Source organism: Nocardia sp. NPDC057227 (assembly GCF_042669725.1).
Classification (GTDB): domain Bacteria; phylum Actinomycetota; class Actinomycetes; order Mycobacteriales; family Mycobacteriaceae; genus Nocardia; species Nocardia asteroides_A.
This window is the reverse complement of record NZ_JBHUXA010000019.1, coordinates 1-55,702: the sequence shown is the minus strand read 5'-3', so window position 1 is coordinate 55,702 and position 55,702 is coordinate 1. Positions and strand designations below refer to the sequence as shown.

Genomic DNA, 55,702 nt, shown 5'->3' with positions numbered 1-55,702 from the left:
GTGGTTGCCCATGACCTCGGCGACCCGCTGGGATCCGCCGAGCCCGCCCGGCGCTACGTGATCTGCACCACAACCCCGGCGCGTCGGGTGCGGTGTCGCGAGGCCGGGGTAGTCCTCCGTGCCACAGTGCTGCGTCGAGGGGGAACGGCACCGTCCGGGGGGGGATGCACAGGGCTTGTATCTCGAAAGGCTGGTCTCGCGCTCATGGTTGCGCTGGTATCTCCCCTGCTTCCGAAGGGCGGCTTCACCGTTCGCCGCGTCGGCGAGCACTGGGAGTTGGTGAATTCACGGCACTTCGGGCGCGGCGTCGTGCTGCACGCGTGGCCGCGAAATCGGCACGGCGAGGCCTTCGAGCACTGCTACCGGCTGAACGGCCGGACGGTCGAGGAATTGCGCGCCGCGTTCCGCTGAAGCGCAGGGGCACAACGGATTACGGCCGGGGTACCGGCCGGTAGCCGGATCGGGACGTGCATTCGCGTCGGCGATGTGCCATCGTGGGCAACCGTGCGTCATCAGTTGGCCGCCACCCGGTCTGTTCCCCGCGTGGCCGCATCCGTCTGTGCCCTCGCCGCGGCGGCGATCATCGTCTCCAGCGGTACCGTTTCCCTCCCCGCCGCGCAGGCGGCGCCCGGCATCCCGATGCTGGAACAGGCCAATCTCGCCGGTTTCGACGCCGACCTGAGCAGCCGGATCGCCAAGGCCGACGCCTACCTGGCCGGCCGCCCCGGCAACACCGGCTACGTGGTGCGCGACCGCGTGACCGGCGGCGTCTACGCCAACGAGCACGCCGAGAACTCGGTGTGGACCGCCTCCACCATCAAGCTGGCCATCGCGGCCGACCTGCTGAACCGCGCCAGGATCGGCGCCATCCAGCTGTCGCCGGAGGATCGCGGGCTGCTGGAGTCCATGCTCGCCACCTCCAACGACCACGCCACCGACGTGCTGTGGACCAAGTACGCGGGCATCGACCGGATGGCGTTCAACAACGCGTTCCGGGCCAACGGCATGAACACCCTGGTGCCGCAGCCCACCGAGACCGCGCTCTTCCCGGACTGGTCGTTCCAGAAGTGCACCGCCGCCGACCTGGACCGGCTACTGGACAACATCTTCACCCAGATGCACCCGGACGACCGGGGCTACCTCTTCGACCGGATGCGCTCGGTCGACTCCAACCAGCACTGGGGCGTCTGGGGCGCGGGCGACAAGATGCGCCCCGGCCTGAAGAACGGCTGGTCCGCCGAGCAGGGCGGCTGGGTGGTCAACTCGGTCGGCTTCGCGGGCCCGGGCGAGCGCTACACCCTCGCGATCATGACCGCGATGGGCGACGAGGGCGGCTACACCGAGGGCGCCGCCACCGACACCGAGGTCGCGAAGATCCTCTTCTCCGGCCGCTGACCCCGGCCTTCCCGGCGCACCTCCCGTGCCGCGGCACCCATCGGTGCCGCGGCACGCGCGTTCTCCCGGCACGCCGCGACTCGCCGTGACGCTCGCGCACCGGCCGACTACGGTAGGCGTGTCCGCAACACTGGGGTACGCCCCCGTCTGTCGAGGAGCACGACGATGAGCACTGAGCCCGTGGAGACGCATCGGCACCGGGTGGTGGTGATCGGTTCCGGGTTCGGCGGCCTGTTCGGCGCCAAGCACCTCAAGCGCGCCGACGTGGACGTCACCCTGATCTCGAAGACATCGACCCACCTCTTCCAGCCGCTGCTCTACCAGGTGGCGACCGGCATCCTCTCGGTCGGCGAGATCGCCCCCGCCACCCGTCTGGTGCTGCGCAAGCAGAAGAACGTGCAGGTGCTGCTCGGCGATGTCACCGACATCGACCTCGAGCACCGGACCGTCAGCTCGCGGCTGCTCAACCAGAACACCCGGACCTCGTTCGACAGCCTGATCGTCGCCACCGGTGCGCAGCAGTCCTACTTCGGCAACGACCGGTTCGCCACCTACGCGCCCGGCATGAAGACCATCGACGACGCGCTCGAGCTACGCGGCCGCATCCTCGGCGCCTTCGAGAGCGCCGAGCTGGCCACCACGCAGGAGCTGCGCGACCGGCTGCTCACCTTCGTCGTGGTCGGCGCGGGCCCGACCGGCGTCGAGCTGGCCGGGCAGATCGCCGAGCTGGCCGACCGCACGCTCGAGGGCACCTTCAAGAACATCGATCCGCGCGACGCCAGGGTCATCCTGCTGGAGGGCGCGGGCGCGGTGCTCGGCCCGATGGGCGAGAAGCTGGGCAACAAGGCCCGCCGCCGGCTGGAGAACATGGGCGTCGAGGTGCAGCTCAACGCCATGGTCACCGATATCGACGCCAACGGCGTCACGGTGAAGGACAAGGACGGCACCGTCCGCCGGATCGAATCGTCCTGCAAGGTCTGGTCCGCGGGCGTGCAGGCAAGCCCGCTCGGGAAGATGCTGGCCGAGCGCTCCGACGGCACCGAGACCGACCGGGCCGGGCGGGTCGTGGTCGAGCCGGACCTCACGATCAAGGGCCACCCGAACGTCTTCGTGGTCGGCGACCTCATGTCGGTGCCGGGGGTTCCCGGCCAGGCGCAGGGCGCGATCCAGGGCGCGACCTACGCCGCCAAGCAGATCAGGGCCGGGCTGAACGGGCAGCAGCCCGCCGAGCGCAAACCCTTCAAATACCTGAACAAGGGCAGCATGGCCACCGTCTCGCGGTTCAGCGCGGTGTGCCAGGTGGGCAAGCTGGAGTTCGGCGGCTTCATCGCCTGGCTGGCCTGGCTGGCGCTGCACCTCTACTACCTGATCGGGTACCGGAGCCGGATCGTCACGGTGATCCAGTGGTTCGTCACCTTCTCCGGCCGCAGCCGCGGGCAGATGGCCGCGACCGAGCAGTGGGTGATGGCCCGGCTCGCGCTGGAGGCGGTGAACGCCGACGAGGAGGAGGCGGACGAACTCGCCGCCGCGCTCGGCGCCCCGCCCGGAGATCGGCAGGGCCACGTCGGCAGCCGGGTTCCGCTGGACGCGGCGGTCGCGGAGTCGACCACCACCGCGGACATCGCGGACGGCTCGGCCGTCGAACCGGCCGGTGGCGAACGGCCGGGGCAGCAGGAGAGCAGCCGCCCCGCCGTGTGACCCATCCGACAGCGCACCCGGATCCGAATGAGAACGTCGGGATTTGTCGTTCCAGCCGGATGAAAGGTGACGTATGGCCATCGTGGGGGCACAACCGGGGAGACACCGGGCGCCCAACGCACAGCGGCAGAAGATCGGATCGATGGTCGCGCTCGGCGCGTTGCCGCTGGTCGTGGCGCTCGTCGGCGCCGGAACCGCGAACGCCGACCCCGGCTCGCCCGACCCGGTGACCCAGCCCGAGCAGCGCACCGCGGCCGATCCGCTGGCCGCGCTCTTCGCCGGGCAGCCCGCGGAGATCACGCTGCCGGAGCTCTCCGCTCCCCTGCGCGAGCTGACCGGCGGGGCCGCGCCGGTCGCCGTGCCTTTCGCGGTGCCGGTGGACGCGCCGCTCTACCGGGCGCTGCCGGACCAGGGCTACCTGGCGCCCGCCGGGGCACCGCACGGCCCGATCCCGGTCGAGGCGGTGGCGCCGATCGCGCCGCCGGAGGGCAAGATCCGGATCGGCGACATCATCGTCGACACTCCCGGGTTCCTCGCGCCGGACCAGGTGTTCGCGGTGAACGACGGGGCCGCGCAGGCGGAGGCGCAGCTCGCGACCTTCTACGATTCCATCGGGATGGAGCGCAGCCGGTCGGATCGGATGGCGGCGCAGACGCTCAGTTCGGCCGCGATCGGGGCGACCGTCGCCACCAACCTGTCGATGCCGATCACCTCGGCCTCGGTGATCGTCGGCGCCGGTGCCGGGCTGCTCGCCGGGGTGCCGTTCCTGCCGATCGGGCTGCTCATCGGCCCCATCCTCGGCGGAGCGATCGGCGGTGCCGTGATCGCGGTGCCCGCCGCCGCGCTCGGCGGGGCCATCGGTGCCGCCGTCGGTGCGGGGATCGGGTACGGGGCGCCGGGGTTCGGAGCGCCGGTTCAGTAGTTCGCAGTAGAGCGGTGCGCCGAGGGTTTTCGGCGCACCGCGCGTCGCGGTGGTGGCCGGGTTCGTGCCGGTCGTCGCCGCATCGTGCGTTGTAGCGGCCGGGTGATCGCGGCGGTGTCGGTGCGCCCCAATCCGGCGGAGGTCGCACCGCGCGCTCGGCGACTCGCTGGAGCCGCCGGGCGGCGCGCGTTCAGCCGCGGGCTGCGACCGCGGTCCGCGATGTTTCCGTCCGGCCGGGCCGGACGATACCGACCTCGGTGAAGAGACTGCCGCCCGCGGCGAGCGGGAGGCGGGCGGCGGTCAGGCCGACGGTTTCGGCGGGGCGATCGTCCGGGTAGCGCAGGACGCTCTCCAGCGTGCGCGGCGCGCTCAGCGCGTCGTCGGTGCCGCTCCCCGACCCCAGCTCCAGCCGATGCCGCAGCAGCGGAACGGATTCCGCGCCGTCGATGTCGGCGATCAGATCGCCGGTCCAGTGCCCGCTGTCCTCACCGGCCCGCCCGATCCGCACCCGCTCCCTGACCCGCACCGCGGCATCCGGCGCCAGCCGCAGCTCGGTCACCGTGCGGTGCCGCGCCCCACCCGCGACGATCGTCGGCTCGGTATCCAGGTCCAGCTCGGCCCCCGCCCCGACCGTGAGCCGCCAGCGCGCGGTGGAATCCGGCGTCCCGCGCGCGGGCAGCGCGATCATGGCCGCCACCGAGCGCACGAACAGCCGCGCGCCGGGCAGCACCTCGACGCTCAACTCCAGGTGATCGCCGCCGAGCGGGACCGCGGCGGTGCCGATGAGGTGCACCGTCTCCGGCCCGGTCTGCCGCGCCGCGATCCCACCCTCGGCCTCGATCCGCGGTGAGATCCCGGGCGCCGCGAGCACGCGCAGGACGGTGCGCACCTCAGTGCGCCGCCGACCCGGCGACCGCGTCCCGCTCCCGCACCACGCCCAGCTGCTCGCGCACCCAGGCGAGCACCGGCGTCGCCGCCGGGTCGGCGGTAAGCGAGATCAGCGCCGTCGGCCGCCCCTCCCGCACCTTCGCCGCGTCGCGCTCCATCACCCCGAGGTCGGCGCCGACCAGCGGCGCCAGATCGGTCTTGTTCACGACCAGCAGATCCGAGAAGGTGACGCCCGGCCCGCCCTTGCGCGGCACCTTGTCCCCGCCCGCCACGTCGACCACGAAGATCTGCACGTCGATCAGTCCCGAGGAGAAGGTCGCCGTCAGATTGTCGCCGCCGGACTCCACCAGGATCAGATCCAGCGGCGGATTCGCGGCCACCAGGTCGTCGATGGCGTCGAGGTTGGCGGTGATGTCGTCGCGGATCGCGGTGTGCGGGCAGCCGCCGGTCTGCACCGCGGTGATCCGCTCGTCCGGCAGGACGGCGTGCCTGCGCAGGAAGTCGGCGTCCTCGGTGGTGTAGATGTCGTTGGTCAGCACGGCCAGCGAGAGCTCGTCCCTGAGCTGCCTGCACAGCGCCGCGACCAGTGCCGTCTTCCCCGACCCCACCGGGCCGCCGATCCCCACCCGCAGCGCCTCGCCGGGGACCCGCTCCCGCTTGGGGCGGTCATGGGCGTGGTCGTGCGGTTCACCGTCGATGAGGTGCGGGGGCATTCGGTCGTCCTTTCAGCTGGCGAACAGGGGCATTTCGCGGCGCGGATGGCGTTCCGCCAGCGCGTCCTGCAGCGGGTCCGACAGTGCGGCGAGACCTCTCGCCGCTTCCGCCGCGGTCTCGTCGCAGAGTTGCGTGAGGCGGAACGTGGTGGCCGCTATCGCCGCCGGATCCAGCGCCAGGAGACGCTGAGCGGCCGTGGCCGCACCGGTGAGCGTCGTGTAGACGACGACATTCGCGATCTCGCGCGGGGTGGTCTCGTACTCGCGGCCGACCAGGCCGAACACGGTCGACAGGTGCGGACGCGGGGTCAGCTCCGCCCAGACCGGGCCGGGGCGGAGTTTGCTCGCGAGCCGGAGCAGGCCGCGTCCCTGAGCCCGGGAGGCATCCCGCGCCGCAGGGGACGGCGTCCTGGCATCGGCCTCGAGTTCGGCCCGCGCCGGTGTCAGGGTTCCCGCGCAGACAGCCGCCGCCAGCGACGCGGTGACCAGGGCGGTGGTCCGGATGCGCCGGGCCAGGTACTGCTCGACCGTGCCCGCGTCGCGGAGCAAACCGGAGGCGACGGCCTCCTCCACCCCGCCGGAATGCACGTGACCGCCGATCGGCAGCCGGGAGTCGGCCAGCGCGAGCAGGGTCGAGAGCATCTGCTGATCCTAGGGGCGCGGAGCCTGTCCTGCCTTCTTCAGCGCAGCACAGTGCGCTTCACCACCATGTGTGTTGCCCGCGAAACGTCGCAGGCAACTCGATCCGGAGTGCGCGGATCTCAGCGACGAGATCGGCGTAGCCCTCCTGGATCCGCGCCAGGTGCAGTGCCGCATCGTGCAGGTGCTCGGCGCTGCCACCGCGCCGCAACGTCGCATGCGCGTGTGCGTAGGTGCGGGCGAGGTGACTGATTACTTCGCCCAGCGAGTGTGTGTGGCGGCGAGCGGCCACAGGGCGGGGAAGATGGAGAATCGACCACTCGTCGATGCGACCGATCAAGCACTGGACCTGGCGTCGGGTGACGGCATCGTCGAAAGCCCGGGGCCGGCGCTCTTCCGATACCGACGCGGTGAGCAGGGTGGCGTGCAGATCGGACAGTTCCCGAGCCCATTCGATCAGTGGCGAGCCGCCGTCCACGTGCCCGGCGAAAGCCAGGAATAGATGCCGTGCCTCCAGCAGTCCCTCGCCGGCACCGACAGCATCCAGCCGCTCCGCTCCACTTCGATCGTGGTGGCCGAGCGGCGGAGGCTCGGTTCTGTTCACCCTGGCCGTGCACCGTCGAGAATCGAAGCCACGTGGGTACCACGGAACATCTACGCTCGTCGCAGAGACGAACATCGAATACGGGGGCGGCTCCGATGATCGTGACCAAGTGGACCGGCATCGAGGTTCGCGCACTCCGCACCGCGGCGCTGCGCCTCACTCAGCCGGAGTTCGCCGAGACCATCGGCTTCACCGTGGGAGCGGTACGCAAATGGGAGGGACGACGCGAAACAATCGAACTGGCAGGAAGATTCGCGGCGGCGATGGACACGGTTCTGGGTCGCCTGACCGATTCCGAACAGGCTCGATTCCGGGCAGTACTGTCCGGCTCCGAGGATTCCGTCCACGGCGGCGCGTCGCAAACCTTCGAGTCCTTGGCGGCCATCGCCGCGCGAACGCGGGATATCGCGGAAATGGATACCGATTGCGAGTTCGTCGAACTCGTGTCGCTCACCCTCGATGATGTCATCGAGCGATACGAATCGGCTGGGCCGCTGCGTTCGGCTCCGATCGTCATGGAGGCGCGTAGGCAGGTCGAGGTCATGCTCGGGCAGCGCCGTCACCCCGCTCGGCTCGAAAACCTCTACGCGATGGCCGCCCGGCTATCCGCGGTCCTCGGATACATGGCAGTCAATCGGGGACGGTTCGGGCACGCGCGGCTGTACTGCCGGGAGGCTTTCGCACTGGCCGGCCTGCACGCGGACACCGATTTGCAGGCCTGGATCAAAGGCACCGAGAGTCTGTGCGCCTACTACCAGCGCGACTTCGCGGCCGCAGTTCGGGCGGCCCACGAAGGACTCGATCTGGCCGACGGTGGAGCACACTCCATCCGGCTGTACTCCAATGGGCTCGCTCGGGCACTCGGCAAAGTCGGCGACCGCGAAGGCGTCGCCGCCGCCATCGACGCGGCCACCGTGGTAGCGGCCCGATTCGATACCGGCTCAGCACTGACTCCCGCACTGGACTTCGCGCCCTACGGGGAGGCGCGCCTCATGGCGAACGCGGCCACGGCGTTCCTGTCCGCGGGCGATCACGCCCGCGCCCTCGACTACGGTCGCCGAGTGGAGGAACGGGTCGACGGCTCCGATTCCGTATGGAGTCGCTCACTGGTGCGCATCGACATGGCCGCGGCGCTGGCCTCGGGTAAGCAACGCGATGTCGATCGAGCGGTGGCCCTCGGCGTCGAAGCTCTCGCTACCTCCCACGACCGCCCGATCCGCTCGGTGTGGCAGCGGGCCCATGAACTCGGCGACATCATCGGATCGATTCGCGCGCGTCCTTCCGGCGACTATCTCGACACCTTGCGCGAGTGGGACACCACAGCACGAGAGTTCGCCGCACCGCCGAGCTAGAGGCCGAGGGGCACGACTGCGCGGTCTGTCCACCGGTAGCGTCTGTCTTCTCTGCGTAGTTGCACCAATCGGACCTCGGCCACCGACGCGGAGACCGGTGCGAAGTGGCGTAGCGCCGTCACATCTTCGATGAGGCGGGTCGCCGATTGGGGGGTGTTGATGTATCCGATGCCGACGTGCGGCCGAAATCGCGAGGTCTCCGCGATTCCGGCGGATGAGCACACCGAAGCGGTTGCTTCGCGGAGAGCGCTGTGCAGTGCGAGCAGATCGTCCCACGGGGCGACCGAGAAACGTAGCGCGCTGCGCGATCCGGCGAGTGGGCCGATCTCGAGGTGGAACGGGCGTATCCCGCGAAGGCGGCCGCGTGCTGCGGCGGTGATGGCCGAGAGTTGCGCGCTGGAGAGGAGGTCGGACTTGCCGATACCGAGCAGAGTCAGATGGAGCCCGTCGAGGGGTACGGGGTCGATACCGTCGCGGTCGAGTTCCTTCTGGCACCGGGTGACGAGGGCGACCAGGGCGGGATCGGCGAAGGTCAGGTACCAGTAGAAGCCGGCCTGCCCCGGTGCCCAATGCTTCAGCGTCCAGTGGTCGGCTACCTGCTCGAGCTGGCGGAAGGCGGCCCAGTCGTTGTCCCGAATGGCTTCGGCGTCCGAGGTCGAATGCGGGTGCAGCGGGGGAAATGGACGCTTCGGCGTGGCGGTCATCGGTCGCAATACTACGACCGTCGCGCTTGCTTGCGGGGGCCGAAGAACCAGGTGGCCGCCGCCATGAGCACCAGGAGCAGGGCACCGACGGTGGTGGCGGTGTGCATGCCGGTGACGAAGGACTCCTGGACCGTGGCCACGCGGCCCGCGTCCGTGCCCGCCTCGCGCAACTCGTCGCCGAGCGTGCCGGACGTCCCACTGGAGGCACGGAACACCGCGGTGGCGAGGGAGCCGAGCAGGGCCAGGCCCAGGGCGTTGCCGAGTTCGAAGCTGGTTTCGGAGGTGGCGGCGGCGGAGCCGGCGCGCTCGGGCGGGACCGAGGAGACGGAGACATCCGAGACCAGGGTGAAGGCGATGCCGTAGCCGACGCCGGCCAGGGCGGAACCGGCGACGTACCACCAGACGCCGCCGTCGACCCCGACGCCGAGCAGCATCAGGTTGCCCACCGCGGAGGCGAGCAGTGCCACCACGAAGGCGAGCCGGGTGCCGAGGGCACGGCCGATGCCGGAGCCGCCGATGGAGAAGACGAAGACGGCGACGGCCATGGGGATGCCGAGCCAGGCGGCGGCGAGCGGGTCGCGGCCGGTGATGGACTGCAGGTAGACGCTGGCGAGGTAGCTCAGGGCGGCGAGCGACATCATGCCGGTGAGGCTGGCGCCGATGGCGAGCGAGAAGGTCCGGTTGGCGAAGAGCCGCAGGTCGAGCAGGGGGTCGTCGAGGAGGCGCTGCCTGCGGACGAACAGGACCAGCAGGAGCACGCCGATGGCGAAGGCGATCAGGGCTTCGGCGTCGACGCCTTCGGCGGCGGCGTGCTTCACGCCGTAGACCACGGGCAGGATGCCGCCGATGGACAGCGCGACGCTGCGCAGATCCAGGAGCCCGCGTTCGACGGCGCGGTGCTCGGGGAGCAGGAACGGGCCCGCCACGAGCAGGACCAGCAGCACCGGGGTGTTGACCAGGAAGACCGAGCCCCACCAGAAGTGGTGCAGCAGGAAGCCGCCGACCACGGGCCCGACCGCCGAACCGCCGGCGAAGAACGCCGTCCACACGCCGATGGCGACGCCGCGCTGCCGCGCCTCGGGGAAGATCACGGAGATCAGCGCCAGGCTCGAGGGCAGCAGTGTCGCGCCGCCGATCCCCATGAGGGCGCGGGCCGCGATGAGCATCTCCGGGCCGGTGGCGAAGGCGGCCAGGACCGAGCCGATGCCGAAGACGGCGGAGCCGGCGAGCAGGATATTGCGCCTGCCGATGCGGTCGCCGAGGTTGCCCATGGTGATGAGCAGGCCGGCCAGCAGGAAGCCGTAGATGTCCAGGATCCACAGCTGCTGGGCGGCGGACGGCGCCAGGTCGGCGGAGAGCGTCGGCATGGCGAGGAACAGGACCGAGATGTCCATGGAGACCAGCAGCACGGGCAGCAGCAGCACCGACATGCCGAGCCAGGCGCGGCGCGGGCTCGGACCGGCCGCTGTCGCCGTCACCGCATCGTCCACGGACGTCATCGTCGGTCGCCTCCTCGTGCTCGTCGTCTGCCGGTACAACCACGCGTACACCGTACGCATTCCGGGTACAGTGTACGCATGGCCGAATCCAAGCTGTCCAGGGCCTCGATCGTGGATACCGCGATCACCGTCGCCGACACCGAGGGGCTGGACGGGCTCTCCATGCGGCGGATCGCCGATCGGCTCGGCGTGGGGGCGATGTCGCTGTACCGGCACGTGGCGAACAAGGACGAACTGCTCGCCGCGATGACCGACGAGGTCTCGCGGCGCAACCCCTACCCCGCTCCCCCGGCGGGCGAGCGGTGGAGCTGGCGGGAGCGGGTGCACATCGCCGCCGACGTGGATCGCGCGCTCTACCAGCGGCATCCGTGGGTGCTGCTGGCGTTCGCCATGCCGCGGTACAGCTTCGGGCCGTACAGCCTGCGCTGCCTGGCCTGGCTGGTGGAGGGGTTCGGCGAGCTCGGGGTGGATACCGCGGAGGCAACCAGGATGGCGTTCTCGGTGTGGAATTACATCTCCGGTTGCACGCTGCCGCTGGTCAGCGAGCTTCTGGTGCGCCGGAGCGACGAGCGCGACGGCGCGGGCAACCCGCTGCGCGCGCTGCTCACCGGGCAGCCCGTGGCGGACATCCCGGACCCGCTCGGCGGGCTCGCCGGGCGCGGGCTCGACGCCCTCGACAACGACCTGGTGCTGCGCAGCGGGCTGGACGCGCTCTGCGACGGTTTCGCCGCGCTGCACGCGCGGGCTTGACCTCGACCTCGCTCGAGGTTGCAGGGTGGAGCGGAATCCGTTCGACGACAGGAGTTCCGCCCGTGCGCGCCATCCGACTGCACGCCTTCGGCCCCGCCGAGAATCTGCGCCTCGACGAGGTCCCCGATCCGGAGCCCGGCCCCGGGCAGGTGCGGATCGCGGTCGCCGCGGCCGGGGTGCACGTGCTCGACACCGTACTGCGACAGGGGAAGCCGGGCCCGATGCCGGCGCCGGAGCTGCCGACGATCCCCGGCCGCGAGGTGGCGGGGACCGTGGACGCGCTCGGCGACGGGGTCGATCCCGACTGGCTCGGCGCGGAGGTGGTCGCGCACCTGGGCATGGTGCCGGGCGGGTACGCCGAGCTGGCCGTGGTCGCGGCCGATCGGCTCCACCGGTTGCCCGAGGGCGCCGATCCGGCCGAGGCGGTCGCGCTGATCGGCACGGGACGCACCGCCGTCGGGATTCTGCAGTTCGCCAGGATCGAGCCGGGCACAACGGTGCTGGTGACCTCGGCGGCGGGCGGGCTCGGCGTCCTGCTGGTGCAGGCGGCGAAGGCGGCGGGTGCCGAGGTGGTCGGGGTCGCGGGTGGCCCCGCGAAGGTGGAGCTGGTGCGCTCGCTCGGCGCCGACCACGCGGTGGACTACCTGGACGACCGGTGGGCCGACGAGGTGCGGAAGCGGCTCGGAAAGCCGGTGGACGTGCTGTTCGACGCCGTGGGCGGACCGGTCGCTCGCGCCGCGCTGGAACTGCTCGGCCCGGGCGGAACCCACGTGGTCTACGGCTGGTCCGCCGAACCCGATGCGGCCGGCCCGCCGGTCCTGCTCCCACCCGGCGGCGACCGCACCTCGACCGTGGTGCTCGGCCCCGCCATGCTCGCCCCGGTCGGCGGCGACATCCGAGTCCTGGAGACCCGCGCTATCGACGCCTGGCGCGCAGGCCGCTGGAAGCCGGTGGTCCACCGCTTCCCGCTGGCCGACGCGGCACAGGCGCACCGGGCGCTGGAAACGCGCGGCACCACCGGCAAAGTCGTCCTGATCCCCTGAGGGATCAGCCCCCGTTCACCACGGCGTAGGCGAACCCGTCCCATCCCTTGGCGCCGACGGTCTGGACGATGGTCGCGTCCAGCGAAGGCTCCGCCGCGAGCAGATCGACCAGCTCCCGCCCCGCCTGCACGGCGGGATCGTCGGAGTGCTCGTCGGCGAGCCCCCCGTTGCGCACCACATTGTCGACCACGATCGCCGACCCCGGCCGCGTCAACCGCAGCGCCCAGAGCACGTAGTTCGAGTTGTTCACCTTGTCGGCGTCGATGAAGACGAAGTCGAACGGCTCGGAATCCTCGTCGGCCAACCCGGGCAGATTGTCCAGCGCGGCCCCGACCCGGATATCGACCCGATCGGCGACCCCGGCCCGCTCCAGATTCTCCCGCGCCACCGCGGCATGCTTCGGCTCGAACTCGAAGGTGACCACCCGCCCGGCCGGCCCGACCGCCCGGGCCAGCCACAGCGTGCTGTACCCGCCGAGCGTGCCGATCTCCAGCACCCGCCGCGCCCCCGCGGCGCGCGCGAGCAGGTGCAGGAACTTGGCCTGCGGCGGCGACACATCGATGGCGGGCAGCCCGGCGGCGGCGTTGGCGTCGAGCGCTGCCGCCCCCGCCCCGTCCACCACCAGGTTGTCCACGATGTAGCGGTCCACCTCGGCCCATTGCGACGACGTCATGGGGGTCAGTCTGCCACCGCGGCTCAGAACAGGAAGTAGCGCTGTGCCATCGGCAGTTCGGTGGCGGGCTCCTCGGCCCAGACCTCGCCGTCGATGCGCACGGTGAAGGTGTCCGGCTCGACCTCGATGTGCGGCATGGCGTCGTTGAGCGGCATGTCGGCCTTGCCGCGGCGGCGCACGTCGGCGGTGGGCACGAGCCTGCGCCGCACGTCGATCCGGTCCGCGAGCCCGTCGGCGATGGCGTGCTCGCTGACGAAGTGCAGCGAGGTGGCGGCGGCGACCGGCGGTGCCGCACCGAACATGGGGCGGGGAAGCACCGGCTGCGGGGTGGGGATGGAGGCGTTGGCGTCGCCCATGGCGGCCCAGGCGATGGCGCCGCCCTTGAGCACGGCGTGCGGCCGCACGCCGAAGAAGGCGGGCTCCCAGAGCACCAGGTCGGCCAGCTTGCCCACCTCGACCGAGCCGACCTCGTGCTCGAGGCCGTGCGCGACGGCCGGGCAGATCGTGTACTTGGCGATGTAGCGGCGCACCCGCAGGTTGTCGGCGGCGCCGTCGCCGGGCAGCGCGCCGCGGCGGCGCTTCATGACGTGCGCGGTCTGCCAGGTGCGCATGACCACCTCGCCGATCCGCCCCATGGCCTGCGAGTCGCTGCCGATCATGGAGATAGCGCCGAGATCGTGCAGCAGGTCCTCGGCGGCGATGGTGGAGGGCCGGATCCGGCTCTCCGCGAAGGCCAGATCCTCCGGAATGGATGGGCTCAGGTGGTGGCACACCATGAGCATGTCCAGGTGTTCGTCCAGGGTGTTGACGGTGTGCGGGCGGGTGGGGTTGGTGGAGCTGGGCAGCACGTTCGGGTGCGAGGCGACGGTGATGATGTCCGGCGCGTGCCCGCCGCCCGCGCCCTCGGTGTGGTAGGCGTGGATGCCGCGCCCGGCGATGGCGGCCAGCGTGTCCTCGACGAACCCGGCCTCGTTCAGGGTGTCCGAGTGCAGCGCGACCTGCGCCCCCGAGGCGTCGGCGACGCGCAGGCAGGCGTCGATGGCGGCCGGGGTGGAGCCCCAGTCCTCGTGCAGCTTGAAGGCGGCCGCACCGGCGCGCAGCTGCTCCCACATCGACTCGGCGCTCACCGTGTTGCCCTTGCCGAGCAGCACGACGTTCATCGGCCAGGAGTCGGTGGCCTCCAGCATCCGGGCCAGGTGCCAGGCGCCGGGGGTGACGGTGGTGGCCTTGCTGCCCTCGGCCGGGCCGGTACCGCCGCCGATCAGCGTGGTGATGCCGCCGCCGAGCGCCTCGGGCAGCAGCTGCGGGCAGATGAGGTGCACGTGGCAGTCGATGGCGCCCGCGGTGAGGATGCGGCCGTTGCCCGCGATGATCTCGGTGCTCGGCCCGACCACCAGGTCCGGGTGCACGCCGGTCATGGTGTCCGGGTTGCCCGCCTTGCCGAGCGCGACGATCCGGCCGTCCCTTATCCCGACGTCGGCCTTGACGATGCCCCAGTGGTCGACCACGACCACGCCGGTGATCACGGTGTCCGGTGCGCCGTCGGCGCGGGTGGCGCGCGACTGCCCCATGGACTCGCGCAGCACCTTGCCGCCGCCGAAGACCGCCTCGTCGCCCGCTCGGCCGGGGCCGCCGCTCAGGTCGTCGGTGATCTCGATGAGCAGGTCGGTGTCGGCGAGCCGGATGCGGTCGCCGGTGGTGGGGCCGAAGAGCTGCGCGTAGCGCTCGCGGCTGAGTTCGGTCATCGGGGGCCGTCCAGTGCTCCGGGGGGATTCAGGCCGATGCCGTACACCTCGCGGGTGCCGCCGAGCGGAACCAGCGAGACGTGTTGCGGCACACCGGGCTCGAAGCGGACGGCGGTGCCGGCCGGGATGTCGAGGCGGTGCCCGTGCGCGGCGGCGCGGTCGAACTCCAGCGCGGCGTTGGCCTGCGGGAAGTGCACGTGGCTGCCGACCTGGACCGGGCGGTCACCGGCGTTCAGCACGGTCAGCTCGATGCGCGCGGCGCCTGCGTTCAGCTCGATGCTGCCGTCGGCGCAGAGGTACTCGCCGGGGATCACGCCGCTCATCCGATCGGCCGGTGCACGGTGACCAGCTTGGTGCCGTCCGGGAAGGTGGCCTCCACCTGGACGTCGTGGATCATCTCCGGCACGCCGTCCATGACGTCGGCGCGGCCGAGCACGGTACGCCCGGAGGTCATCAGCTCGGCGACGGTGCGGCCGTCGCGGGCGCCCTCCAGCACATGGTCGGAGATCAGCGCGATCGCCTCCGGGTGGTTGAGGCGGAGCCCGCGGGCCTGCCTGCGGCGGGCCAGCTCGGCCGCGTAGCTCAGCAGCAGCCGCTCCTGCTCGTGCGGCGAGAGACGCATCGGGGCTCCTGACCGGTCGAGGGGTGAACGAACGGTCATTCTGGCACGGCCGAACCCCGGCCGCCCGGCAAGATCAGCCGGCCAGGTTCTGCAGCCTGACCTGCCCGCGCGCGACCACCCGGTCCTGCTCGTCGGTGATCACCACCACCCACAGCTGCTGCGAGCGGCCGCGATGTATCGGCGTCGCCTCGCCGCGCAGCAGCCCCTCGCGCACCGCGCGCAGGAAGTCGGTGTTGTTGTTCACCCCGACGACGGTGCCGCGCTCTCCGAACCAGACCCCGCCCGCGACGCTGGCGAGCGTCTCCACCACGGTGCAGTAGACGCCGCCGTTCTGGATCCCGGCCGGCTGGTGCAGGTTCGGGGTCACGGTCCACTCGGCGCGCACCCGGTCCGGCGTGATCTCGGTGTAGCGCAAGCCGATGAAGTCGGTGAAGTACCCCCGGTCGGCCTCGTTCATCGCTTCCGGGGTCAGGTCGGCCAGGGAGAAGCCGGTGTCAGGTGCACTCATGCCCTCCACCTTTACACCACCGCCGGACCGCTCCGAACGAAGGTCTTGCAGACTTAGGTAAGCCTGCCCTATAGTCATAACCGGCGCTCGGATCGAGTGCAGAAGGATCCGGTGAGTCCCGAGGGCTGCGGTGACCCCGATCCGGTGCGGCGGGCTTCGTTTCGACGAATCCCGCCGCCCCTTTCTTCTCAGAAGTGCCCGGCCACCGGCAGCGGCTCCCCGTTCACCCGCAGATTCCCCAGTGCCCGCGCCTTGTACGCGGCCGGGTTGTGCGAGAACAGCGTGCGCAGGTTGCGCCAGTGCCGGTCGAGCCCGGCCGCCGCCCTGGTGGCCGAGGCGCCGCCGACGTCGAAGATCCGCCCGGCCGCGCGCAGCGCGACGTCCTCGAGCGCGACCTTGGCCCGCGCCGCCTGCACCGAGGCCGCGTGCTCCAGCTCCGGATCCACCCCGGACGCGCGCGCGGCGGCGAAGGCCGCCTCCTGCGCCACCGCGGCCGCGCGCACCACCGCCTCGGCGGCGAAGGCGGTCGCGTCCAGCTCGCCGATCACCGCGAGCAGCTGCGGATCGTGCCGCGGCTCCTCGGTATTGGCGAAGACGAAGTTCCGGCCGCGGCCGCGGACCAGGGCGGCGGCGTCGGTGGCGAGCGCGCGCAGGATCCCCGCCGCCACCGCGTACAGGTAGAGCTGCGGGAAAGACTGCCGCGGGCGGTCCTTCGCGGCCGGGTCGCGGAACGGGAGCGTCTCCGCCTCGGCCACGGCGACGTCGGTGAAGACGGTGGTGCCGCTGCTGGTGTGGCGCTGGCCGATGCCGTCCCAGTCGTCCACGTGCTCGACGCCTGCCCGGTCCACCGGGACCACCGCGGAGAGCACGGCGCCGTCCGGCCCGTTCGCGGTGACCCGGATGAAGTCGCCGTACCTGGCGCCGGTGCTGTAGAACTTGCGCCCGTTCAGCAGGTAGCCGCCGGACGCCGCGGTGAGCGTGCTCTCGTAGTCGTAGTTCCCGACCGGCTTGCTGCTCAGCTCAGTGAGCGCGCCGCCGAACAGGCTGCCCCGCAACACCTCCCGCTGCCAGGCGAGCTTGCGTTCGGTGTGCGGCAGCCGGTACAGCTCCTCGACGAAGCCGTAGTGGATGCGCAGGATGTGCGGCACGTCCGGGTCGGCCTCGGCCAGGTCGATCAGCAGGTCGAAGAGCTCGGCGATGCTCCAGCCCGGCCCGCCGTCGGATTCCGGCACCCGCACCGAGCCGAGCCGGAGCCGCTTGATCGCCGTGATGGCGGCGTCCGGGGGTTCGGTGCCGCCCGCGTCGCGGCGCCGGGCGGCGTCGGCCGCGATCTCGGCGAGCAGCGCCGTGATCTCGGCCGAGCCGGGGCGCAGCGCGGCGACCAGCGTGCTCACGCGGCGCTCCGGCGCAGCGCGGGGTCGGCGAGCGCGGGGGCGATGATGCCGGTGTCGCGCTCGTGGAAGACGGTGCCCGGCGCGACGATCTGGTCGATCCGGTCCAGGATGTCGTCGCTCAGCACCGTGTCCGCGGCGGCCAGGTAGCCGTCCAGGTGCTCGCCGGTGCGCGGGCCGATGATGGTGGCGCTGATGTCCGGGTGCGCCAGCACGAAGCCGACGGCCAGCTGCACCAGCGTCAGCCCGGATTCGTCGGCCAGCGCCGCGAGCGCGTCCGCGGCGGCGAGCTTGGCGGCATTGGCCGGGTTGTCCACGTCGAAGCGGCCGGGGATGAGGTCGGCGCGGTGCGAGTCCGGCTGCGCCGCGCCGACCCGGTACTTCCCGGAGAGCCAGCCCGCGGCGAGCGGGCCGTAGGAGAGCACGCCGAGCCCGTACTTCCCGGCGATCGGCAGCGTCTCCCGCTCGATCCCGCGCACCAGCAGCGAGTACGGAACCTGTTCCGACGCCGAGCGGTTCAGCTTGCGCCGGTCCGCGATCCACTGCGCCTCGACCAGCTCCCCGGGCGAGTACACCGAGGTGCCGTAGTAGCGGATCTTGCCCGCGCGCACCAGGTCGTCCAGGGCGCCGACGGTCTCCTCGAGATCGGTCACCCGCTCCGGGCGGTGCACCTGGTAGAGGTCGATGTGGTCGGTCTGCAACCGGCGCAGACTGTCCTCGACCGCGCGGGCGATCCAGCGCCGGGAGTTGCCGCGGTGCGTGGGGTCGTCGTCGACGGCGTTGTGGAACTTGGTGGCCAGCACGATGTCGTCGCGGCGGCCGTGCAGCGCCTTGCCGACGATGACCTCGGACTCGCCGCGCGAGTAGGTGTCGGCGGTGTCCACGATATTGATCCCGGCATCCAGCGCGCGGTGGATGATCGCGATGGAGTCCTCGTGGCTGCTGTTGCCGCGCGGGCCGAAGTTCATGGTGCCCAGCGCGTACGGGCTGACCTTGACGCCGGTGCGGCCCAGAGTGCGGAGGTCGGACAGGCTCATCGGCTGGCTCCAAGGGTGCGGCGAGTGGTGGCGTCGGTGAGCGAGGGCGGCAGGTAGCCCTCGTCGGCGGGGCTGAGGGTGCTGCCGGGGGCGACGATGGCGTCGATCCGGTCCAGCAGTTCGGCGTCGAGCCGGACGTCGACGGCGCCGAGCTGGCCGAGCAGGTGCTCCTCGGTGCGCGGGCCGATGATCACGCTGCTCACCGCCGGGTGCTGCAGCACGAAGGCGAGCGCCAGGTGCACCAGGGTGAGCCCGGCGTCGTCGGCGAGCTTGGCCAGCTCCTCGGCGGCGGCGCGCTTGCGCTGGTTGGCGACGAGCTCCGGGTCGTGCCGGTGCGGCTGGCGGTGCAGCCGGGTGGAGTCCGGCGCGGTCTCGCCCGCGCGATAGCGTCCCGAAAGCCAACCACCCGCGAGTGGGCTCCAGGTGAGCACGCCCAGACCGTACTTCTGCGCGATCGGCAGCGTGCCCTTCTCCGCGCCGCGGGCCAGGATGGAGTACGGCGGCTGCTCGCTCACCGGGGCGTGCAGGTTGCGGTCCTGCGCCACCCACTGCGCCTCGACCAGCTGGTGCGGTTCGAAGGTCGTGGTCCCGGAGTAGCGGATCTTGCCCGCGCGCACCAGGTCGTCCAGGGCGCGCAGCGTCTCTTCCAGCGGCACGGCCGGGTCGGGGCGGTGCACCTGGTAGAGGTCGAGGTGGTCGGTCTGCAACCGGCGCAGGCTGTCCTCCACGGCGCGGATGATCCAGCGCCGGGAGTTGCCCCTGGTGTTCGGGTCGGTGCCGATCTGGCCGTGGAACTTGCTGGCCAGCACCACCTCGTCGCGGCGGCCGAGCAGCGCCTTCCCGACGATCTCCTCGTTCTCGCCCTGTGAGTAGACGTCCGCGGTGTCGACCACGTTGATGCCGGAGTCCAGTGCCCTGTGCACGATCCGGATCGCCTCGTCGTGGTCCTTGTTGGCCCAGGCGCCGAAGTTCATGGCGCCCAGCGTGAGCGGGCTGACCAGCACTCCGGTGCGGCCGAGGTAGCGGTGGGTCATGGATCACCTTCCGATCGGGGAAACGGTCTGGAACGAGTTCGCGGGCACCGGCAGGCCGAGGTGTTCGCGGAGCGTGGCGCCCTCGTAGCCGCGCCGGAAGAGGCCGCGGCGGCGCAGCTCGGGCACCACCTCGTCGACGAAGTCGGCCAGCGAGGCAGGGAGTACAGCGGGGATGACGGTGAAGCCGTCGATGCCGCCGTTGCGGAACCACAGCTCGATGTGGTCGGCGACGGTCTTCGGGGTGCCGATCACCACGCGGTGCCCGCCGAGGACGTGGGTGAGCAGTTCGCGCACGGTGAATCCGGTCTCGGCGGCGTAGCGGGTGAGCGCGGTGAAGAAGCCCTCCGGGCCGACCCTGGTCGCGGGCAGCACGGTGTAGCGCTCGGGGAGCGGGGCGTCCAGCTCGAGCTCGGCGTCCGGGTAGCCGAGCCACTGGGCCAGCATGCGCACCGGCGCGCTGTCCGGGTGCAGCCGGTTCTGCAGCGCGTCGAAGCGGTCGCGCGCCTCGGCCTCGGTGGAGCCGACGACCAGGACCAGCCCGGGCAGGATCCTGAGCGCCTCCGGGTCGCGGCCGTGCGCGGCGGCCGCGGCGCGCACCTCGGCGCTGAACTCGCGCACACCGGAGAGGCTCAGCTGGCTGGTGTAGATCACCTCGGCGTGCGCGGCGGCGAAGGCCCGGCCCTGCGGGGAGGCGCCTGCCTGCACCAGGACCGGGCGGCCCTGGGGTGAGCGGACGACGTTCAGCGGGCCCGCCACGGAGTAGAACTCGCCGACGTGGTTCAGCGCGTGCACCTTCTCCGGGTCGGCGAAGACACCGGATTCCCGATCGCCGACGACCGCGTCCTCCTCCCAGCTGTCCCACAGCCCGGTGACGACGCCGAGGTACTCCGCCGCGCGGCGGTACCGCTCGTCGCGGTCCGGTAGCTCGCGCAGCCCGAAGTTGGCGGCGGCGCGCGGCTCGAAGGTGGTGACGGCGTTCCAGCCGGCCCGGCCGTGGCTCGCGTGGTCCAGCGAGAGGATGCGGCGGGCCAGGTTGTACGGGCGGTTCAGGGTGGTGCTCGCGGTGGGGACCAGGCCGATGCGCTCCGTGCTCACCGCGAGCGCGGCGGTGACCAGCACGGGGTCCAGGGTGGCGGCCGGGCCGCGGGCGATGCCGGGCTGCTGCACCGGGATGTCCGGGAGCAGCAGGCCGTCCAGCGCGCCGCGTTCGGCGACCTCCGCGATCCGCCGGTAGTGCGCGAGGTCGATGAAGGCGTCCGGGGCCAGCGCCGGGTCCAGCCAGGCGGCCGGGTGGTAGCCGGCGCTGCCGACGTTCACGAAGAACGAGAGGGTCCGTGCCATGGTCAGGCCGCTCCTTCCGCGGCGGCCGCCGCGATCGCGCCGGGCCGCACATACTCGGGTTTCGGCAGGCCGAGGTGGTCGCGGAGTGTGGTGCCGCGGTACTCGCGGCGGAAGACTCCGCGCTTGCGCAGGATCGGGACGACCCCGTCCACGAAATCGTCGAAACCGCCGGGCAGCACGTCCGGCATGAGGTTGAACCCGTCGGCGATCCCGCGATCCACCCAGTCCACGATGGCGTCCGCCACCTGCTCCGGCGTGCCGGTGACGATCCGGTGCCCGGCCCCGCCCCCGAGCCGGTGCAGCAGCTGCCGCACGGTCAGACTCTCCCGCCGCGCCAACCCGAGCGCGATCCGGTAGAAGGTCTGCGACCCCCCTGCCTCGTCCGGGTCGGCGAGCAGGTGCCAGGGCAGCGGCGCGTCGAGGACCAGCGCCTCGCGGTCGACCCCGAGCTGCTCGGCGAGCCGGTTCAGCGCGTACTCCGGCGGCACCAGCTCGGCGAGCAGCTGCCTGCGCCGCTCCGCCTCCGCCTCGGTGGAGCCGATCACGGTGGAGAGCCCGGGCAGGATCAGCACGTGCTCCGGCCGCCTGCCGTACGCGGCGGCCCGCGCCTTGACGTCGCGGTAGTACTCCCCCGCCTCGTCCGCGGTCTGCGCGGCGGTGAAGATCACCTCGCCGATCCGCGCGGCCAGCGCGCGGCCGTCGCTGGAGGCGCCCGCCTGCACGACGACCGGCTCGCCCTGCGGGCTGCGCGGGACGTTCAGCGGCCCGGCCACGTCGAGGAACTCCCCGGTGTGCTGCACCGGGTGGATCCGAGCCGGGTCGGCGAAGCGATGCGCGGCCTTGTCGCCGATCAGCGCGTCCGGCTCCCAGCTGTTCCAGAGCGCCCGCACCACCTCGACGAACTCCGCCGCGCGCCGATACCGCTCGGCGTGCGCGGGCTCGGCGTCCAGCCCGAAGTTGCGCGCCGGGCCGGCCCCCGCGGTGGTCACCACGTTCCAGCCGCCGCGCCCGCCGCTGAGCAGGTCCAGCGTGGCGAAGCGCCGCGCGACGTCGTACGGGTCGTTGTAACTGGAGGAGAGCGTGGCGATCAGCCCGACCCGCTCGGTCGCGGCCGCCACCGCGGCCAGGATCACCGACGGCTCCAGCCCGTTGAACGGCCGATAGCGCAGGTCGTCCCTGATCCCGGGGCCGTCGGCGAGGAAGATCGCGTCGAAGGTGGCCTCCTCGGCGCGCTGCGCGATCCGCAGGTAGTGCTCCAGCCCGAGGCTCGCCGCCGGCTCGGCACCGGGGAACCGCCAGGAGCCGCCGAAGACGCCCGCGTTCAGGATATTGACATTGAGGTGGACCTCGCGGTGGCTCACGACAGCTCCTCCGGCCTGCCGAGCGCGATGGCGTCGCGGCCGAGCTGGGCGAGCACCGCATCGCTCTGCGGGGTGTGGATCCGCCCGACCATGGCGTCCCGGTGGTGCCGCTCCAGCGGGTTCTTCCGGTCGAGGCCGGGGTTGCCGGTCAGGTCAAGCGCCGACTCGGTGACCCGGATGGCGGTCGCGGTGGCGACATGCTTGGCCAGCCCGAACAGCGGCGACTGCTTCCCCGCGACCAGCGCCGCCACACCCTGCCGGAGCAGCGCCCGGCTGGTCTGGATGGCGGCCTCGATCTCACCGACCCGGTCGTGGAAGCGCGGGACGGTGGCCAGCGGAGCGCCGAGCGCGGTCGGCACCCTGGTGTGCAGGTAGCGCACCAGCCAGTCCCTGGTCGCGATGGCGACGCCGTTGTAGTTCGCGGCCAGCAGCAGCGGCAGCGCCTGCCTGCCCGGCCGCGGCAGCGGCTTGCCCTTCGGGTCGCGCACGTCGACCAGCCGGGCGTGCGGCACGACGGTGCCGGAGAACAGCACCGACTGGGTGTCGGAGGCGCGCAGCCCGAGGTGGTTCCAGGTCGGCAGCACCTCCCAGTCCGGCGCCGAGCGGTCCAGCAGGAAGGTGGCGATCTTCGGCTCCGGCTCGGCGGTGGTGGCCGTGACGGTGAACCAGCTCAGCCCGGAGATGCCGGTGGCGTAGGCCTTCTCGCCGTCGATCCGCCAGTCGCCCGACGGCAGCCGGGTCGCGGTGGTGGCGGGCAGCCCGCCGCGGGAGAGGCTGCCCAGCTCGCGCTCCACATTGACGCCGTTGATCAGGGTGCCGTCGGTGGCGGCGCTGCGCAGCACCCGTTCGGCCAGCTCGCGCGGCCACGGGTTGTCCGGGTGCCGCAGCGCCAGGTGGTTGACGTAGTTCCACTGCAGGATCAGCCCGACCGAGGGGTCGGCGGCGCCGACCCGCTCGATCACCTCGACCGCCTCGGCGATCCCCCGCCCCAGCCCGCCCAGCTCGACCGGGACGGTCAGCGCCAGCACCCCGGTGGGGCGGAGCAGCTCGAAGGCGGCGGCCGGGAAGCGGCCCGCGGCATCGTGCTCGGGGGCCAGCTCGGCGATCCGGGCCAGCGCGGCGGCGAAGGCGGCCTCGTCCAAGCCGTGCGGGGTCGCGACATCGATGATCGCGGTGCTCATCTCACACTCCGGCGGTTGTCGTCTCGGGCGCGGGCAACCCGAGGTTGCCGCGCAGGGTCTCGTGCGCGTACTCGCCGCGGTAGACGCCGATCCGCACCAGCTCCGGCACCACGTGCTCGACGAAGGCGGGGAAATCGGCGCCGATATCGCCGGGCATGACGGTGAAACCGTCGGTGGCGCCGGATTCGAACCACTCCGCGATCCCGGCAGCCACCTGCTCCGGCGTGCCGACCACCAGCCGGTGCCCGGCGCCGCCGGCGAAGCGGTGCACCAGCTCCAGCGCGGTGTGCGGCCGCTGGCGCAGCAGCGCCAGCGTGCCCGCGCCGAACCCGGCCGAGCGCGCCGCCGCCTCCCCGACGATCTCCGGGGTGAGCACGGTCTCCGGGTCCAGCGAGCCGGCAGGCAGCCCCAGCTGGGCGGCGAGCTGCTCCAGCGCGGGCCGCACCGGAATCGTCTGCCGCAGCTCGGCTTCGCGCTCCTTCGCCTCGGCCTCGGTGCCGCCGATCACCACCACCAGCCCGGTGGAGACCCGGATCGACTCCGGGTCGCGCCCGGCGTCGGCGGCGTGGCCGCGGAGCTCGGTGCGCAGCGCGCGGGCCAGCTCCGGGGTCTGCGCGGCGGCGAAGACCAGGTCGGCGGTGCGCCCGGCGAGCCGCTTGCCGCCCGGTGAGGCGCCCGCCTGCACCACCAGCGGCCTGCCCTGCGGCGAGCGCGGCAGCGGCAGCGCGCCCGCCACCGCGAAGAACTCGCCGCGGTGCGCGGGCGGGTGGATGCGCCCGGGGTCGGCGAAGCTGCCCGCGGGGTCGCCGAGCAGCGCGTCCGGCTCCCAGCCGTCCCACAGCGCGGTCACCACCTCGACGAACTCCGCCGCCCGCCGGTAGCGCAGCTCCTTGTCCGGGTGCTCGTCCCAGCCGAAGTTCGCCGCCGCGGCGGCCTGCTGGGTGGTCACCACGTTCCAGCCGGCCCGGCCGCCGGTCAGGTGGTCGAGGCTGAGGTAGCGCCTGGCCAGCGACCAGGGCTGCTCGAAGGTGGTGGAGGCGGTGGCGATCACGCCGATGTGCGTGGTACTCGCGGCGGCGTCGGCCAGCATGACCACCGGGTCGAGGCCGAGCCCGGGCGCGTTGGCGATGTCGGGGGCGATCGCCGGGCTGTCGCCGACGAAGACGGCGTGCAGCGCGGCCGACTCGGCGAGCTGGATGAGCCGGCGGAAGTGCTCGGCGTCCACGAAGGCGCGCGGGTCGTTGCCGGGCAGCCGCCAGGCGCCGCGGAAGTGGCCTGGCGTCAGCAGCGAGATGTTCACGTGCAGTGATCGAGTCATGGGCTTCCGTCTGGTCGGCGGGTACGGAGACGAGTGCCGCCAGTATCGGAAGTCATCCGTTCCACGAACAAGGCAGCGGTTCTACGACAATCGTTCAGTTTTTCTCGACCGAGTTGCGAATGGGCACAACGGAATTCCCGCGCTGCCCGGGGGCAGGCGGGTCGGGCGGCGAGGGTCAGGAGGCGAGCCGGCTCGGCATCGCCACCGTGCGCAGGGTGCGGATGGCGGCGGCCACCGCGGGCCGCTCGGCCGAGGCCTGCCGGTAGGTGACCCCGATCCGGCGGGTGCTGTCCACGATCGGGCAGGCGACCAGCGAACGGTGCTCGGGCGAGACCGACATCTCCGGCACGATCGCCACCCCGAGGCCGTGCGCCACCATCTCCGCCATGGCGGTGAAGCTGCCGCTGCGGTGCTGGATCCGGGGCGCGAAACCGGCCTCCCGGCAGGCGAACATCACCGACGCGATCGAGGGCGCGCCGTCCCGCGCGGCGATCCAGTCCGCGTCCCGCACCGCGCCGAGGCCGTGCTTGCGGGCCTGTTCGCGCAGGCCGGTGGGGGCGATCAGGACCAGCGGGTCGCTGTAGAGGAACTCCGAGGTGAGCCCGAGCGGCAGGTCCTTGGTCCCGAACGAGTAGGCGTAGGTGATGGCCAGATCGACCTCCTGGCGCCGCACCGCGGGCACCGACTCGACCGGCATGAGATCCACCACCCGGACCTTGAGCCCCGGATACTCGGCCATCAGCCGGGCCGCCGCGGGCAGCGCGAGCCGGGTCTGCGCGGTGCGGAAGGTGGCCAGGGTGAGCACCCCGGTCACCTTCTCCGCGGTGGCGGCCACCGCCGACTCGGCCTCCTCCAGCGCCGCGATGATCCGCGACGTGTGGTCCACGAGCACCCGCCCCGCGTAGGTCAGCCGGAGCACCCGGCCCTCGCGGCGGGTGAGCACGGTTCCCACCTCGTCCTCCAGGATCCGGAGCTGCTGCGAGACCGCGGAGGTGGTGATCCCGTGCAGCTCCGAGACCGCCGTCATGGTGGCGCGCTCGGAGAGGTCGCGCAGCAGGATCAGCCGCCGGATGTCGTACATGGAACCCTCGTTTCGCTGGCGTCGGAGATCAGTGTCCGGTCCGGCGAGGGTTGAGAAAATCCTTACGATCAGGGCGATTCTGTGCAGCCCGGCTCCAGGGTCAGACCGCGATCGGCACCGCCCGCTCGCCGGGCACCGCCGCAAGCAGGGTGCGGGTGTACTCCTGCTCGGGGCGCTCGAAGACCCCGGCCACGGTGCCGGACTCCACCACCCGGCCCGCGCGCAGCACCGAGACGTCGTCGGCGATCAGCCGGACCACGCCGAGGTCGTGCGTGATGAACAGGTACGTGAGCCCCTGCGCCGCCTGCAGCTCGACCAGCAGCCGCAGGATCTGCGCCTGCACCGAGACGTCGAGCGCGGAGACCGCCTCGTCCAGGACCAGCAGCTTCGGCCCGGCCGCCAGCGCGCGGGCCAGCGCGACCCGCTGCCGCTGGCCGCCGGAGAGCTCGGCCGGGCGGCGCCGCAGGTGCTCGGGTTCCAGCGCGACGGCGTCGAGCAGCTCGGCGGCACGTTCGCGGCGGCGGCGCCGGTCGGACTCGATGCCGAACGCCTGCAGCGGCTCCGACACGATCCGCTCGACGGTGTAGCCGGGGTCGAGCGAGCCGAACGGGTTCTGGTGCACGAACTGGATCTCCCGGCGCAGGTCGCGCGGGCGGCGCCGGGCGAGCCCGGCCCGGCCGGTGATCGGCACCGGAGCGCCGTCGAAGCGCAGCTCGCCGGAGTCGGCGGTGCCGTGGCCGACCACGATCCTGGCCACGGTGGACTTGCCCGCGCCGGACTCGCCGACCAGGGCGTGGGTGGAGCCCGCGCGCACGGACAGGGCCACCTCGTCGGCCGCCCGCACGCCGCCGTACGCCTTGGTCAGCCCGCGCGCCTCCAGCAGTGACGTCGAACCCTGTTGCCCCGCAGATGCTTTCGCCAGCCACGCCGCAGCGCGATGGCCCTCGGCCGACGGGGGCGACGGCTCCGGAGCGGCCGCGGCGGGTTCCGGCGCGCCCGTGACGAGCGCGGGGCGGCGGCCGCCCTCGGGCTCCAACCTTCCCCGGTGCGCGGCGGGGGCGGCGGCGATCAGCGCGCGGGTGTACTCCTCGCGCGGCGCGGCGAGGATGTCGCGCACCGGCCCCTCCTCGACCACCCGCCCGCGCTGCATGACGATGAGCCGGTCCGAGCGCTCCGCGGCGACGCCGAGATCGTGCGTCACCAGCAGCACGCCCAACCCGAGCTCGCCGCGCAGCGCCGAGAGGTGATCCAGGATCCGCTTCTGCACCGTCACGTCGAGCGCCGAGGTCGGCTCGTCGGCGACGAGCAGCTTCGGGTCGTTGGCGAGCGCGATGGCGATCAGCACCCGCTGCTTCATCCCGCCGGAGAGTTCGTGCTGGTAGCGCGGGTAGATCTGCTCCGGCTCGCGCAACCCGGCCAGCTCCAGCTTGGCCAGCGCGATCCGCCGCGCCTCGGCGGCGCTCACCTTCCGGTGCAGCCGGATCGCCTCGGCCACCTGCACCCCGACCCGCTTGACCGGATTCAGCGAGGTCCCCGGATCCTGCGGCACGAACCCGGCGAACGGCCCGCGCAGCGTGCTCAGCCTGCGATCACCCCAGCCGGAGATCTCCGCCCCGCCGAGTTCGAGCGCCCGCGCCCGCACGGTGGCGTTGCCGGGGAGCAGCCGCAGCGCGGCGTGCACGGTCGTGCTCTTGCCCGACCCGGATTCACCGACCACGGAGACGAATTCGCCCGGCCGCACGGTGAGCGAGACCCCGCTCACCGCGCGCACCGGCGCACCGCGACCGGGGGTGGCGTACTCGACCGCCAGGTCGGCAACCCGCAGCAGGGGCTGGTCATGGACTGTCACTTTTGCTCTCCCAACGATCGGCCGATCCGGTTGGTGGACAACACGACCACCGCGATGAGCACCCCGGGCAGGATCGAGATCCACGGGTAGGTGGCGAGGTAGTCGCGGCCCTCGGCCACCGCGAGCCCCCACTCCGGCTGCGGCGGCGGGGCGCCGTAGCCGAGGAAGCCGAGCGCCGCGACGGCGAGCACCGCCGACCCGCACTCCAGCGCGGCCAGCGCCAGCACCGGGGAGAGCGAGTTGGGCAGCACGTGCCGGAACACCACCCGGCCGAACCCGGCGCCGGAGCCGTAGGCGGCCTCGACGAAGTCGGTGTCGGTCACCTTGAGCACCGCCGAGCGCATCACCCTGGCGAACGCGGCCACCGCCGAGATACCGACGGCCATGGCGATATTGACGGTGCCGTAGCCGAGCGCGGTGACCACGGTCATGGCGAGCAGCAGCCCGGGGATGGCGAGCAACATGTCGACGAAGCGCATGACGACCGCGTCCACCCGGCCCCCGACGAAGCCGCTGAACAGCCCGACCAACGCACCGAGCACGAAGCCGATCGCCACCGCGAGCAGCGTCGCGCTCACCGTGGTCCCGGTGCCGTGGATGGCGCGGGCCAGCAGGTCGCGGCCGAGCCGGTCGGTGCCGAACGGGTGCGCGAGGCTCGGCCCGAGGAAGCTGGCGTCGGAGTCGCCCTCGTTCGGGTCGTGCGCGGTGAACCAGGAGGGCACGACGGCCCAGGCCAGCACCACCAGCACGATCAGCCAGGCCAGCGCGAGGCCGGGCGCGGCCACCGCGGCGCGCGCCACCCGGCGCACCGCGCCCGGGATCCGCGGCGGCGCGAAGGCCGGAGCGGGAAGGTCGGATACCGCCATCGTTCAGTCCTCCCTGTCGGCCGCGGTCGCGGCCTTCTCCGCCGGGGCGGCGCCGACCGCGAAGCGGGCCCGCAGCCGCGGGTCCAGCACCGGGTAGATCAGGTCCACCGCCAGGTTCACCAGCACGAAGACCAGCGCGGCGAAGACCACCACCGCCTGCACCAGCGGGACGTCCTGGGTGCGCACCGCGGTCTCGGTGAGCCTGCCCAGCCCGGAGCGGGAGAACACGGTCTCCACGATCACGGTGCCCGCCAGCAGGTTCCCGAAGGTCACCCCGGCGATGGTGAGCGCGGGCAGGCCGGCGTTGGTCAGCACGTCCCTGGTGAGCACCCGCCAGCGGGTGCTCCCCTTGGCCACCGCCACCGTCACGTACCCGGCGCGCAGCCCCTCCTCCAGGTTCTTCACCAGCAGCTGCGCGATCGGCGCCGCGACCGGGATGGCCAGCGTCACCGCGGGCAGGATCAGGGTGTCCAGCCCGCCGTTGCCGATCGGCGGGAACCAGCCCAGCTGGAACGAGAAGACCTGCAGCAGCGCCAGCCCGACCAGGAACACCGGCACCGAGACACCGGCCGCGGGCAGCGTGGCGATGAAGTTCGCCAGCCGCCTGCTCCGGGTCCAGGCCGCGGTGAGCGCGATCGCGAAGGCGAGCAGCACCGCGAGCAGCAGGGCGAGCCCGGAGAGCACCGCGGTCTGCGGCAGCACCGAGAGCAGCAGCGGCCAGACCGGCTCGCCGCTGCGGGTGGAGACCCCGAAGTCGCCCTGCGCGGCATCGAGCAGCCTGCTCAGGTACTGGCCGGCGAGGTGCCCGTCGAGGCCGTAGTACTCGCGCGCGTTCGCCTTGTCCGCCGCCGAGATCATCTCGCTCTCGTTCGGGTCGAAGAGCAGGTCGACCGCGTCGTAGGGCAGGACGTAGAGCAGCACGAAGGTCACCGTGTAGGCGCCCCACACCACGAACACCGCCTGGGCGACCTTCGCCGCCAGATACCTGAGCACGGCCACTATCCCTGCTCGATCCAGGTGTCGTAGAAGACGTTGCGCGACTGCGCCTCGTATCCAACGCTGTGCACCTTCGGCGCCGCCGCGGTCACCTGGGCCGGGTTGTACACCGGGACGGTGAGCACCTGGTCGTCCAGCAGGAAGCGCTGCGCCGCCTCGGCGGCCTTGGCCCGCGCGTCCTTGTCCAGGGTGCCGCTGAGCGCGCTCAGCACCTCGATCGCCTTCGCGTGCGCCGGGTTGTCCGGGCCGAGCTTGGCGGCGTTGTTGTACTGCGGCGAGTAGGTCTGCTCCAGCACCGCGATGTCGCCGCGGCTGGTGTTGAAGGCCTGCACGTTCCACTTCTGCTGCTGGGTCGCGGCGGCGGTGTAGTCCGGGATCGGCAGCACGTTGAGCCGCAGGTCGATGCCGATCTTGCGCAGGTCCTGCTGGATCAGCTCGTAGGCGGGCTTGTTGTTCACCAGGTTGTTGATGCCGAGGAACTGCAGCTCCAGCCGCTTGCCGTCCTTGACCCGGATGCCGTCGTCGCCCTTGCGCCAGCCGGCGTCGTCCAGGATCTGCTCCGCCTTGGCACGGTCCTGCTTCAGCTGCGCGGAGAAGTCCGTGTAGCCGGGCACCCGCTTGGAGACGACCGAGCTGGAGAGCGCGTAGCTCGGGGTGAGCACCGTCTTGGCCAGCGCGTCCCGGTTCCAGCCGAGCTTGATCGCCTGCCGGACGGCGAGCTCGTTGGTCGGGAAGAGGTCGGTCTTGAGGTCGAGCGCGATGTCGCGGCCGGGGATGAGCTGCGGCACGATCCGGTAGCCCTCGTTCGCCAGCGGCGCCTCGTCGGTGTTGTTCACGTCGAGGATGGCGTCGACCTGGCCGGAGCGCAGCGCGCCGGTGCGCACCCCCGCCTCCGGGATGACGGCGATCTCGACGGTGTCCAGGTACGCCTCGCCGTTGTGCTTGCGGCTGGCGGGCGCCCAGTTGTACCCGGGGCGCTTCTTCAGCACGGTGCGCTGCTGGTAGATGTGCTCGGAGACGGTGAACGGGCCGGTGGTGACGATGTTCTGCGCCAGCGCCCGCTCACCCTTCGGCAGCTGCAGCGTCGAGTGCCCGACGATGCCGGAGAAGTAGTGCGAGAGCGCCTGCAGGAAGCCCGCGCTCGGCCGGTCGAAGATCACCTTGGCGGTGTACGGGTCGACGACCTCGGTGTTCACGTAGCCCACCCAGTACGCCGTCACCGGGACGACGCCGAGTTCCTTGTTGCCGCGGCCGAGCAGGTCGAAGTTCTCCTTCACCGAGGTGGCGTCGAACTTGCTGCCGTCGTTGAAGGTGACGTCGTCGCGCAGCTTGAAGGTGAACTGCTTCAGCGTCGGATCGATCTCCCAGGAGCGGGCGAGCCACGGCTCGATCTCGCCGGTCTCCGGGTTCTGGTACGTGAGCTTGTCCGCGGTGTTGCTGGTGATCAGCGACTCCGGGTAGGAGCCGCCGGAGTGCGGGTCCAGGTTGGCCGGTGCGTCGAGCACCGCGAAGCGCAGGGTGCCGCCTGGCACCGGGGTGCCGCCGTCGTCGCCGGCGGCGACCTTGGTGCCCGAGGCCGCGCAGCCGCTGAGCGCGGCGGCGACGAGCGCGACGGCGGCGAGCAGCGTGCCCGCTCGCCGGAATCTGTGGGATGACATGGTTGCGATGGTGCACAGCGGAAATCCGGCAAACAACCAAGCTGTTCTTCCGGATTCTTTCAGTTCCGCTGCACGATCCGTACCGGGCGTTCTGCTCAGGCTGCGGCCAATCGCTGACCGGGCGCGTTCCGGGCGCGACGATATCGGGATGACCCAGATCGCGTCCCCGGATCAGGTGGTGGCCGAGCGCTACCGCGACCCAGCGGCCGGTGCGCCGCCGGAGTGGAACCCGGTGCTCCAGGTGCTGCACGAGCACCGCTCGGTGCGCCGCTACCTGCCCGACCCGGTGGCGGACGACGTGCTCCGCCTGCTGGTCTCGGCCGCGCAGTCCGCGCCGACCTCCTCCAACCTGCAGGTGTGGAGCGTGGTCGCGGTGCGCGACCCGGAGCGCAAGGCGCGGCTGGCCCGGCTCGCCGGGGACCAGGAGCAGATCCGGCAGGCGCCGCTGCTGCTGGTCTGGACCGCCGACCTGGCGCGGCTGCGCGGGCTCGCCGCCGAGCGCGAGGTCCCGCTGGACGGCGCGGACTACCTGGAGTCCAGCTACGTCGCGTTCCTGGACGCGGCGCTGGCCGCGCAGAACGCGCTGGTCGCGGCGGAATCGCTGGGGTTGGGGACGGTGTACATCGGCGCCATCCGGAACCACCCGGAGGAGGTGGCCGCCGAGCTCGCGCTGCCCCCTGGCGTCTTCGCGGTGGTCGGGCTCGTGGTCGGCACCCCCGACCCGGGCGAGGGTGCCAGGGTCAAGCCGCGGCTTCCGCAGGCCGCGGTGCTGCACAGCGAGACCTACGAGCCGGCCGGGCAGAACGAGCGGATCGCCGAGTACGAGGGCCGGATCGCCGAGTTCTACGCCGAACAGAACCTGGCGCACTCCTGGGTCGAGCGTGTCCTCACCCGGCTCGGTTCGGTCGCCGCGCTCAAGGGTCGGGACAGGTTGCGCGACCAGCTCGCCGCACAGGGTTTCCCGCTGTACTGAGCGGGCGCTGCGTCGACAGATACTCTCAGGGCATGACAGCGGTCCAGGTTTGATCGGTCAGCACTACGACACCAACGGAAGCCGAGGCGAAATCGCTGGCCCGCGATCTGGTTGCCGGGAAACTTGCGGCGAGCGCTGAGATCACAGGTCCATCTACCTCAGTTTTCTGGCATTCGGGTGAACTCGGCGAAGGACAGGAGTGGCGGATCACCTTCCGTACTTCGGACCGTGTTCGTGACCGTTTGGCAGCGCGGGTAGCCGAGTTGCACACCTGGGACAGCCCCGAGGTCACCGCTGTGCCGGTGGAGTGGTGTATCGAGAGCTATTCCACCTGGGTGGATCGTGCTACAGCGGACGCGTTGTAACGGTTGAGTGGTAATAGCAAGCTTCTAACCAAATTGCGATGCCTTTTCACACATGAAGCATGCACTGATCCCAACGGCCAGAGGTCGAGCTGTGGAAAACATTCGCAGATCCGCGGCCAACTCCTGCCCCAAACGCCAGCGAGCCCCGACCAACACGGCCGGGGCTCGGTTGTACGTGGGATCAAGACGGGTCGATCACGTCGCCCTTGATGCCGTCGAGGAACGTCGCCCACTCACTCGGACCGAACACCAGCGCCCCGCCGGCCACGTTCTTGGAGTCCCTGACGCCGACCCTGCCTGCGTCCAGGTGCGCGACCTCAACACAATCGGCACCCCCGCCGCTGTGGCTGCTCTTGAACCACTGCGCGTCGGACAGGTCTGCACTCATCGCTCGTACTCCCTCGCTACGCGCCGGAGCGCTTGCTTGCTGTCTGCTGCACTCAACGCTACCGCCTTCAGGCGGGCGAAGGACTCCCGATGCCGGGTGATCGAGTCCGGCAGGTCGTAGTACAAGCTGCCCTGGAAACCTTCCACATACACCGTCGCCCGCTCGCCTGTAGATGGGTCGAAGTCCAAGACGGTGAACGGCCCGGTGGGCACCCCGAGCGGGAACCCGACAGCGAAGGGCAGCAGGCCAATCGTGACGTTCACCGGCAGGTTGGCCAGATGGTGCAGCTGCGCGGCCATGACGGCACGGCTTCCGACGATCCGCCGCAGCACGTTCTCGTCCAGGAGCAGGTCAACGTGTACCGGTGTGCGCTTCCTGGTGATGATCCGCTGCCGGTTGAGCCGCACACCGACCCTCTGCGACAACTCGTCTTCGGTGATGTCTGGGTAGTACGTCGCATCCAAAGCCTCGGCATACGAGGGAGTTTGGAATAGCCCACTGATGATGTCAGGTCGGTAGACCGTCAGCTTGGTCGCTGCGGATTCCAGACTGACGTACAGCTCGAAGTCCGCTCGGATGGTGTCGCTGTACTCGTACCACCACAGACCGTCACCGTCGTTCGACGCCGCGACCTTCGCGAGCTCCAGCAGCCCCGGAAGCTTGTCCTGCGCGTCGTAGATCTGGCATAACGCCTGGATATCCAGCTGGCGAATCCGCCCGGCCTCGCCCTTCTCCAGGCGCTGCAACGTGCCCGCCCCGCGCTCGATCAGCCGGGAAGCGGTCTGGATCGATAGCCCGGCCTCCTGGCGAAGGTCGCGTAGATAGCGGCCGAGCTGGCGGCGCGGGATCGTGGTCGGCGGCTTCTTCGGTCTCGGCATGTGGGTGGGATTCCCTCTGTTTTCTGGATGGCTTGTTCGGGGTTTTCTGGACGCCTCTACCTGCGAATACGGGCTGTGCACCTTTCTCGCTGGCTGCCATTTCTACCCTAAACGTGGGCGGATTGCTGGAACGATGGATTAGTTACCGTGGATGACCCATTTCTAGTATTCCGGCGAGCAACCAAGCTGTCTACTGACCCTCGGGTCGGCCGATTCCTCGGTTACCGTTTCCCCCTTCGCGGGAGTCGGCCGCCCTCCTACAGGCACAGCAGAGGAGCAGGGGCGGCATGGTCACGATAGATGAACGATGGCTTGATTGCGCATTTGATCCCACACATTTAACCCGTGCCGAGGCCGAGCTGATAATGGGCTGGCACAAGCACCCGCCGGGCGACACGTGCGTCCTTCATTTAGCAGCGCTCGCTCATCTTTCCGAACCCAACTCGGGCGACGACTGGGAGTGATGGACGTGGATAGACACATCCGGATCAGATACGCCCGCGGGCCGATCTTCGACTACCGCATTAGCGACACCGCGGCCGCCGAGATTAAAGGCGTCCTCCGAGACTGGGTACCGGATGCGGTGATCACGGTCGACGACCACGTCACCGACGAGCTGCCCGTCATCCCCTGTGCCGCCCTCTGGGAGCCGTGATGTGGTGGACAGTCGGACTGGCCCTGCTCGCCATCTGCGCCGCGGTATGGTGGCTTCTCCACTATGTCGGCTGGCGCGATGATCCGGGACGCCACGCAGCCGGGCACGTCGATCCCGTGTCGCGTGACGTGGATTTTGAGCGCACCGATATTCTCCCCATTGTCCGGGAACATGACCCCACGCGGCACCAGCTCGCCCGTGCGGTGCGCCGCTGGCAGGAACTCACGTAGCCCACGTAAAAAGACGCCCCATATATGTGCCGATTGTAGAGGGTGAATACTCGCCGTTCTCGTAGATATTGCCGATGACGCGGCCTCGCCTCACGCAATCTCTGTCGGTGACCTCGTATGGGATGTGCACGTGCTGCCGCGACCGCTCGCTACCGAGCGGCTTCATCTTCTTCGAGTGCGCTTCGGTCCGGCAGATGCGTAGCGCCCAACGATCGTGATCCCAGATAACTCGCAAAACTAGGATTACAACTCTGTGGTGGTCGTTCGCGCAGCGATACCACGTCGAAGGCGCCCTTGGTGGGACTGATCGATCTGCCCAGCGCCGCCGGACGAGCCCTCGGCGCGCAGCCGGTCGACCGCCTGCGCGACGGTAAGCCCGACCAGCGACGGCAGTCGTTTGAACCGCCCCGATAACCCCTCGGAAGGTGTCGGTGTTTGTCGCTACGCTCATAACCGCCTGCGTGCAAACCGACCAGGGAGACCCAGATCGTGGCTGAGACCTACACCCCGCAGTACTTGCGTAGCGTGCTCGACGCTGTGAATCAATTCCGTGAGGCGCTATATGCCTTCGCTTTTCTGCATGACAGGGAAATGATCCGTCCGCCCTACGGGGAGTCTTCGGTCATAGAACTGGTAGCGAAGGAGGGTGTTTCGTCATTCCAGGTGTCCTCGCAACGTCGGCTGGTCAACGCGGCAGCCGGGCGAGCGAGTGAAGCAGTCACGATAGCGGACGCCCACATACCTGTACGCGGGGTGTCCGATTCAATGGACCCAATCACGCTGTGGCGATACATGATGGGCGAGAATCCCCTGTTCACGCCAGAGGAGATCCTCGACTGCGCCGACTATGTAACTGGCCGACTCGAGGCGCTGATTCAGCGCGCCGAGGGGCATGTACAGCCCTCGATGGGGCCAACTCAGTTGCACCCTCTCGTGTGGGGCGCGGCCGGGAAGCTCTGGGGCATCGGGGAATACCGCCGGGCGGTCGCTGCGGCCTGCGACGCTGTCGAGCACCATGGACGGAACATCACCAGCAGGTTCGATATAGATGGCACACCCCTCTGGGATCAGGCGTTCTCGCCTGCGCCGCCACAACAAGGGAAACCGCGGCTGCGCTGGCCCGGCGACGCTGAGCACAAGTCGGTCAAGAACATGAACAGCGGCCTAACGAAGTTTGCTCCGGGCGTTCAGATGACGATCCGAAACGATGCGACGCATGGACAGGGCGTCAGCGAGTACAGCGAGCAAGAGGCGCTGGAACGGCTGGCCGCGCTGAGCCTGCTCACCCGCTGGGTCGACACCTGTCAGTTGGAGGAAGCGGACGAGCCAGCCGCCCAGGTTCTATTGGTCTGAGTTCATCTCTCGCTGCCGAATGTGCCTGTAGTCCGACCAGGCCGAACTCACCTACGCCACCCGCTGGCTCGACACCGGTGGACTCATGACGGCGGCCGACTGGTGCCGAGTATGTCCGCGCCCGTCCTGGCACGGCAACACTCATAGATATCGGCAGTGAACTGGTCGCGCTCGCCAACGGCTCGACCCCCGATCCGATACGGCGCGGGCGGTATACCGCCGCCCGCGCGGTGGCGGATCTCCGCACTCGGATCGAGCACCACTCGGTAACCGGCCCGATGCATGTCCAAGCTCACCGACCAGACGGTCTGCGGTTCCTCTGGCTCTCGGGCAGGGCAGCGTTCGTGTACAGACCAGCCCGCTGCGGGAAGCACAGCGCGGCGAACATCAACCCGGACGATGCCGCGCTGCAGCGGAACTCCCGCGCGTCAGCGCACCAGGCAGCCGATGCTGCGCCGCAGCGGAAGCCCTCGGCCTTCGAGGGCGTGCAGGAAACCGTGGCCGCGGCGGGCGCCCTGTGCGGGGTCCGTCCCGGCCAGGGCGGGGACATAGGTCGCCGCCCCGGCGATGGACTCCCCCACCAGCGCCCAGAACCGCCGGGGCGTCAGCCCGGCGCAGTCGCTCAGCGCATCGAGCACCAGCTCGAGCGCCGGCTCGCAGCGATGCGCCAACCACAGGAACATGGCCTCCTCGCAGGGCAGCGCGATCGCCCCGGACTCGCGGGCGATCCGATCCCCGTCCAACACCCGGATGCTGGTGTCGGAGAGCCCGGCCCAGTCGATCCCGCCGTCGTTGTCGGTGTGGATCCACAGGTTCTCCAGCCCCGGATCCCAGGCCCGCCCGTCGGCGACCAGCGCCGCCGTCACCCGCCCGACCACCGCGTGGATCAGCGCCGTCGCCACCACCTCGGCGGCGACCTCGCTGCGCACCATCTCCTCGGCGTGCCGCCGATACATGACCTCGATCCGCCCCTCGCGCAGCCCGTCGGCCAGCCGCCACCACCGCCGCTTGCCCTGGTCGGCCATGGCGGCGACGGCGTAGACCCGCGGGTGCTCCGGCTGCAGCGCGCGCAGCCGGTTGCCGACCCGGGCGAACGCCTGCTCCGGCCGGCGCGGGCTGCCGGGATGCCATTGCTCGAATCCGATCTCCCCGCGCCGGACAGCCGCATTCCGAAGACCGTCGGACAGGCAACGGTCGGACATGATCTCGGTCATCGGACCTCCTCGGCGCGAGCCCGGTGAGAACAGGGCTCCGGTAACGGGATGTAGCTCAAAGATAGGTTAGGCTTACCAGACTTGTCGGTACTTGCACCACCGTTGAAGCAGGAGAGAATTTTTGCCGTGACCGGACTCCCCTCGCTCGCACGGCGCCGCCGCACCGGCCTGCTGGTGCTACTCGCCCTGCTCGCGCTCGCCGCGGTGGCGGGCATCGCGGTCGGCACCCGCTTCCTCGACCCGCTCACCGTGTACCGCGCGGTCCGCGACGCACTCACCTGCCCAGGGGGGCCGTTCAGCTGCCCAGCCGGCTCCACCGAGGCCGAGATCGTGCGCGGCCTCCGCTTCCCGCGCACGGTGCTCGCGCTCTTCGCCGGCTGCGCACTGGGCGTCGCGGGCGCGCTGGTCCAGGGCTACACCCGCAACCCGCTGGCCGACGCCGGACTGCTCGGGCTGAACGCGGGCGCCGCCTTCCTGGCCGCGCTCGCCGTCTACCTCTTCGCCTTCACCGCACCGGAGCAGTACATCTGGTTCGCCTTCGCGGGCGCGCTGCTGGCCGGGCTCGCGGTCTTCGCCGTCTCGTCGGCGGGCGGGGCGAGCCCGCTCACCCTGATCCTGGCAGGCGCGGCCATGACCGCCTTCCTACAGGCCATGACGAATGCCGTTGTCCTGCTGGACGCCACCGCGCTGGACACCTACCGCTTCTGGGTGGTCGGCACCGTGGCAGGCCGGGACGCCGAGGTCTTCTGGCAGGTCGTCCCGTTCCTGCTGTTCGGCCTGGTCCTGGCCGCGGCCGCCGCACCGGGGCTGAACCTGCTCAGCCTCGGTGACGACGTCGCGCGCGGCCTCGGCGTGAACGTCACCAGGAATCGGGCGCTCGGCTTCGCCGCGGTGGTGGTGCTCTGCGGCGCGGCCACCGCCGCGGTCGGGCCGATCTCGTTCCTCGGCCTCGTGGTCCCGCACCTGGCCCGGGTCTTCACCGGGCCGGACTACCGGCTGCTGCTGCCCTGGTCCGGGCTGCTCGGCGCGTTGGTGCTGCTCACCGCCGACATCCTGGGCCGGGTGGTGGCCAGGCCGGGCGAACTGCAGGTCGGCGTGATGCTGGCCGCGGTCGGCGCGCCCTTCTTCGTCCTGCTGGTCCGCCGCCGGAAGCTGGTGAGCCTGTGAGCATCTCCGCCCCGCACGACCCGGAGCTGGCGAAGGAGAACCTGCGCGCGGTGCGCAGGCCGCTGCGCACCGCGCGCTTCTCCACCGTGCTCCGGCCCGCCCTGCTGCTCACCGTGCTGGCGCTGAGCGCGCTGCTGGTCGTGCTCTTCTGCGTGGATATCGCGGTCGGCGAGACCACACTGCCGCTGGGCCGGGTGCTCGATGTGCTGTCCGGCGGCGGCACCCGCTCGCAACGCTTCATCGTGCTCGACTCCCGGCTGCCGCGGGCGCTCACCGCGGTCGTGGTCGGCACCGCGCTCGGGCTCGCGGGCGCGCTCACCCAGTCGATCCTGCACAACCCGCTGGCCAGCCCGGACATCCTCGGCATCACCTCCGGCGCCGGGCTCGGCGCGGTCGCCGTCGTGGTCGGCACCGGCGGCGCGGCCGGCGGGCTGCTCGCCACGCTCGGCACCCCGCTGGCCGCGCTGGCGGGCGGGCTGCTCACCGCCGTCGCCATCTACCTGCTCGCCTGGGGCCGCAGCGCCGCCGGCGAGCGCGGCGCCACCGGGCTGCGGCTGGTGCTGATCGGCATCGGCGTCAACGCCTTCCTGCTCTCGGCGATCAGCTACCTGCTGACCCGCGCCGACCTGGAGCAGGCGACCAGGGCGCAGCTCTGGCTCACCGGCTCGGTGAGCAACACCGACACCGGCAAGCTCGTCCCGGTCGCGGTCGTCACCGGCGTGCTGCTCGTGGTCGCGGCCTGCTCCGCCCGCACCCTCGCGGCGCTGCGGATGGACGCCGAGACCACCCGCGGCCTCGGCGTCCGGATCCAGGCGCAGCAGGCGCTGCTGATCGGCATGGCGGTGCTGGCCGCGGCGATGGCCACCGCGGTGGCCGGGCCGATCGGCTTCGTCGCGCTGGCCGCGCCGCAGCTGGCCCGCAGGCTGCTGCGCACCCCGGGCGAGCCGGTGGTCGGGTCGGCGCTGGTCGGCGCGATCCTGGTGGTCGGCTCGGACATCGTCGCCCGCACCCTGATCCCGGTCGACCTGCCGGTCGGCATCGTGACGGCGGCGCTGGGCGGGCCGTTCCTGCTGTTGTTGCTCGTGCGGATGAATCGGAAGGCCACCGTCTCATGACCAGCGCTGAACACCACCTCACCGCGGAGGGGGTCACCCTCGGGTACGGCGATCGGGTGATCGTCGACGGGCTGAACCTGGAGATCGCGCCCGGCGTCGTCACCACCGTGATCGGGCCGAACGGCTGCGGCAAGTCGACGCTGCTGCGCTCGCTCGGCCGGCTGCTCCGGCCCAGCGCCGGGCAGGTCGTGCTGGACGGCAAGGCCATCTCGGCCATGCGCACGAAGGACGTCGCGCGGATCGTCGGCATGCTGCCGCAGACCCCGATCGCCCCCGAGGGGCTCACCGTCGCCGACCTGGTGGCGCGCGGGCGGCACCCGCACCAGTCCTGGATCCAGCAGTGGTCGGCAGGCGACGAGGACGCGGTCGCCGTCGCGCTGGCCCAGACCGGCATCGCCGACCTGGCCGATCGCCCGCTGGACGAGCTCTCCGGCGGCCAACGCCAGCGCGCCTGGATCTCCATGGCGCTGGCCCAGGGCACCGACATCCTGCTGCTCGACGAGCCGACCACCTACCTCGACCTCGCGCACTCGCTCGAGGTGCTCGACCTGGTCGACCGGCTGCACGACGACTTCGGCCGCACCGTCGTCATGGTGCTGCACGACCTGAACCTCGCCATCCGCTACAGCGACCGGCTGGTGGTGATGGCCGACGGCCGGATCGTGGCGCAGGGCGCCCCGGCCGCGATCGTCACCCCCGAGCTGCTGCGCGAGGTGTTCCGGCTGGAGGCGACGGTGCTGGCCGACCCGATGTCGGGGCGGCCGCTGGTCGTCCCGATCGGCGCCAGGCACGTGCACGGCAAGCCCGGCGCCGACGCTCCCACGAAGACCGACGCGCACCACGGGTGATCGATCCCACACCAGTTATTCCTTGGTTACGACACCCTGTAGTACGCCTTCGTGTCGTTGAGTCCCTAGAATCGAGGGATGGCAGGTCTGGGTGAACTCGAAAAAGCGGTCATGAACCAGTTGTGGTCGGCCGACGAACCGCAGACGGTACGGCAGGTGCACGAGGCCTTGGCCGCGCGCCGCGAGCTCGCCTACACCACCGTGATGACGGTGCTGCAGCGGCTGGCGAAGAAGAACCTGGTCGTGCAGCGCCGGGACGACCGGGCGCACCGGTACGCCCCGGTGCACACCAGGGACGAGCTCGTGGCCAGCCTCATGGTCGACGCGCTGCAGCAGGCCGACGCCGCGGGCAGCCGCGCCGCCGCCCTGGTGCACTTCGTCGAGCAGGTCGGCCCGGACGAGGCGGACGCGCTGCGCGAGGCGCTGGCCAAGCTCGAAGCCGTCGACCCGCCGAAGAACGAAACCGGGAACGACAGCGCACCGTCCCCGCAGTAGGCTCGACACCGGCCTCACAATGCCGTGAGCGTCCTGGTCCCACAACGCAGTGAGCTGAGTCGATGAACGCAACCGCGCCGGTCTTCGCCGGTCTCGCCTTGCTTCTCGCCGGACCGGCCCCCGCCCTGCTCAGCCGGGCGAGCTGGCCCTACCGCGCGCCGCGGGCAGCCCTCGTGCTCTGGCAGGCCATCGCGCTCGCCGCGGTGCTCAGCGCCTTCGGCTCCGGGCTCGCCATCGCGAGCGAGCTGCTCGTCCCCGGCCCGGACGGCAGGCCGACCACCTCGCCCACCCGCGAGATCGACGCGCTCGGGTTCCCGCTCTGGGTCGCCTACATCACCGTCTTCGCGCTCACCCTGCTGGTCGGGGCGCGGCTCATCTGGGCCGCCGTCCGGGTCGGCGTGCACACCAGGCGCAGGCGGTCGCGGCACCGCATGCTGGTCGACCTGCTCGATCAGAGCGGCGACACCCGCAGGGCCGCCGACATCCGGGTGCTTGCCGCCACCGAGCCGATCGCCTACTGCCTGCCCGGGCTGCGGCAGCGGGTGGTGCTCAGCGAGGGCACGCTGACCAACCTGGCCGACCCGGAGATCACCGCCATCGTCAGCCACGAGCGCTCGCACCTGCGGGCCAGGCACGACCTGGTGCTGGAGGCGTTCACCGCCGTGCACGAGGCCTTCCCCCGCGTGGTGCGCAGCAAGGCCGCGCTCGGGTCGGTGAAGCTGCTCATCGAGCTGCTCGCCGACGACTCCGCGGTCAAGGTCACCGGCCCGACGCCGCTGGCCCGCGCCCTCGTGGCCTGCGCCAAATCCACCGCGCCGCAGGGCGCGCTCGCCGCGGGCGGCCCGACCACGCTGATCCGGATCCAGCGGCTCGCGGGCCCCGGCGGCGACCCGCGGACCGCGCTCGCCGCCTACCTCGGCTCGGCCGCCATTCTCGTGGTCCCGACGCTCGCCGTCGCGGTGCCCTGGCTGCAGGAGCTGAGCCGGCTCTTCCGCGGCTGAGCGAGACTCGTACCACTCGGTTCGGCTTTTCCGACCATGATCGCCTATCCTGGGGGTTCCGGCCTGTCGCCGGGCCCGGATGCGATGCTCTTCCGCTACCGGCCCCGGACGCGCGAGCGAGCCGGGCCAGGGCCGCCGGACGGCGGTATTCCCTGCGGGCGGACCATTCCGCGATTTCTCGCGCCGGCCCGACGGGTGCGCAGCAGCACCCCCCGCATCACGCGACGACACCGCCGCGTGCTCTTTCGTGAAAGGTTCTTCGTGACCTCCCCTTCCCCTGCCGTGCCCACCTTCGCCGAGCTCGGCCTCCCGGCCGTGCTCGTGCAGGCGTTGCGGCGCGCGGGTTTCGACTCCCCGTTCCCGATCCAGGCCGCCGCCATTCCGGATGTGCTGGCCGGCCGGGACGTGCTCGGCCGCGGGCCGACCGGCTCCGGCAAGACCCTCGCCTTCGGGCTGCCGATGCTGGTGCGGCTCAGCGGATCTCCCGCCAAGCCGGGCCGCCCGCGCGGCCTCGTCCTCGCCCCCACCCGTGAGCTGGCCGCGCAGATCGAGCGCGCGCTGGAGGAGCCCGCGCTCGCCCTCGGGCTCCGCGTCGCCTCCGTGGTCGGCGGCGCGCCGATCGGCAGGCAGTCCGCCCGGCTCGCCCGCGGCGTCGACCTGCTGGTCGCCACCCCCGGCCGGCTCGCCGACCTGATCAACCAGGGCGCGGCGAACCTCTCCGACGTGGCCGTCACCACCCTGGACGAGGCCGATCACATGGCCGACCTCGGCTTCCTGCCGCAGGTCACCAAACTGCTGGACAAGACCCCGAAGAACGGGCAGCGGCTGCTCTTCTCCGCCACGCTCGACCGCGGCGTCGACAAGCTGGTGCAGCGCTACCTGACCGACCCGGTCACGCACTCCACCGCGCCCGCCGAGGCCGCCGTCTCCACCATGTCGCACCACCTGCTGGTGACCACCAAGGCGGACAAGCGGCAGGTGCTCGCCGAGATCGCCTCCCGCGAGGGGCTCACCATCCTGTTCGTGCGCACCAAGCACGGCGCCGACCGGCTGGCCAAGCAGCTGCGCGCCTCCGGTGTCGCGGCGGGCGCGCTGCACGGCGGCAAGGCGCAGAACAACCGGGTCCGCACCCTGGCGGCCTTCGCCGACGGCTCGGTCCCGGTGCTGGTCACCACCGACCTGGCGGCCCGCGGCATCCACGTGGACGGCATCTCGCTCGTCGTGCACGCCGACCCGCCCATCGAGCACAAGGCCTACCTGCACCGCGCCGGGCGCACCGCGCGCGCCGGTGAGGTCGGGGTCGTCGTCACGATCGCCATGGAGGAGGAGCGCTCCGACACGATCGCCATGACCCGCAAGGCCGGGCTCGACCTGAAGCCGACGCCGGTGCGGCCGGGCGACGCGACGCTGATCCGGATCACCGATGCCCGCACCCCGAGCGGCATTCCGCTGCCGACCCCGGGAGTGCCCGCGCAGCAGCAGGTTTCGGCCGATGGCGGCGCTACCAGGGCGCCGCGGCGGCGCAATCGCGGTGGTGGCGGCGGTGGCGGTGGTGCTCGCCAGGGTGAGGCCGCGCGCGGTCAGCGCTCCGGCGCTCCCCGCCGCGAGCGCGCCGCCGGTGGCGAGCAGGCCGCGCGGCCGAGCACGGGCGGCGCACGGCAGGGCCAGCGGTCCGCCGGGGCGCAGGCCGAGCCGGGCACCCGCTCCGGCGGCAGCCGCACCGGAGCCGCCCGCACGCACGCCGGTGGCTCGCGCGGCGGCGACGCCCGCACGAGCTCGCGCGCGAGCGACCACGGCGCCTCCGGCGGCCGTCGCCGCGCCAGCCGGAGCGTCGGCGCCCCGTAGGCGTTCGCGCAGCGGCGCCGAACCCGCGCTGTGAACGACACGCCCGGACCTTCCGACACGCCGTGAAGGTCCGGGCACCGCGGCGGTTCCCCGCCGCACCGCGCGGCCGACCGCAATTACCGGGCAAACTATCCGGATGACCGGACACCCGGCGGCCGCCGTCGCCTGCGCCCTCCTCGCCGCGCTGCTGTTCGCGGTGGCCGCGGTGACGCAGCAGCGCTCGGCCGCCGCCGTCCCCGACGACCAGCCGCTCGTCTCCAGCCTGCTGCGCAACCCGCGCTGGCTCGCCGCGACCATCGGCGACGCGGGCGGCTACGCCCTCCAGGTGGTCGCGCTGACGCTCGGCGCCGTGCTCCTGGTGCAGCCGATCCTGGTCAGCGCGCTGATCTTCGCGCTCCCGCTCGCCGCCCGGCTGGACCGCCGCCGGATCGACACCGGCTCGATGGTGGCAGCCGCCGCGCTCACCGTCGCGCTGGCGAGCTTCCTGATCATCGGCAAGCCGACCGACGCCGACGACATCGCCCCGACCAGGAACTGGCTGCTCCCCAGCATCGTCCTGCTGGCGCTGATCGCGCTCGCCGTTGTCTCCGCCCTCGCCGCGGAGACCACCCCCGCCGCCCGCGCCCTGCTGCTCGGCACCGCGTCCGGCTCGCTCTACGGCTTCGCCGTCGCGCTCACCGACTCGACGATGGCCGGGCTGCGCCACGGCATCCCGCACATCCTCACCGGCTGGCAGCTCTACGCCCTGATCGCGGCCGGGCTGCTCGGCGTCTACCTCCAGCAGCGCGCCTTCCAGGCGGGGCCGCTCTCCGCCTCGCTGCCCGCGCTCACCATCGCCGAGCCCCTGGTCGCGGTGGTCTTCAGCCTCACCGTGCTCGGCGAACGGCTGCGCGCGGGCCCGGTCGCGCTCGGCGTCTGCGCGGTCGCGGTGGTGGTCATGCTGGTGACCACGCTGATCCTCTCCCGCTCGCAGGCCGCGGCCGTCCCGGACCCGGCCTGAACTCGGTACCATCGGACGAGTGCAGTTCCTTCCCGGTCAGAAGCCGCCCTACGACCTGACCTACGACGACGTCTTCCTGGTCCCGAACCGGACCGAGGTGGCGTCCCGGTTCGACGTCGACCTCGCGACGGCCGACGGCTCCGGCACCACCATCCCGCTGGTCGTGGCGAACATGACCGCCGTCGCCGGGCGCCGCATGGCCGAGACGGTCGCGCGCCGCGGCGGCATCGTGGTGCTGCCGCAGGACCTGCCCCTCGCCGCCGCCGCGAGCACCATCGCCTTCGTCAAGAGCCGCTCGCTCACCGCCGACACCCCCGTCAGCCTGGATCCCGACCACTCGATCTCCGAGGCGATCGCGCTCATCCACAAGCGCGCGCACGGCGCCGTCGTCGTGGTGGACGGGGGCCGCCCGGTCGGCGTCGTCACCGAGGCGGCCTGCGCCGACGTGGACCGCTTCGCCCGGCTGCGCGAGGTGGCCGCCACCGACTTCGTGCAGGTCCCGGTGGAGACCTCGCCGCGCGCCGTCTTCGACGCGCTGGAGGCCGCGCACGCCGAGCTCGCGGTGCTCACCGCGCCGGACGGCACCCTGGCAGGCATCCTCACCCGCACCGGCGCGGTCCGGGCCGGGATCTACGCCCCCGCGGTCGACGCCCGCGGCGCGCTCCGGGTGGCCGCGGCCGTCGGCATCAACGGCGATGTCGCGGCCAAGGCCAAGGCGCTCGTCGACGCGGGCGCCGACCTGCTCGTCATCGACACCGCGCACGGCCACCAGGCCAAGATGCTCGAAACCCTGCGCGCCGTCGCCGATCTCGGCCTCGGCGTGCCGCTGGTGGCTGGCAACGTGGTCTCCGCCGATGGCACCCGCGATCTGGCCGCGGCAGGCGCCGACATCGTGAAGGTCGGGGTCGGCCCCGGCGCCATGTGCACCACGCGGATGATGACCGGCGTCGGCCGCCCGCAGTTCTCCGCGGTGGCCGAGTGCTCCGCCGCCGCACGGGAACTCGGCGTGCACGTGTGGGCCGACGGCGGCGTGCGGCACCCGCGCGACGTCGCGCTCGCGCTCGCCGCGGGCGCGGCCAACGTGATGATCGGCTCCTGGTTCGCCGGCACCTACGAATCCCCCGGCGACCTGCGGATCGACCGCGACGGCAATGCCTACAAGGAGAGCTTCGGCATGGCCTCCAAGCGCGCCGTCGCCGCCCGCACCGCCGCGGACAGCGCCTTCGACCGGGCCCGCAAGGGGCTCTTCGAGGAGGGCATCTCCAGCTCCCGGATGCGGCTCGACCCCGAGCGCCCCGGCGTCGAGGACCTGATCGACCACATCTGCTCCGGCGTGCGCAGCGCCTGCACCTACGCGGGCGCCCGCTCACTCGCCGAGCTGCACGAGCGCGCGGTGCTCGGCGTGCAGTCGGCGGCCGGTTTCGCGGAGGGCCGCCCGCTGCCGAGCGGCTGGTGAGGTGGCCGGGGGTGGCACCGGGGGCGCGGGCGCGCGCCCGGTAGCATGACGATCGTCGACACCGCAGTCCGTCCGGCACCGTCATCGCAGCCGCTTCCGGCAGCGCAGCCGGCGGCCACGGCGCCGATACGCCGGAGAATGCGCCACCGTTCCCGAAAGGATCCGCTTGTCACCCGCGTCCGAGGGCGCCACTCAGGAGGGCTCCTCTACCGAGCCGGGTGATATCCCCGGCTTCCCGATCGCTCCCGCGCCGGGGCGGTGGTGACCGTGCTCGGCATTCTGCTCACCGTGCTCAGCCTGCTCGGCTTCGTCGCGCTGACCGCGGGCACCGCGCTCTTCGTCGCCGCCGAGTTCTCGCTGACCGCGCTGGAACGCAGCACCGTCGAGGCGCACGCGCGCACCGGCGACCGCCGCTCCCGGATGGTGCGCAACGCGCACCGCACGCTCTCCTTCCAGCTCTCCGGCGCCCAGCTCGGCATCACCATCACCACGCTGATCACCGGCTACATCGCCGAGCCGGTGCTGGCCCGGCTGCTGCACCCGATCTTCACCGCGGTCGGCGCCTCGGAAGCGGCCGCCTCCGGCATCGCGCTGGCGCTGGCCCTGGTCCTGGCCACCTCGCTCTCCATGATCTACGGCGAGCTGGTGCCGAAGAACATCGCCATCGCCGTTCCGCTCGCCGCCGCGCGCGCCACCGCCGGGCCGATGATCGCCTTCTCCGTGGTCTTCTCCTGGATGATCCACTTCCTGAACAACACCGCCAACCTGGTGGTCCGCCGGCTCGGCATCGAGCCCGCCGAGGAGCTGCGCTCGGCCCGCTCCCCCGAGGAGCTCGGCTCGCTGGTGCGCACCTCCGCGCTGCGCGGCGCACTGGACCAGCGCACCGCCCAGATCATCGAGCGCTCGCTGCGGTTCGGCAGCCGCAGCGCCGAGGATCTGATGACCCCGCGGGTCAAGGTGGAGTCGCTCGACCGCGACGACACCATCGCCGACCTGCTCGCCGCCGCCGCCCGGACCGGCTACTCCCGCTTCCCCATCGTCGACGGCGACCTGGACAACACCATCGGCGTCGTGCACGTCAAGCAGGCGTTCAGCCATCCCGCCGCGACCAGGCACACCGTCAAGCTGCGGCTGCTGGCCCGCCCGGTCCCGGTGGTCCCGGACAGCCTGGACGGCGACGAGGTGCTCGACCGGGTGCGCGCGCACGGCATGCAGGTCGCGCTGGTCGAGGACGAGTACGGCGGCACCGCGGGCATCGTCACCATGGAGGATCTGATCGAGGAGATCCTCGGCGACGTCAGGGACGAGCACGACGAGGAGGAGCGCGAGATCCGCAAGGTCGCCGACGGCTGGGACTGCTCCGGGCTGCTCCGGGTCGACGAGATCTTCCACGCCACCGGCTACCAGGCCCCCGACGGCGAGTACGAGACCCTCGGCGGGCTGGTCCTCGCGGTGCTCGGCCGGATTCCGGCCGCGGGCGACCGGGTGGTGCTGCCGCCCCCGCCGCACGGCTTCGGCTCCGACGGCCACGACGGCGGCTGGATCGCCAGGGTGGAGCGCATGGACGGCAGGCGCATCGACCGGATCCGGCTGCTGCCGGTGCCCGCCGACGAACTGGTGATCGGGGAGCGCGACCATGGGTGACCTCTTCGGCGTCGCGCTCACCGTGGTGCTGCTCGCGGGCAACGCCTTCTTCGTCGGCGCGGAGTTCGCGCTCATCTCGGCCCGCCGGGACCGGCTGGAGGCGCTCGTCGCGCAGGGAAAGCGCAACGCGGACACCGTGATCCGGGCCGCCGCGAACCTCTCCATCATGCTGGCCGCCGCCCAGCTCGGCATCACCATCTGCTCGATCCTGCTCGGCCGGGTCGGCGAACCCGCCGTGGCGCACCTGCTGGAGCGGCCGTTCGAGCTGGCCGGGCTGCCCGAGGGGTTGCTGCACCCGGTGTCGTTCGCGCTCGCGCTCGCCATCGTGGTGGTGCTGCACATCCTGTTCGGCGAGATGATCCCGAAGAACATCGCGCTGGCGGGCCCGGAGCGGGTCGCGCTGCTGCTCGTCCCCGCGCACCTGATGTGGCTGCGCATCGCCAAACCGCTGATCGCCTTCTACAACCTCTGCGCCAATCTCTCGCTGCGGCTGCTTCGCGTCGAGCCCAAGGACGAGCTGGATGCCACCGTCTCCAGCGAGGAGCTCGCCGAGATGATCGGCGAGTCCCGCTCCGAGGGGCTGCTCGACGAGGACGAGCACCGCCGCCTCACCCAGGCGCTCGGCAACTCGGAGCGGATCGTCCGCGAGGTCATGGTGCCGCTCGCCGACACCCGCACAGTCCCGCTGCGCGGCGACGGGACCACGCTCGGCGACATCGAGGCCGCCGTCGCCGAGACCGGGTTCTCGCGGTACCCGGTGCGCGCCCGCGAAGGGTCGCTGATGGGGTATCTGCACATCAAGGACGTGCTGGACAAGGTGGTCGATCAGCAGGCGGGGCCGGAGACCGTCATCCCGCGCACCGACATCCGGCCGCTGCCGACGGTGAGCGCCGGGACCACGCTGTTCGAGGCGCTGGCCCGCCTGCGGCGAACCAACAGCCACCTCGGGCGGGTGGTGGACAGCAGGGGGACCACCGTCGGGATCGTGGCGCTGGAGGATCTGGTCGAGGAGTTCGTCGGGACGGTCAGGGACACGACGCACCGGGTCGCGGAGTGAGCTCCGCTTCCCTCCGTTCAGCGGGGACGGGGACCGCAGTCCCCGACCACGCGCCCCTCCGCCGCGCCGCGTGGCACGAACTCGCCGCCGCGCACCGCGACCGGATCGAAGCCCTGGTCGGCCCCTACCTCCGCCGCCGCGCCGCCGGTGAGAAGCACCCCGTGCTCGACTTCCTCTTCACCTACTACGGCCACAAACCCGGCCAGCTCCGCCGCTGGCACCCCGGCTTCGGCACCGCCCTCGCCGACTCGCCCGAGTACGCGGAAGTCCGCGGCTACCATGCGATCGCCCCCGGCTGCCACACCGCCGACCCCGCCTTCCTAGCCCGCCGCCGCGACACCGTCTCGTTCGTCGCTACCCTGCTCCGCGCCACCGCCGACCGCCAACCCCGCCTCTCCTGCTTCGGCCTGCACGAGTGGGCGATGGTCTACCGCACCGACGACACCCGCCACGCCACCCCCCTCCGTCTGGGACGCACCGGCACCGACCGGGTAGTCGAATCCCTCGACCTCCGCTGCACCCACTATGACGCCTACCGCTTCTTCACCCCCGACGCGGTGGGCCGCAACGACCTCGCCCTGACCCGCGAACAGCAGGTAACCAGCGAACAACCCGGCTGCCTGCACGCAGGCATGGACCTCTACAAGTGGGCCTTCAAACTCACCCCCCTCCTCCCCTCCCCCCTCGTGCTGGAGTGCTTCGAACTCGCCTGCACCGCCCGCGAACTCGACATGCGCGCCAGCCCCTACGACCTCTCCCCCTACGGCTACACCCCGGTCCCCATCGAGACCCCCGCCGGCCGAGCCGACTACGTCCGCGCCCAATCCGACCTGGCCCGCCGAGCCCTCCCCCTCCGCCGTGCCCTCCTCGAGCACTGCGACCACCTGCTCGAGGTCAGGCCGGAAACTCTCCACCGAAGAGCTGCTCCAACTGCTCCAGTCCGGACAGTCCGTCCGCAGTGAGAGCGGCCGGCATTCCCCGAGCCGTCTCCAAAATCGGCTGCTCTTCGAAGATCTGCAGCTCCCGGAGCCGGTAGGCCATGTAGTCCGCATCCCCGTCCTCGGCCCGCCGCCCGAGCTCCTCGAGCACGGCCACGAGACCGGCCCGCCCACCGAATCGGGCCAGCGACTCCGCCGCCTCCTGCTGCACCGCGATGTCGTCATCGCCCAGCAGCGCCGTCAGGGTAGCCAGCGCGTCCACCGCCGGAAGCAGTGCGCCGAGCGCTCGCGCCGCATCGCGGCGGACGGCCCAATCGGGCGAGTTCGAGTCTTCGTGGGCCGGCTCCGGCATCATCGGCTTCTTTCGTCGCGGCGGGTCACGGTATCTCGTCGGGCCGGGCGGGGCGTACTTCTTTGCTTTCGCGGACGTAGATGCGGCCGTTCGGTGCTTGATCGTGCACCATCTCGACGACATGCGGTGTCGGCACGTTACCGTGCGGCCGCCCCGTCAAGTCCACCCGCTTGATGCCCCGGCCGTTCTCGTCGAACTCTACGTAGTTGACAATATTGCCCGAGGGATCACGCTTGACGATGTAGCCGTTCGGTGGACCGTTGTCGATGGTGATATTGCCTTTGGTTATGTAGGGCGAGTTGTCCAATTTCTCCCGAAGCGTCGCGCCACTCCCGGCGCCCGGATTCTGCGCACCATCGACCGTGATCGCCTGCCGATCTCTGATCTCGTCGGCAGCCGACCGCACGGGCTGGAAGTCGGACGGCCGCACCGACAGATACGAGTTTCTTCGCATCTCGGCGAACTCGGACACAGCGCTCGTCAGGCTCGCACGCAGGAGGTTGCGGGAGAGTCTGAAGGCCGCCTGCGCACCGAAGCGCAATTCCAGGGCGTTCGGCGAGGGGAAGTATTCGAAACTCGCCATCGTCCCGGCCAGCTGCTCGATCGCCGCCCGCGGAAGCGTCCGCTCCCGCAGCGCGGTCAGCTCCGTGTGCTGTTCGCCGATGAAAGCCGACAACACCACGCACTCGGCGAAGACGTCGACGACAGCGGTCCTGAGATCCTCGAGGTCCTCGACAATTCCCGGCGCGTCCTCCGCGTCGAGTGCGGCGAATTCGGCACCCAGCCGTTGCAGGTCGATGGTCACCTCCTGCGCCCGCTCGTGCAGCTGCTCCCACGCGTCCTTCGCGTTCTGCAGGTCGTCGGTGTCTCCATCGGGGGCGACGACCTGCAGCCCGATATTGTCGACGAGTCCGTGCCCGCTGCCGAACTTCGTGATCAGCGCGCCGATGTCCACGGTTCCGGCGCGCTCCGGCGGTGCCATGGCGGGCTGCTCCGGAACAGCCGGTTTCGGGGCGGGAGCCGCGTTGTACTCGCCGATGGCGTGATTGAAACCCACCTGGTTCAGGAGCACCGCGTAGTTGTCGAGGGCAGGTAGCAGCGAGTCGTACACCATCCGGAACACGCCCTGTGTCCACGGATCGTATTTTCCGCACCAATCACGCCCGACTTCGTCGGTGCCACCGGCCTGTTCGGCGGCGCGCAGTGCCCGGGCCGTGTGCGCGAAGTAGCCGTCGATATCGTTCGCGGTCTCCAGGCACGACCGAGCGGCGGCGTAGTAGATCGCCGGATCGCCTTCCACCTCGAGCGCCCTACCGTCCGCGCCCGACCATCTTGCTGTTCGCGATACCGACCTGCGTGTAAGCGGTGTGCGCCTGCTCCGCGTCGCGGCGCAGGGTTTCGACAGCGGCCGTAACCCCGGCGACCCCCGCCGCCCAGTCGCGATGCGCCTCCTCGAAGGCGATTCCCGCTGCCCCCGACCATGTCGCCGAGAGCGCCCGGACGCGCCGCTCCAGCTCGTCGAGCTGCTGGGTGAGGAATTCCTGGTAGGCGGTCAATCTCGACGTGAGCGCCTCGAGATCACGCAGCTCCACCGAGTATCCATCGGCCATCAGACGTCCAGGAAGGTGAACTCGTCGGCGCTGTCGCCTTCCTGCCCGCGAAATGTCTCAGCGGTGACGCCGAGTTTGCCGGCGAGTTCGAACAGCTCGTCCCAGACCGTCCGCGCGGAATCCCGCATCTCGCGCCATCCAGCGGAGTAGGACTCCGCCGAACTACCCTTCCAGGAGTGCAGCAGAGCTTCGACCTCACTGTCGAGGACGTCGGCGCTGGAACGAAGACCGGTCGCAACCTCGTAGGCGAATCGCCCGACAGCGAGTATCTCGTCCGGAACCACCGCTATTTCGTCACTCATCGCTCCCCCTCCGAGCCCGTGTGAGCACAGCATACGGGCCATCCGGCCGGAGGTCGGTACCCGCGAATCATGGAGTGGGCCACTTGCTCCGGGGACGATCGCGCGGCGCACAACCCGGCTGACTCCGCTACCGATCCTCGTCGAGCGTGGCCACCCGGACCTCCGCCGCGTGCACCGGATCCTCCCGCGGTTCCGCGTCGATCGACCCGGACAGCAGGCTGTAGACGGCCCGCTCGCCGTCGTGCAGTACCCCGTCCCCGCCGTCGGTGACGCGGAAGGACGAGTAGCTGCGCACCGGCAGGTCGGCGCGCCACACCACGGCGCTTCCAGCGCGGACGGCGAAGACGCCGTGCGTCTCGAGGCGGAGGGAGCCGGCGGCGCCCGCCGCCCAGGTGACCGTGCCGTCCCGGTGGCGGATGACCGCGCGCCCGTCGGCGTCGTAGCACAGGCTCCACTCGCTCGACGGCGCGCGCACCGGCTCGTCCAGTTCATCGAAGAGCAGCAACAGGTCCGACATCGCACACTCCGGAACGTTCGGTAACTTGATACGTTACTTCGGCACTGTAACAAACCTTTTCGCCGACATCCGGCACTCCGGGATCATCGGCGCCGATGGCCTGCCCGGTCACGAGCGGGGCGCGAGCGCGCCGCGCAGCCGCTCGCTCACCGTCGCCATCACGGTCCGGACATTCCGCCCCCGACCGGGCATCTCCCGTCGTACCATCCAACTGTCTGAGATGGACGAAAGGGGTGCGACGATGCACCGAGCCCAGATCCTGCTCGCGACCCTGATCCTCGCGATCCTGACCACCCCGGGCGTCGTCTCGGCGCAACCCGATTTCAACACCCAACTCCGAGAATTCCTCGACGTGGGAACAACGTCCGTCCCTCGTGCCGACTGCGGCCCGGACGACCTCCCCGAGCCCGGCCTGCAGGGCGACGTCCCGGCCCGGGACCGGGACTCGGGGCGCAGCACCCTCGGCTACCGCTGCAACATGTCCCTGGCGGGCAGCTGGGCGGGCCGCGGCGCGGGTATCACCTCGACCAGCTTCGAGCACTGCGCCTACCTGGGCAGCTTCTTCCCCGGCGCGCTGCTCGGCGAGACCAGGGGCGTGCAGGTGCTGGACGTCTCCGATCCGGCGAACCCGCGCCCGACGGTCACGCTCACCGAACCCGCGATGCTGGCGGGCACCTGGGAGTCACTGAAGGTGAACGCGGAGCGGAAGCTACTGGTGGGAACCGGTGTTCCGCTGCTGATCGGCGCCGGCTTCCTGTCCGTCTACGACATCTCGGACTGCGCGCACCCGCGGCTGCTCAACCCGGGCCCCGGCACCGACCCGCTGCAACCGCTGCCGATCACCACGCACGAGGGCGGTTTCTCGCCGGACGGCAACACCTACTGGTCGTCGGGGATCGTGCCCGGCCTGCTCAGCGCCGTCGACCTGACCGACCCGACCCGTCCGCGGGTGATCTGGCAGGGCGTCGCCGGGATGGAGGCGCACGGCTTGGGCGTCAGCCCGGACGGTAACCGGCTCTACCTCTCCGCGCTCGGCGGGTTCACGGTGCTCGACGTCTCCGCGATTCAGCGGCGCGACCCGAATCCGCAGGTCCCGCACCTGGGCCGGGTGTTCTGGACCGACGGCTGGGCCACCCAGCACAGCATCCCGGTGACCTACGACGGCCACCCGTACCTGTTCACGGTGGACGAGGGCGGCTCCGGCGGGGTCAAGCTCGTCGATATCGCCGACGATGCCGCGCCGGACGTGGTCGGCAAGATCAAGCTGGAGATCAACCTGCCGCAGAACCTGGACAGCAATATCGGATCGTCCATGGGCGGTTCGGTCTTCGCGTACGAGTCGCACTACTGCACCGCCGACCGGCCGGCGAATCCGACGGCGCTGGCCTGCGGCTGGATCTCCTCCGGCATCCGCGTCTTCGATGTGCGCGACCCGTGGAACATCCGGGAGATCGCCTACTACAATCCGCCCGCGCGCACCGACCGGAACCTGAGCCTGTGGAACTCCCCGCACGCGCTCGCCTCGCTCACCGGCATCCCGCTCATGAGCGGCCCCTCGGCGCTGCGCGCCGTCCTTGACGGCCAGTTCTCCGCAGCCGACGCGCTCACCCCGCGCACCGGGCGGCTACTCTTCGGCGACGTCTCCACCGACTGGTGCCTCTCCCCGCCGGAGTGGCGCGGCAACCAGCTGTACGTGTCCTGCTCGGACAACGGCTTCCTGGTGCTGAACCTGGACGGCGACGTCTACACGCCGCCGCCGGACCAGCGCTCGACCGTCGGCTCCTGAGCGCGGCTCAGCCGACCTCGGTAAACTTGTACCAGCCGTTGTACCACGAGCTGTACTCGATGGCGGGGGCGCCCGCCACCTCGGTATCGGCGTTCGGCTGCCCGTCGGGGAACCAGGCGAACCCGTTCGACTCCTGCGACTCGGCGTCCAGGTAGAAGAAGCAGCCGCCCTGCTTCGGTCCGACGAAGCGGAAGGTGTAGACGCCGAGCCGGGTGCGGTCCGGCCCCGGCGCCTCGCACGACTCCGCGCGCCCCTCCAGCGTGTTCACCGACACCCGCCACCCGGCGCGCTCCGGCACGTTCTGCCATACCGCGACCCCGAGCACCGCGATGACCAGCAGCGATCCCAGCGCGCCGAGCGGCGAGCGGTAGCGGACGATGCTGACCAGCCAGGTGATCAGCGCGAGGAATCCGAGCACGCCGAGCGCCCCGAAGAGCGCGGTCCGAACCGGAAGCGTGCCCTCGGCGCCGAGCTGCCAGAAAAGCAGCGCGCCCACCACGATCACGGCGAAGAGCAGCAGGAATGTCCAGACCCGGAACCAGGTGGGGCGGCGACGCCGCTGGGTCGCAACCGAATTCATGTCCGTCACCCTAAGGGGTATGGCCGGTTCCGGAGACCCGAAACCCCCGGGTCCGGCCGCCGCCGCAGCGGTGGTGGCGGCCGGAGCCGGGGGTCGGATCGCGAGGCGGATGCCTCAGCCGGACATCACAGCGGGGGGAACCCCGCCGAGCCGGTCGCGGCCCAGTTCCAGAACTCCGCGGCACGGTTGGCCAGCAGCGCGAAGATGTCGAGAACAACGCTTCCCATGTGCTTTCCTCCAAACGATCGGATAATGCGGCACCAGCCTAGCGACCGCGCACGTGCAGCCCGAAACCCCCGGTACCGGGAACCTCGCGTCCCGGCACCAGCCGCAGCGCTCGGTCGTAGTCCCCGCCCGCCTGCCTGCGGTACCGGATCGGCTCGGTCCGCTCCAGCTCGGAAAGCCGCCCGCGCAGCTGCCCGGCCAGCTCGGCGAAGCGCTCGTCGTCCACCCGGATGGCGCCGTGCGCGACGAAGGGCGGCAGCACATCCATCCCCGGGTAGTACAGAATGCCGTGCTGGATGGGGAAGAGCAGCTCGTCGATCGGGCCGTTGATGCCGCGTTCGGAGTACGCGGGCTCGCGCCCGCCCACCGCGACCACCAGCATGCCGCGCTTCCCGGCCAGGATGCCGTCGCCATAGCGGGGAATCGCGGTTCCGCCCGCGCCATAGGCGAAGCCACAGGTGAAGACCCGGTCCACCCAGCCCTTCAGAATGGCGGGCAGGGAGAACCACCAGAGCGGGAAGTGCAGCAGCACGGCGTCGGCCCGGAGCAGCTTCTCCTGCTCGGCGCGAATATCGGCGGCCAGCGTGCCGGTTGTGTAGGCCGCGCCGGAGGCGAGCATGAAGGTGCGCTCGGTCACCTCGCCGAAATCGGCGGCGTCGGCGCTCGCCTTCCAGCCGGCGGCATAGAGGTCGCTCACGACCACCTCGTGACCGTCGGCGCGGAGCTGCTCGACGGCAACGTCTTTCAGTGCTCCGGTGAGCGAATCGGGTTCGGGATGGGCGTACACGATCAGAACCTTCATGCCCCGGACAACGCGAACGCCCCCGGCCGGATTCCGGC

At 71.4% G+C, this 55,702-nt stretch carries 56 protein-coding genes and 1 pseudogene; 24 read left to right on the top strand and 33 right to left on the bottom strand.

Annotated elements, in window-relative coordinates; translation table 11 throughout:
- Positions 1-204: 204 nt before the first annotated feature.
- The 4 genes from ACFUJ1_RS24190 to ACFUJ1_RS24175 all read left to right on the top strand — a co-directional run bounded on the left by ACFUJ1_RS24190 (position 205) and on the right by ACFUJ1_RS24175 (position 4,015).
- On the top strand, positions 205-411 hold the full coding sequence (locus tag ACFUJ1_RS24190; protein ID WP_378612612.1) for a hypothetical protein: 207 nt from the start codon (positions 205-207) through the stop codon (positions 409-411).
- A 132-nt stretch (positions 412-543) separates the two neighbouring features.
- Positions 544-1,395 carry a serine hydrolase gene (locus tag ACFUJ1_RS24185; RefSeq protein WP_378649053.1) on the top strand — a complete coding sequence of 284 codons (852 nt, stop codon included), beginning with the start codon at positions 544-546 and terminating at the stop codon, positions 1,393-1,395.
- 165 nt (positions 1,396-1,560) lie between these two features.
- Complete coding sequence (locus ACFUJ1_RS24180) at positions 1,561-3,093, top strand: NAD(P)/FAD-dependent oxidoreductase (RefSeq protein WP_378649051.1); 1,533 nt, start codon at positions 1,561-1,563, stop codon at positions 3,091-3,093.
- A 142-nt stretch (positions 3,094-3,235) separates the two neighbouring features.
- Positions 3,236-4,015, top strand: coding sequence for a hypothetical protein (locus ACFUJ1_RS24175; RefSeq protein ID WP_378649050.1), 780 nt, complete (start codon positions 3,236-3,238; stop codon positions 4,013-4,015).
- A 190-nt stretch (positions 4,016-4,205) separates the two neighbouring features.
- Here the strand turns inward: ACFUJ1_RS24175 and ACFUJ1_RS24170 are convergent, their stop codons facing one another.
- The 4 genes from ACFUJ1_RS24170 to ACFUJ1_RS24155 are packed head-to-tail and all read right to left on the bottom strand — an operon-like array spanning position 4,206 to position 6,859.
- Positions 4,206-4,904 carry an urease accessory protein UreD gene (locus ACFUJ1_RS24170; RefSeq protein ID WP_378649049.1) on the bottom strand — a complete coding sequence of 233 codons (699 nt, stop codon included), beginning with the start codon at positions 4,902-4,904 and terminating at the stop codon, positions 4,206-4,208.
- 1 nt (position 4,905) lies between these two features.
- The gene (ureG, locus tag ACFUJ1_RS24165; protein ID WP_378649048.1) at positions 4,906-5,616 is read right to left on the bottom strand and encodes an urease accessory protein UreG; all 711 of its coding nucleotides are present in this window, start codon (positions 5,614-5,616) and stop codon (positions 4,906-4,908) included.
- 12 nt (positions 5,617-5,628) lie between these two features.
- The gene (locus ACFUJ1_RS24160) at positions 5,629-6,258 is read right to left on the bottom strand and encodes an urease accessory protein UreF (protein WP_378649047.1); all 630 of its coding nucleotides are present in this window, start codon (positions 6,256-6,258) and stop codon (positions 5,629-5,631) included.
- Between the two features lie 58 nt (positions 6,259-6,316).
- A complete protein-coding gene (locus ACFUJ1_RS24155) occupies positions 6,317-6,859 on the bottom strand; it encodes a hypothetical protein (protein ID WP_378649046.1) in 543 nt (180 codons plus the stop codon).
- Between the two features lie 95 nt (positions 6,860-6,954).
- Between ACFUJ1_RS24155 and ACFUJ1_RS24150 the strand changes: the two genes are divergently transcribed.
- On the top strand, positions 6,955-8,211 hold the full coding sequence (locus ACFUJ1_RS24150) for a helix-turn-helix domain-containing protein (RefSeq protein WP_378649044.1): 1,257 nt from the start codon (positions 6,955-6,957) through the stop codon (positions 8,209-8,211).
- Here ACFUJ1_RS24150 and ACFUJ1_RS24145 read toward each other — a convergent pair.
- Positions 8,208-8,915 (bottom strand): 2'-5' RNA ligase family protein, encoded by a 708-nt coding sequence (locus tag ACFUJ1_RS24145; protein ID WP_378649042.1) that lies wholly within the window; start codon positions 8,913-8,915, stop codon positions 8,208-8,210. The genes ACFUJ1_RS24150 and ACFUJ1_RS24145 overlap by 4 nt on opposite strands.
- 11 nt (positions 8,916-8,926) lie before the next feature.
- Positions 8,927-10,414 (bottom strand): MFS transporter, encoded by a 1,488-nt coding sequence (locus ACFUJ1_RS24140; protein ID WP_378649041.1) that lies wholly within the window; start codon positions 10,412-10,414, stop codon positions 8,927-8,929.
- Between the two features lie 78 nt (positions 10,415-10,492).
- Here ACFUJ1_RS24140 and ACFUJ1_RS24135 point away from each other — a divergent pair, with 78 nt between their 5' ends.
- Positions 10,493-11,164, top strand: a complete 672-nt coding sequence (locus ACFUJ1_RS24135) for a TetR/AcrR family transcriptional regulator (RefSeq protein ID WP_378649039.1) — start codon at positions 10,493-10,495, stop codon at positions 11,162-11,164.
- Between the two features lie 62 nt (positions 11,165-11,226).
- Positions 11,227-12,207 (top strand): zinc-binding dehydrogenase, encoded by a 981-nt coding sequence (locus tag ACFUJ1_RS24130; protein ID WP_378649037.1) that lies wholly within the window; start codon positions 11,227-11,229, stop codon positions 12,205-12,207.
- A gap of 4 nt (positions 12,208-12,211) precedes the next feature.
- On the opposite strand, the gene ACFUJ1_RS24125 is transcribed toward ACFUJ1_RS24130, so the two are convergent.
- From ACFUJ1_RS24125 to ACFUJ1_RS24045, 17 genes are all read right to left on the bottom strand, one after another.
- Positions 12,212-12,880, bottom strand: a complete 669-nt coding sequence (locus ACFUJ1_RS24125) for an O-methyltransferase (protein ID WP_378649035.1) — start codon at positions 12,878-12,880, stop codon at positions 12,212-12,214.
- Positions 12,881-12,903: 23 nt separating this feature from the next.
- Positions 12,904-14,625: an urease subunit alpha gene (locus tag ACFUJ1_RS24120; RefSeq protein WP_378649033.1), complete on the bottom strand. Its 1,722-nt coding sequence runs from the start codon at positions 14,623-14,625 to the stop codon at positions 12,904-12,906.
- The gene (locus ACFUJ1_RS24115; protein ID WP_378649205.1) at positions 14,622-14,939 is read right to left on the bottom strand and encodes an urease subunit beta; all 318 of its coding nucleotides are present in this window, start codon (positions 14,937-14,939) and stop codon (positions 14,622-14,624) included. The genes ACFUJ1_RS24120 and ACFUJ1_RS24115 overlap by 4 nt, the downstream gene beginning before the upstream one ends.
- A gap of 5 nt (positions 14,940-14,944) precedes the next feature.
- Entirely contained in the window at positions 14,945-15,247 is a 303-nt protein-coding gene (locus tag ACFUJ1_RS24110; protein ID WP_378612626.1) for an urease subunit gamma, read from the bottom strand.
- A 73-nt stretch (positions 15,248-15,320) separates the two neighbouring features.
- Positions 15,321-15,704 (bottom strand): PaaI family thioesterase, encoded by a 384-nt coding sequence (locus tag ACFUJ1_RS24105; RefSeq protein WP_378649203.1) that lies wholly within the window; start codon positions 15,702-15,704, stop codon positions 15,321-15,323.
- Between the two features lie 239 nt (positions 15,705-15,943).
- A complete protein-coding gene (locus tag ACFUJ1_RS24100) occupies positions 15,944-17,149 on the bottom strand; it encodes an acyl-CoA dehydrogenase (protein WP_378649031.1) in 1,206 nt (401 codons plus the stop codon).
- The gene (locus ACFUJ1_RS24095; RefSeq protein WP_378649028.1) at positions 17,146-18,183 is read right to left on the bottom strand and encodes an aldo/keto reductase; all 1,038 of its coding nucleotides are present in this window, start codon (positions 18,181-18,183) and stop codon (positions 17,146-17,148) included. Before ACFUJ1_RS24095 ends, ACFUJ1_RS24100 begins: the two co-directional genes overlap by 4 nt.
- Positions 18,180-19,217, bottom strand: a complete 1,038-nt coding sequence (locus tag ACFUJ1_RS24090; protein WP_378649026.1) for an aldo/keto reductase — start codon at positions 19,215-19,217, stop codon at positions 18,180-18,182. The genes ACFUJ1_RS24095 and ACFUJ1_RS24090 overlap by 4 nt, the downstream gene beginning before the upstream one ends.
- A 3-nt stretch (positions 19,218-19,220) precedes the next feature.
- Complete coding sequence (locus ACFUJ1_RS24085; RefSeq protein WP_378649024.1) at positions 19,221-20,558, bottom strand: NtaA/DmoA family FMN-dependent monooxygenase; 1,338 nt, start codon at positions 20,556-20,558, stop codon at positions 19,221-19,223.
- Positions 20,559-20,560: 2 nt separating this feature from the next.
- On the bottom strand, positions 20,561-21,919 hold the full coding sequence (locus ACFUJ1_RS24080; RefSeq protein WP_378649022.1) for an LLM class flavin-dependent oxidoreductase: 1,359 nt from the start codon (positions 21,917-21,919) through the stop codon (positions 20,561-20,563).
- Positions 21,916-23,100, bottom strand: a complete 1,185-nt coding sequence (locus ACFUJ1_RS24075; protein WP_378649020.1) for an acyl-CoA dehydrogenase family protein — start codon at positions 23,098-23,100, stop codon at positions 21,916-21,918. Before ACFUJ1_RS24075 ends, ACFUJ1_RS24080 begins: the two co-directional genes overlap by 4 nt.
- Before the next feature lies 1 nt (position 23,101).
- The gene (locus tag ACFUJ1_RS24070) at positions 23,102-24,418 is read right to left on the bottom strand and encodes an NtaA/DmoA family FMN-dependent monooxygenase (protein WP_378649017.1); all 1,317 of its coding nucleotides are present in this window, start codon (positions 24,416-24,418) and stop codon (positions 23,102-23,104) included.
- 175 nt (positions 24,419-24,593) lie between these two features.
- Positions 24,594-25,499 (bottom strand): LysR substrate-binding domain-containing protein, encoded by a 906-nt coding sequence (locus ACFUJ1_RS24065; protein WP_378649015.1) that lies wholly within the window; start codon positions 25,497-25,499, stop codon positions 24,594-24,596.
- A gap of 100 nt (positions 25,500-25,599) precedes the next feature.
- Positions 25,600-27,348, bottom strand: a complete 1,749-nt coding sequence (locus ACFUJ1_RS24060; protein WP_378649013.1) for a dipeptide ABC transporter ATP-binding protein — start codon at positions 27,346-27,348, stop codon at positions 25,600-25,602.
- Positions 27,345-28,214 carry an ABC transporter permease gene (locus ACFUJ1_RS24055; protein ID WP_378649011.1) on the bottom strand — a complete coding sequence of 290 codons (870 nt, stop codon included), beginning with the start codon at positions 28,212-28,214 and terminating at the stop codon, positions 27,345-27,347. Before ACFUJ1_RS24055 ends, ACFUJ1_RS24060 begins: the two co-directional genes overlap by 4 nt.
- Before the next feature lie 3 nt (positions 28,215-28,217).
- Positions 28,218-29,213, bottom strand: coding sequence for an ABC transporter permease (locus tag ACFUJ1_RS24050; RefSeq protein ID WP_378649009.1), 996 nt, complete (start codon positions 29,211-29,213; stop codon positions 28,218-28,220).
- Positions 29,213-30,868, bottom strand: a complete 1,656-nt coding sequence (locus ACFUJ1_RS24045) for an ABC transporter substrate-binding protein (RefSeq protein ID WP_378649007.1) — start codon at positions 30,866-30,868, stop codon at positions 29,213-29,215. Before ACFUJ1_RS24045 ends, ACFUJ1_RS24050 begins: the two co-directional genes overlap by 1 nt.
- Before the next feature lie 148 nt (positions 30,869-31,016).
- On the opposite strand from ACFUJ1_RS24045, the gene ACFUJ1_RS24040 reads away from it, so the two are divergent.
- Both ACFUJ1_RS24040 and cutA read left to right on the top strand, forming a co-directional pair.
- Positions 31,017-31,841 carry an NADPH-dependent oxidoreductase gene (locus ACFUJ1_RS24040; RefSeq protein WP_378649005.1) on the top strand — a complete coding sequence of 275 codons (825 nt, stop codon included), beginning with the start codon at positions 31,017-31,019 and terminating at the stop codon, positions 31,839-31,841.
- A gap of 68 nt (positions 31,842-31,909) precedes the next feature.
- Positions 31,910-32,206: pseudogene (cutA, locus tag ACFUJ1_RS24035) on the top strand (divalent-cation tolerance protein CutA); the annotation flags it as partial.
- Between the two features lie 181 nt (positions 32,207-32,387).
- On the opposite strand, the gene ACFUJ1_RS24030 reads toward cutA, so the two are convergent.
- A complete protein-coding gene (locus ACFUJ1_RS24030) occupies positions 32,388-32,594 on the bottom strand; it encodes a DUF397 domain-containing protein (protein WP_378649003.1) in 207 nt (68 codons plus the stop codon).
- Positions 32,591-33,472 carry a helix-turn-helix domain-containing protein gene (locus ACFUJ1_RS24025; protein WP_378649001.1) on the bottom strand — a complete coding sequence of 294 codons (882 nt, stop codon included), beginning with the start codon at positions 33,470-33,472 and terminating at the stop codon, positions 32,591-32,593. The genes ACFUJ1_RS24030 and ACFUJ1_RS24025 overlap by 4 nt, the downstream gene beginning before the upstream one ends.
- Positions 33,473-33,935: 463 nt before the next feature.
- On the opposite strand from ACFUJ1_RS24025, the gene ACFUJ1_RS24020 reads away from it, so the two are divergent.
- The 3 genes from ACFUJ1_RS24020 (at position 33,936) to ACFUJ1_RS24010 (ending at position 35,710) form a co-directional block, all read left to right on the top strand.
- Positions 33,936-34,127, top strand: coding sequence for a hypothetical protein (locus ACFUJ1_RS24020; RefSeq protein WP_378648999.1), 192 nt, complete (start codon positions 33,936-33,938; stop codon positions 34,125-34,127).
- On the top strand, positions 34,127-34,357 hold the full coding sequence (locus tag ACFUJ1_RS24015) for a hypothetical protein (protein WP_378648997.1): 231 nt from the start codon (positions 34,127-34,129) through the stop codon (positions 34,355-34,357). The genes ACFUJ1_RS24020 and ACFUJ1_RS24015 overlap by 1 nt, the downstream gene beginning before the upstream one ends.
- A 489-nt stretch (positions 34,358-34,846) precedes the next feature.
- Complete coding sequence (locus ACFUJ1_RS24010; RefSeq protein ID WP_378648995.1) at positions 34,847-35,710, top strand: TIGR02391 family protein; 864 nt, start codon at positions 34,847-34,849, stop codon at positions 35,708-35,710.
- Positions 35,711-36,138: 428 nt separating this feature from the next.
- On the opposite strand, the gene ACFUJ1_RS24005 is transcribed toward ACFUJ1_RS24010, so the two are convergent.
- A complete protein-coding gene (locus ACFUJ1_RS24005) occupies positions 36,139-36,924 on the bottom strand; it encodes a hypothetical protein (RefSeq protein WP_378648993.1) in 786 nt (261 codons plus the stop codon).
- 126 nt (positions 36,925-37,050) lie between these two features.
- Between ACFUJ1_RS24005 and ACFUJ1_RS24000 the strand changes: the two genes are divergently transcribed.
- The 11 genes from ACFUJ1_RS24000 (at position 37,051) to ACFUJ1_RS23950 (ending at position 49,514) form a co-directional block, all read left to right on the top strand.
- Complete coding sequence (locus ACFUJ1_RS24000; protein WP_378648991.1) at positions 37,051-38,091, top strand: FecCD family ABC transporter permease; 1,041 nt, start codon at positions 37,051-37,053, stop codon at positions 38,089-38,091.
- On the top strand, positions 38,088-39,206 hold the full coding sequence (locus tag ACFUJ1_RS23995; RefSeq protein ID WP_378648989.1) for a FecCD family ABC transporter permease: 1,119 nt from the start codon (positions 38,088-38,090) through the stop codon (positions 39,204-39,206). Before ACFUJ1_RS24000 ends, ACFUJ1_RS23995 begins: the two co-directional genes overlap by 4 nt.
- Positions 39,203-40,054 (top strand): ABC transporter ATP-binding protein, encoded by an 852-nt coding sequence (locus ACFUJ1_RS23990; RefSeq protein ID WP_378648987.1) that lies wholly within the window; start codon positions 39,203-39,205, stop codon positions 40,052-40,054. The genes ACFUJ1_RS23995 and ACFUJ1_RS23990 overlap by 4 nt, the downstream gene beginning before the upstream one ends.
- A 78-nt stretch (positions 40,055-40,132) precedes the next feature.
- The gene (locus ACFUJ1_RS23985) at positions 40,133-40,549 is read left to right on the top strand and encodes a BlaI/MecI/CopY family transcriptional regulator (RefSeq protein WP_378648985.1); all 417 of its coding nucleotides are present in this window, start codon (positions 40,133-40,135) and stop codon (positions 40,547-40,549) included.
- 62 nt (positions 40,550-40,611) lie between these two features.
- Entirely contained in the window at positions 40,612-41,550 is a 939-nt protein-coding gene (locus ACFUJ1_RS23980; RefSeq protein WP_378648983.1) for a M48 family metalloprotease, read from the top strand.
- A 282-nt stretch (positions 41,551-41,832) separates the two neighbouring features.
- Positions 41,833-43,395, top strand: a complete 1,563-nt coding sequence (locus ACFUJ1_RS23975; protein ID WP_378649201.1) for a DEAD/DEAH box helicase — start codon at positions 41,833-41,835, stop codon at positions 43,393-43,395.
- A gap of 136 nt (positions 43,396-43,531) precedes the next feature.
- Entirely contained in the window at positions 43,532-44,395 is an 864-nt protein-coding gene (locus ACFUJ1_RS23970) for a DMT family transporter (protein WP_378648981.1), read from the top strand.
- A 19-nt stretch (positions 44,396-44,414) separates the two neighbouring features.
- Positions 44,415-45,851, top strand: a complete 1,437-nt coding sequence (locus ACFUJ1_RS23965) for a GuaB1 family IMP dehydrogenase-related protein (protein ID WP_378648979.1) — start codon at positions 44,415-44,417, stop codon at positions 45,849-45,851.
- 258 nt (positions 45,852-46,109) lie between these two features.
- The gene (locus tag ACFUJ1_RS23960; RefSeq protein ID WP_378648977.1) at positions 46,110-47,495 is read left to right on the top strand and encodes a hemolysin family protein; all 1,386 of its coding nucleotides are present in this window, start codon (positions 46,110-46,112) and stop codon (positions 47,493-47,495) included.
- Positions 47,488-48,552 (top strand): hemolysin family protein, encoded by a 1,065-nt coding sequence (locus ACFUJ1_RS23955; protein WP_378648976.1) that lies wholly within the window; start codon positions 47,488-47,490, stop codon positions 48,550-48,552. Before ACFUJ1_RS23960 ends, ACFUJ1_RS23955 begins: the two co-directional genes overlap by 8 nt.
- A complete protein-coding gene (locus ACFUJ1_RS23950) occupies positions 48,549-49,514 on the top strand; it encodes a 3-methyladenine DNA glycosylase (protein ID WP_378648974.1) in 966 nt (321 codons plus the stop codon). Before ACFUJ1_RS23955 ends, ACFUJ1_RS23950 begins: the two co-directional genes overlap by 4 nt.
- Here the strand turns inward: ACFUJ1_RS23950 and ACFUJ1_RS23945 are convergent.
- The 5 genes from ACFUJ1_RS23945 to ACFUJ1_RS23925 form a co-directional block, all read right to left on the bottom strand.
- Positions 49,447-49,842, bottom strand: coding sequence for a HEAT repeat domain-containing protein (locus tag ACFUJ1_RS23945; protein WP_378648972.1), 396 nt, complete (start codon positions 49,840-49,842; stop codon positions 49,447-49,449). The genes ACFUJ1_RS23950 and ACFUJ1_RS23945 overlap by 68 nt on opposite strands.
- A gap of 25 nt (positions 49,843-49,867) precedes the next feature.
- Positions 49,868-51,142 (bottom strand): polymorphic toxin type 24 domain-containing protein, encoded by a 1,275-nt coding sequence (locus tag ACFUJ1_RS23940; RefSeq protein ID WP_378648970.1) that lies wholly within the window; start codon positions 51,140-51,142, stop codon positions 49,868-49,870.
- A 10-nt stretch (positions 51,143-51,152) separates the two neighbouring features.
- The gene (locus ACFUJ1_RS23935) at positions 51,153-51,452 is read right to left on the bottom strand and encodes a WXG100 family type VII secretion target (protein WP_378648968.1); all 300 of its coding nucleotides are present in this window, start codon (positions 51,450-51,452) and stop codon (positions 51,153-51,155) included.
- Positions 51,452-51,754, bottom strand: a complete 303-nt coding sequence (locus ACFUJ1_RS23930) for a WXG100 family type VII secretion target (protein ID WP_378648966.1) — start codon at positions 51,752-51,754, stop codon at positions 51,452-51,454. Before ACFUJ1_RS23930 ends, ACFUJ1_RS23935 begins: the two co-directional genes overlap by 1 nt.
- 127 nt (positions 51,755-51,881) lie before the next feature.
- Positions 51,882-52,271, bottom strand: coding sequence for a hypothetical protein (locus tag ACFUJ1_RS23925; RefSeq protein ID WP_378648964.1), 390 nt, complete (start codon positions 52,269-52,271; stop codon positions 51,882-51,884).
- A gap of 241 nt (positions 52,272-52,512) precedes the next feature.
- Between ACFUJ1_RS23925 and ACFUJ1_RS23920 the strand changes: the two genes are divergently transcribed.
- Positions 52,513-54,057 (top strand): LVIVD repeat-containing protein, encoded by a 1,545-nt coding sequence (locus ACFUJ1_RS23920; protein ID WP_378648962.1) that lies wholly within the window; start codon positions 52,513-52,515, stop codon positions 54,055-54,057.
- Positions 54,058-54,064: 7 nt separating this feature from the next.
- Here ACFUJ1_RS23920 and ACFUJ1_RS23915 read toward each other — a convergent pair whose 3' ends face one another.
- Together ACFUJ1_RS23915 and ACFUJ1_RS23910 are read right to left on the bottom strand one after the other, a co-directional pair.
- Entirely contained in the window at positions 54,065-54,637 is a 573-nt protein-coding gene (locus tag ACFUJ1_RS23915; protein WP_378648961.1) for a hypothetical protein, read from the bottom strand.
- Positions 54,638-54,902: 265 nt separating this feature from the next.
- Positions 54,903-55,664, bottom strand: a complete 762-nt coding sequence (locus tag ACFUJ1_RS23910) for an NAD(P)H-dependent oxidoreductase (RefSeq protein ID WP_378648960.1) — start codon at positions 55,662-55,664, stop codon at positions 54,903-54,905.
- Positions 55,665-55,702: the final 38 nt, after the last annotated feature.

Coding starts and splice junctions, on each gene's coding strand:
- ACFUJ1_RS24190 (WP_378612612.1), top strand. CDS start 205: ATGGTTGCGCTGGTATCTCCCCTGCTTCCGAAGGGCGGCTTCACCGTT.
- ACFUJ1_RS24180 (WP_378649051.1), top strand. CDS start 1,561: ATGAGCACTGAGCCCGTGGAGACGCATCGGCACCGGGTGGTGGTGATC.
- ACFUJ1_RS24175 (WP_378649050.1), top strand. CDS start 3,236: ATGGTCGCGCTCGGCGCGTTGCCGCTGGTCGTGGCGCTCGTCGGCGCC.
- ureG (WP_378649048.1), bottom strand. CDS start 5,616: ATGCCCCCGCACCTCATCGACGGTGAACCGCACGACCACGCCCATGAC.
- ACFUJ1_RS24160 (WP_378649047.1), bottom strand. CDS start 6,258: ATGCTCTCGACCCTGCTCGCGCTGGCCGACTCCCGGCTGCCGATCGGC.
- ACFUJ1_RS24150 (WP_378649044.1), top strand. CDS start 6,955: ATGATCGTGACCAAGTGGACCGGCATCGAGGTTCGCGCACTCCGCACC.
- ACFUJ1_RS24145 (WP_378649042.1), bottom strand. CDS start 8,915: ATGACCGCCACGCCGAAGCGTCCATTTCCCCCGCTGCACCCGCATTCG.
- ACFUJ1_RS24140 (WP_378649041.1), bottom strand. CDS start 10,414: ATGACGTCCGTGGACGATGCGGTGACGGCGACAGCGGCCGGTCCGAGC.
- ACFUJ1_RS24135 (WP_378649039.1), top strand. CDS start 10,493: ATGGCCGAATCCAAGCTGTCCAGGGCCTCGATCGTGGATACCGCGATC.
- ACFUJ1_RS24125 (WP_378649035.1), bottom strand. CDS start 12,880: ATGACGTCGTCGCAATGGGCCGAGGTGGACCGCTACATCGTGGACAAC.
- ACFUJ1_RS24120 (WP_378649033.1), bottom strand. CDS start 14,625: ATGACCGAACTCAGCCGCGAGCGCTACGCGCAGCTCTTCGGCCCCACC.
- ACFUJ1_RS24110 (WP_378612626.1), bottom strand. CDS start 15,247: ATGCGTCTCTCGCCGCACGAGCAGGAGCGGCTGCTGCTGAGCTACGCG.
- ACFUJ1_RS24105 (WP_378649203.1), bottom strand. CDS start 15,704: ATGAACGAGGCCGACCGGGGGTACTTCACCGACTTCATCGGCTTGCGC.
- ACFUJ1_RS24095 (WP_378649028.1), bottom strand. CDS start 18,183: ATGAGCCTGTCCGACCTCCGCACTCTGGGCCGCACCGGCGTCAAGGTC.
- ACFUJ1_RS24090 (WP_378649026.1), bottom strand. CDS start 19,217: ATGACCCACCGCTACCTCGGCCGCACCGGAGTGCTGGTCAGCCCGCTC.
- ACFUJ1_RS24085 (WP_378649024.1), bottom strand. CDS start 20,558: ATGGCACGGACCCTCTCGTTCTTCGTGAACGTCGGCAGCGCCGGCTAC.
- ACFUJ1_RS24075 (WP_378649020.1), bottom strand. CDS start 23,100: ATGAGCACCGCGATCATCGATGTCGCGACCCCGCACGGCTTGGACGAG.
- ACFUJ1_RS24070 (WP_378649017.1), bottom strand. CDS start 24,418: ATGACTCGATCACTGCACGTGAACATCTCGCTGCTGACGCCAGGCCAC.
- ACFUJ1_RS24065 (WP_378649015.1), bottom strand. CDS start 25,499: ATGTACGACATCCGGCGGCTGATCCTGCTGCGCGACCTCTCCGAGCGC.
- ACFUJ1_RS24055 (WP_378649011.1), bottom strand. CDS start 28,214: ATGGCGGTATCCGACCTTCCCGCTCCGGCCTTCGCGCCGCCGCGGATC.
- ACFUJ1_RS24045 (WP_378649007.1), bottom strand. CDS start 30,868: ATGTCATCCCACAGATTCCGGCGAGCGGGCACGCTGCTCGCCGCCGTC.
- ACFUJ1_RS24040 (WP_378649005.1), top strand. CDS start 31,017: ATGACCCAGATCGCGTCCCCGGATCAGGTGGTGGCCGAGCGCTACCGC.
- ACFUJ1_RS24030 (WP_378649003.1), bottom strand. CDS start 32,594: ATGAGTGCAGACCTGTCCGACGCGCAGTGGTTCAAGAGCAGCCACAGC.
- ACFUJ1_RS24025 (WP_378649001.1), bottom strand. CDS start 33,472: ATGCCGAGACCGAAGAAGCCGCCGACCACGATCCCGCGCCGCCAGCTC.
- ACFUJ1_RS24020 (WP_378648999.1), top strand. CDS start 33,936: ATGGACGTGGATAGACACATCCGGATCAGATACGCCCGCGGGCCGATC.
- ACFUJ1_RS24015 (WP_378648997.1), top strand. CDS start 34,127: ATGTGGTGGACAGTCGGACTGGCCCTGCTCGCCATCTGCGCCGCGGTA.
- ACFUJ1_RS24005 (WP_378648993.1), bottom strand. CDS start 36,924: ATGACCGAGATCATGTCCGACCGTTGCCTGTCCGACGGTCTTCGGAAT.
- ACFUJ1_RS23990 (WP_378648987.1), top strand. CDS start 39,203: ATGACCAGCGCTGAACACCACCTCACCGCGGAGGGGGTCACCCTCGGG.
- ACFUJ1_RS23985 (WP_378648985.1), top strand. CDS start 40,133: ATGGCAGGTCTGGGTGAACTCGAAAAAGCGGTCATGAACCAGTTGTGG.
- ACFUJ1_RS23980 (WP_378648983.1), top strand. CDS start 40,612: ATGAACGCAACCGCGCCGGTCTTCGCCGGTCTCGCCTTGCTTCTCGCC.
- ACFUJ1_RS23970 (WP_378648981.1), top strand. CDS start 43,532: ATGACCGGACACCCGGCGGCCGCCGTCGCCTGCGCCCTCCTCGCCGCG.
- ACFUJ1_RS23955 (WP_378648976.1), top strand. CDS start 47,488: ATGGGTGACCTCTTCGGCGTCGCGCTCACCGTGGTGCTGCTCGCGGGC.
- ACFUJ1_RS23945 (WP_378648972.1), bottom strand. CDS start 49,842: ATGCCGGAGCCGGCCCACGAAGACTCGAACTCGCCCGATTGGGCCGTC.
- ACFUJ1_RS23935 (WP_378648968.1), bottom strand. CDS start 51,452: ATGGCCGATGGATACTCGGTGGAGCTGCGTGATCTCGAGGCGCTCACG.
- ACFUJ1_RS23930 (WP_378648966.1), bottom strand. CDS start 51,754: ATGAGTGACGAAATAGCGGTGGTTCCGGACGAGATACTCGCTGTCGGG.
- ACFUJ1_RS23925 (WP_378648964.1), bottom strand. CDS start 52,271: ATGTCGGACCTGTTGCTGCTCTTCGATGAACTGGACGAGCCGGTGCGC.
- ACFUJ1_RS23920 (WP_378648962.1), top strand. CDS start 52,513: ATGCACCGAGCCCAGATCCTGCTCGCGACCCTGATCCTCGCGATCCTG.
- ACFUJ1_RS23915 (WP_378648961.1), bottom strand. CDS start 54,637: ATGAATTCGGTTGCGACCCAGCGGCGTCGCCGCCCCACCTGGTTCCGG.
- ACFUJ1_RS23910 (WP_378648960.1), bottom strand. CDS start 55,664: ATGAAGGTTCTGATCGTGTACGCCCATCCCGAACCCGATTCGCTCACC.